This window comes from Sphingobium bisphenolivorans (assembly GCF_000412635.1).
Classification (GTDB): domain Bacteria; phylum Pseudomonadota; class Alphaproteobacteria; order Sphingomonadales; family Sphingomonadaceae; genus Sphingobium; species Sphingobium bisphenolivorans.
This window is the reverse complement of record NZ_ASTG01000011.1, coordinates 1-57671: the sequence shown is the minus strand read 5'-3', so window position 1 is coordinate 57671 and position 57671 is coordinate 1. Positions and strand designations below refer to the sequence as shown.

Genomic DNA, 57671 nt, shown 5'->3' with positions numbered 1-57671 from the left:
CGCGGGCAAGGCGGGTGCGCTCCTCGGCCCGCGCCGCCTGCGCAACGTCGCCCATCAACGCGAACCGCTCCAGCTCCGACGCCACGCGAGCCGCGATGATGGCGGTGAAGGATGCCCCCTCCTCATGATGGCAGGCAGGGTTGATAACGAACAGTTCGCCGCGAAATCGGATGCCCGAAAAAGGCGCTGAATAGGCGGCGCGAAACCGGACGGACGGCAGCAGATCGGGTATAGCCGAACTCGATCGGGAAAGCAGCTGCAACAGGCGGCGGATCGTCGCGGTCGCCCCCGCCGGATGCAGCAGTTCCGCGTCGATCGACGCCCATAGAGCGGGGTCGGCAACGTCGGCGATCTGCAAGTCGCCGCCATTCCAGACCGCGACCATGCCCGCGGCTTCCTCCTGATCCTGCCAGAAGACGATCAATTGCGGGTCGCCCAGCACATCCGCCGCATGCCCCAGCAAGGATCCGAGCCATGCTCGCGGGTCGGCTGACAGCAGGCTCGCCGGCCAGGCAGCGAGCCGCTCCAGCCGGGCACGGCTGAAATCGCGCGAGGCGCCGAAATATCCCAGCATCAGCGCGGCGACCAGAAAATAGGCCGACCGCATGATGAGGATGTTGAGCTCCGACTCCCCGTCTTCCAGGTCGGGCCAGCCGACGATGAGCAGCACCGCCTCCACCGCCACCGCCCCGGCGATAGCGCCCAGCAGGCCCCAGCGAACCGTCGTCACCAAGAGGATGAACGGCAGGAAGGCGCAGAAAGGGCTGCTCAATTCATCGGTCAGCAGCGCCAGTCCGCTGATCACCGCCAGATCGATCGCATGGCTCAGCAAATGAAGCGGGTGGTCGAGCGTCCGGCGTATGGGCCAGATCGTCAGAACGAGCGCAAACAGGAAATAGGCCGCCAATGCCAGGCGCGTTTCCGAGGTGAAGGAGGCAGGCTTGGTGGGGTCCAGATACACTGCCAGAATGGCGAACAGCGCCGTGATCAGGCGCCCCGCGTCGATGAGCCGCTGCGGGTCGACCGATTGCAGCAGATTGGCAGGACGCGTCCGGCCCTTGGGCATGGATAGCTGCCCTCTGCCGGGCAGTTCCGCTCGCCGACCACCTCCCACGCCTGCACTCCCTTCGGACAGGAAGGTAGCAAAGCGCGACATTCCGCCAATTGCGATTAAGGATATGGAAAAAGCAAGGATGCCCCGGACGGTGTAAGCCGCCGCTCATTCTTAAGAGCCTATACGGATGCGGTCGCATCCCACCTTATTATAGCCGGGACGAAGGGAGCGACGCCATGCATGCTCTGATCATCCTGGAAATTACGAGACAGCGCGATGGCGCCTTGCCGGGGCGGCTCCTGCATCTGGCCTACCGCGCCAGCCAGCGCGGACGGGTGCTGCTGCTTCTAAATGGCGTATCCTCATTTGAAGTCGATGCGGTGCTCGATCCGCTCGTCCAGGAAATGCCGCTGGATATACCGGGCCTGCTCTATTGCGACATCAACGATCCCGTCTGCATCCCAGAAGCCCTCCGCCAAGCTTCGATGATCTTCATCTCTCCACAACTGGCGCGGCGCTGCCAGGCAATGGAGAGCTGCGCCCGCAGCCTCCGGGGCTCACCGGGGGCAGCCTTGCCAGTGCTGGAACGGATGAGCCGGCCAACGTCTCTGCGCGAACTGGCCGTGCGGGTACGCAGGCCGCGCGGCGCGTCTACACCCTTGCGACCGAAGGAAGTATGCTGATCGGCAGACTTTTCAAGCGTGCCTGAAAACATGATCCTTTCCCGACCGATGATGGCGCTGCTGCGGCCAAGGGGAGGGATCATGGACAATTTTCTCGGCTTGTTCGAAGGGGGCTATGACCCCAGTGCCGCCTTGGTATGCGACGGACGCCTGATCGCCTTCGCTGAGGAGGAACGCTTCCTGCGCAACAAGCATGCAAAGGGATGGTATCCCGCGCGCGCGCTTCGTTACTGTCTTGATCAGGGCGGGATCGACGCAGCCAGCGTCCGGGCACTTGCGATCAATTGGGATGTCCCATCCTACACCAATGGCGTGATGCGCAACTTCTTCCAGACCATGCGAAACGACTGGTCGGTAGATGCGAAGACTGTCGCCTGGCAGAACAGCCTTCTCCACGGATTTTCCGACGACGCGCTGGTCGGGCGCCACAACGCGGCCTGGCGCAAGGCGCTGGGCGCCAGCGCCGCGCCGCCGATCCACCCGGTTCCTCACCATTATACCCATGCATTGCATTCCTATCTGCAATCCCCGTTCGACGAGGCGCTCTGCCTGACTGTCGATGGGTCGGGGGATCAGCTGTGCACGGTGTTGTGGCACTGCAGTGGCGATGACATCGTTCCGATCTACGAAGTGCCGATGCCCCATTCGCTCGGCTGGTTCTATGCGGCAGCAACCGAATATTTGGGCTTCGAAGCCTATGACGGGGAATATAAGGTCATGGGGCTTGCTGCCTATGGATCCCATGATCGGGAGATCAAGGCTGCGGTCGACAAGATGCTGTTCCCAGCTCCCGACGGGATCGGTTATCTCCTCGACCCGCACATGATCCACTATGGTCCGCACAGCTGGTCGGACCGCTTTACGGATTATCTCCCCCGCTTGCTCGGCCGGGAGCCGCGCGCGGAAAACCAGCCGATCGAGGAATGGCATCACAACTTCGCCTTCGCCGTGCAGGAGGCGCTCGAACAGGCCGTCATGCGCCTCGTGCAATGGGGTCAGGCGAAGACGGGATGCACCAACCTGTGCGTTGGCGGCGGTGTGGGCCACAATATCAAGATGAACAGCAAACTCTATGAGGTGGAGGGGATCGAACATATCTTCCCGCATCCGCTTTGTTCGGACAGCGGGGCAGCTGCGGGGGCCGCTTTCGCCGCCTGCTGGCAGCAGACCGGGGCGCGGCCTGAAAAGCTGACGACGCTGGCACTCGGACCGGAACAGAGCGACGCGGAGATTGAGGAGATGCTCGCGCGCTGCGGCATCGACTATCATCGGCCGAACGATATCGCGCAGGCGGTCGCGGTCGACCTCAGCGAAGGTCGCATCGTCGGCTGGTTCCAGGGCCGGATGGAAGCGGGGCCGCGTGCGCTGGGGCAACGCAGCATCCTGGCCGACCCGCGCGCGGTGGAGGCCCGCGACAAGGTCAACGCGGTCATTAAATATCGCGAACCCTGGCGCCCCTTCTGCCCGTCCATGAAAGCTGAAGCTGCCGACCGTTATCTGGAGCGTAGCGACGATGCGCCCTTCATGGTCATCGCCTTCCGCGCAAAGCCGGAGCTTTCCCGCGACGCGCCGGCCATCGTCCATGTAGACGGCACCGCCCGGGTGCAGATGGTCCATTCCCAGACCCACCCGCTGTTCCATCGTCTGCTGAGCGCTTTCGAGGATCTGACCGGCGTCCCGGTGCTGCTCAATACATCCTTCAACGTCAAGGGCGAGCCCATCGTCTGCAGCGCGGTCGATGCGGTACGCACCTTCTTCGGCACGGGCATGGACACATTGGCGCTGGGCAACTGCCTGATCCGCAAGTCTCCTCCAGCTTTCGCGGAATGACGAACGGCCTGACAGCGGCGGGCTCTACCATCAGGCGGGCGGCAAGCTTCCCGGACGCAAATAGGGGAACATATGCGCGACATAGTCCGCCTTGCCGAGGGGAACTCCCTCGGCGCGCAGGATCGCGTATGCAATCATTATGTGGAAATAGAATTGCGGCAGCGTCCAGTCCCGGGCATATTGCTCCGCTGTGAGATCGAAGATCAGCCCGTTGGGCAGCGCATGGGCGATCGGCCTTTCCGGGTCCGCATCCAACGCCCCGCGGGCAAGGCCGTCCAGCAACGCCACCGTCTCATCGATCCTCGCCTGGGCGTCGGAGAATGAACCCGGCTGGTCGCATGCATTTCTCCCCTCGTTCAGCAGCGCTTCGACAGAGGGCGGAAAATTCTCTCCCCTCAGCCGGAACACCGCTTCCTGAGCCTGCACGCAAGCAAAGCGGATCTGCGTCGACAGCGGAAACATGTCGGGCGCAAGCCGCGCGGAAAGAAGCGCCTGCGCCGTCTCCGCAGGGAGTTCGGCCTGGGCCTTTCCCAACCAGGCAGAGAGCGTCTGCAACATCTGCTTGTAGGTCGGCACGAGGAGGTTGGTTAGGGACATGACAGCGGCTTCCGATCGGCGTTCTGCGAGTGCTCGTCGTCCTGACAGGGTTTGGGAGCGATTGGCAAGCCTCGGGCGGGCGCGCTCCTGAGCCAAGGACAAGTCCAGTGTTATCTATAAGGATCACCCATTGCTTCGTCTCCGGTCGGGTGAGGCAGGCGCTGAAGCACAGCCATAAGGTCGCGGCACTTATCTCGATCCATGTCTCTGAGAGACATGTCTTCCCCCAAAATGGCAGCGACGGGGGTCGAAAGTCTTCCGGTAGACAGCTTCACTCTTCGCGGTCCGCGAGCGCGTGGGATCGGCCATGTAGCCGTCAATCGCATCTTTGAGCGTTCGACATGCGGGTTCAGGAGCAATCACTGAAACGATGGAAAGGTGGACTGTTCGTGTGTGCTCCCCGACCACGCCTGATGTTCGTTCCCCGCGACGAGCCTGTTCGAACTCAAGTTCTATTTCATACGCAACCCTTCGTGCGGCGCGCAAAGCATCGTGAAAAGACGTCGTTTTCAGTGATCGATTGATCCGCACCAGCCCCACCAATCCAACCAAATCGTGAGGGACTCGCACTCGATATTGATAGGTTGCGCCGCGACGCCACAGCCCTTGTGGCCGCTTGGGTGACACCTTTGGGTTACAGATTAAATGGCGATTTTTCGTCGATTCTGATATGGTTAAACCATGATCAGAAACCTTTATGGGCGACACCCTTGGGTTACAGTCGTGGGCGGACGATCTGTTAGATCGTTGTTTTGTGGTTGTTTTTAGGAGGCTGGTGCCGCTTACGTGACAGGTGTCCGGGCTGAGAGAGCTATTTTTGTCGGGCATTGAGGATTTCTCCTGTATTTTCAGCGGGTGCAGTTTGAGTCCGCTTACGGGACCGCATTACTGCCCGGAACTCAGCGCATAAAAGATCGGCGGCCTCGAAGGGCCGCCGATAGATGAGAACTCTATCGATCTCGATTGAGCCTCAGGGTCGCGAGTTGGAAGTTATGGGGCGGCTTTGAGTCGCGCTTGGATGGATCGGACAGACTGGACGATCAGCGGATCGTCAGGCCGGATCGGTCGATGGCCCTTGCCCATCCTCATTCACGATCCCGGCATCGTCATCGGACGATTGCTGAGCGCGTTGCCGCTCTTCGGCGTCAGCTTTCCGCTTCGCTTCAACCTTGGCTTTGAGTGCCGCGTAGCGTTCCGGCCCTATGGTAGGGATGTCTTTCATTCTATTTTCCTCATGCGGCTTTGGCCATCTGCTGTTTGAGACGGTGGACGGTCGCGACACCAACCCTGAGCTTGCGGGCCGTGGCATTGATGCTCATGCCCTTGGACAAGGAGCGCCTGATCTTCTCAGCCTTCTCAGGATCGAGTGGCGGGCGACCCGATTTCTTCTCCGAACGGGCGAGCCCTGCCATGATCCGGCTGCGGATAAGCTCGCGCTCAAAATCGGCAAAGACGCTGAGCATCCCGAACATCGCCCGTCCCGATGGGGTGCTGGTATCGAGCGCCTGCTGATGGAGATAGAGGTCCACGCCCTTCGCATTGATCTCAGTGAGGAAGGTGACGAGATTTTGTAGGGAGCGTCCCAGACGATCCACGGCCCAGCAAGCCACCAGATCGATCTCACGGCGCGCCACGGCTTTCATCAGGGCATCGTAGCCGGGACGCTGTTCACGACCTTTCGCGCCGGAGATGCCCTGATCGGTGAACTCGGCGACGATCTCCCAGCCATTGCGCTCAGCAACGGCGAGGAGTTCACGGCGCTGATTTTCGGTGGTCTGGCTGTCCTGTGAGACGCGGGTGTAGAGGGCGATGCGCTTGGTCATTCCAGCATGGTCTCACAGTTCCGAAATGCCACCAACTAGTTCTTTTAGTTCGATTATTTTCAGGATGACGGCTGGTCGGCTTGGTCGCGCGGGTCGTCCTTCTCGGGATAGCAGTAAGCTGCTGAGAAGACATGAGACGTGCCATCCGTCCCCGTCGAGCCATTGGCTGCGAGGTAGAGGCGGTGCAGGCATTGGCCGATCTGCTGGATCACACTGCCTTCGAGGAAGGCGACTGCGCGGCCACCCTCTGGGCGAGCGATTTCCAAGAAGGCGACCTGATGCGGCCAGTGATCTCGTTGGAGCCATACTCCATTCTTGAGATCGATGTTGAGGGTCAGTTCGGGGGCTTCGCCGCTGAGCAATGTCGCGAGGGTCAGGGCGTTGGTCGCGCTGATCCGGCGCACTGCGGACACGGACTTGTCTTCGGCCTCGATGGTGATCGAGATTTCGTTGCCGATGAGTTCCAGTTCAACACGTTCCATCCGGCCTCCCTCAGTGATCCACATGGGGATTGCACAGTTCGCCAGACAGTCAAGTAGTTCATTTAGTTCGATATTTTTCTGAGGATAGGATGCGGGGCTCGCTCGTTATGTCCGCATCCACACTTCTGGCGCAGGAGGGCGCGATGTTCGGGAGCAAGAAGTCCGGCAAGGGTGGTAAGGAAGATCGTCACCGCGAGCGGAAGGAGAATGAAGCGAGGTGGGGCTTCCTCGGCAGTGCCAAGGATGAGAGCGACCGCCGGGCCTCACGCGGAGAAGGGTGGCACGAGCCTCGGGATTAAGCCTTAGGTGAGGACCTATAATAAGTCGGACGGCGCATCGACAGACCAGCGGGGCCGGATCGACAATCCGGCCCCTGCGCTGCTGCGGTTATTCCTTGCCAAGGAAGCGAACAGCGGCGGACCGTCCAGCGGGATCAGTAAGCCGATGGCTGGCTTCTTTGGTCCCCTGATCATAGCGGATCGCCACCAGCAGGTTCAGCGGGGTCTTGAGATCACGAAGCTCACTCGCCGTCGCCACCTTCTTGAGCCTTGCCGACAGCTTGGAGGCCATCGCACCGATTTGGGTGGGTGAGATGTTCAGCTTCGCAGCGATGGCTCGAATGTCGAGATAATCGTCGGCATTGACCAGCACCTTCAGATACTCACCGTAGATCGACGGAAGGGGTGCGGCGTTCAGGGCGGCGATGATGCGATCAGCGGCATCATCCGGATCGTCGCTCGCAGGTGTTAGCTCCTCAGACCGAAACCGCTTCTGCGCTTCGATCAGATACTCGGCTTCTGCGATCGAGAAGCAGGGGAGGTAGACGAGCGGAGAGGTGGAGGACTGTAGCATGGGACTGCCTTTCTTTAGCGTCGGCAAGAATGACTGGGCCGAGGCTAATCATAAATCAGCCATTCAGACGACGCTGTCAACGGCAAAAATGCACTTAGGGTCGCCCGTGCCAATTTTGCCGACCTTGTGCCATTCTGGCCATCGTTCAATTTCCAACTGATTTGCGCACCGTTTCCCAAACCCTTGCCGCCACCCTTTGCGGAACACGGTTTTCCGCGATTTTGCCAGAAGCGAGTTCAACGACGGTTTTGGAATGGGCGTCCGCTCGCCGATCTATAGGGTGGCGGGCTGCGCCCCGCATTCCTTCCCAGAAGACTTTGCCGCGAACAATGTGATGCTCGCGAAATCCAACTTTGGAACCCGCGAACAGGGAGACGACGGGACATCGTAGATGTCGCGACGACGAACCTGTTCTGCTGAGCGGACCGGCGACCGAGCCGGTGCGCTCATGCATCCCATCTTCCAATGGATCATCATGGCGTCGGCATGCTGGGGCATGCCTTCGATCAATTGCCATAGCGGGAGAGGGCGCAACGCCCTGTCCCGCCACAACAATTGATATTTTGGGTAGAGAAATGTGTCCGCTGTAATTCCTACCTTATTAGGGAAATAGAACGGACGCGAAATAGATCGGCAAATGGACAGTTTAATAATGCAGATCATAATATCGCTAGTGTATAAAGGTTGTGAAGGAGATTTTTAAGGACATATATGAAAATTATTATAGATGAATCACCAACTGGAAGCGGAAAGACCTATCGCGTATTGGAGGATATAACGAAAGAATCATGCAAAGTTTTGTTCATCGTGGAACGGATTGAGCGATTTAGCGAACTCCGTCAGGAAATCGTCAAACTCGCCGCAGTTCAGGGAACACATCCGACCATCGTTGACATCCACAGCAACTCGCGCAGTCGAACGAACAGCGTGAGCCGCAGGATCGAGGCTATCCCGGATGATTACCGCCTTTATCGACATGTTATCGTCCTCGCCACTCATGCCGCTATGCTACGAAGCGATTTCAGCGGCTTCGCTGGATGGCAAATCATTGTGGATGAGGTGCCTAATTTCCTCGATTTCGAACAAAAGCAGACGCATCTCGATCAGGCATATTTCGAGAAGTTCTATGAACTTAAACCTCTGGATGGCGAGTGGTATGCGGTCGTCGCAACGCCTGCCGGTATAGCGCTAACCGCCGCCGATGTTCGGGCTGACGAGTCTCACAGCCATCTCGCGGTTTTTCATCGCCGTGTGCTGGATGCGTCGCGCCCAGATGCAACGCGTTTCGTCCTCTGCAACCTCCCCGACTGGACCGCTATGGCGGACAAGAAGGTTCAGTGGTGTTGGGCTAGTGCGTTCTCACTCTGGGAATTGCAGGCTTTTGATCGCATCACCCTGCTGGGCAATCGCTTTCGCGCGGACATCGGCAGCATGATTTCAGCGACGCTCGATGTCGAGGCGATTGAATGGAGCACTAGGGAATCCCTCAAAGGCAAGAGGGACTTCCATCACCGTGTCGTGAACATTCAATATTTCTCTGAACACCGCTGCGCTTCTCGAAACCTGTTCGACAGCGCAAGCGGGCAGGTCATGCTGAACGAGATCGGCGCATATCTTGCGGGCGAATTGAACGGCGTCGAGTGCATTTGGACAGCCAATGATCCGGCGAACGACGATTCGAGTTTCGAAGACTCGGTTTCGGCGCGGAAGGGTCTGGAAGCGGCGGGGTTGAGCCCCTCGAATTACCTATCGCCACGGCAAGCCGGAACGAACGCGCACCAGAAAAAGAGCCATGTTGCAGCCATTTATTCCGCCAAACCGGCTCCCAATCTCATCGCACTCCTGAAGGCGCTCAACATTCCCGTTGAGTATTGGACCCGCAGCATCGAGCATGAAACCATCCTCCAGTTCGTGACCAGAACCAGCATCCGCGACGAGGGCAACTCGTCGCCCGTGCACATCTGGGTTTTTGACCGCGAGCAAGCACTCTATCTCAAAGAATATTTCGACGGCCTTGTTTATGTCGCGGCGACGATGAAGAAGGTCGAGAACGGGCCGGAGATTCCACTGCTCGAACGGCGGGGACCCAAAACGACGATGCGAACCCCTGAAGAAAAGGCCGCCTACGATGCAGAGAAGCGTCGAAGGGACGCCGAACGCAAGCGAGAGGCCCGGGCTAAGGCAAAAGCGCTGAAAAAAGCAGCTTAATTAGCCAGACGAAACATCACGGCGTCGTAGGCGGATTCAAATCCCATCCGTACGACGCCGGGTGCGCCTCGACTTAGATGTCTCCAACGCCCCTTACAATTTTGCTGACACCACAGGCGCAACTCATCGCCTCGTTCTTCGGGGCACTCCTCATCGCGGAGCGGGATTTCGGCGATGGCGACAGGCGTGATGGCCTTCTGGCTCAGCGTGAGGGCTGCGACGCGGCGGACCAACTCTTGAATAGATATGTTTTCCATAGGGTTATTTATCCGTTGGGCCGCTGTTTCTGTCCTCGTCGCAGGGGTTCGCTGAGGCGTTGGCACGAGAGTGAAGCGACGCTGTGACCGTGAAGCCTATAAAGCGCCTATAAAAGTCTGCGAGGCGCGACAGATTTTGCTCCAACTCACCGCAACGCGCCGCATAAGCATTAAAACGCCACAATATGTATGCCATTGAGATGCATTTCTATCCATTATCCACATATACGCCTATTGATGGGTATATTATTTGCGGCATATCATCTCCCTATTGGAGATTGAGACATGGCAGAGATAAATCCGAAGAATCTAAGGTGGCTCAGAGAGCGCAAGAACCTCACACTCGATGAACTCGCTGTCCGAGCCAAAGTGGATCGTGGAACGATCAGCAAAATCGAGAATGGAAAAAGAGCCGCACCAAGGCCCTCGACCGTTCGAAGGCTTGCTTCCGCCCTTGGCGTCGATGCAGATGCGCTTGTCGGCTCCGACATTGAGAAACCTGAGCGGTCGTCCGTCCTGTCTCCGAAGTCTCAGTTGAATTTCAAAATGTCCAACGATGCGCGAAATGCGCTCAACCTGACCGCCGCCCGTTACAATGTTAAGGCGGGTCAAATTCTTCACCTCGCTCCTCTTCTCTTCTACTGGGCGGCAGAGATGAGTTTGAAGTGGCGACGAGAGCGGGTTGACTATATCGCCCAAAAGCTTGACGCATTGGCGAGCGCGCCCCAGCCGAAGCACTTGAGTGGCCTCGCAACAAACAATTGGCAAGGCGAGGATATCATTGCCGAAGAGCGCCGATCAATTGAACGGCGAGACATATTTGGAATCGAAATTAAAGATGAATCGGTCGCATTCGATTACGATCATGGTGAGCAAAATCCGATGTCTCAGTTTCTCGCCTCGGTTGCCGATTCACTCGGAGACAATGTCCAATTCGAATTTTGGTCCCCTGACTGGACCCAGCCTCTCTATACACTTGGAATGGAAGAGGCTCTCGAACTTGTTGGTGGGGACGAGGATGCTGCGCATCATATCGTTCATGGGAACGCCCCACTGCATGAGATGCCAAAAGAAGTCCGTGAAGGCGGAGAAGCGGTCATCGCCCAATGGGCTAAAGAGCATGGCGATAAGGCCCTCAGCAGCTTGATGAATCTTGATCAACTGCTTCTCGGCACAGGAGTTGAGAAATGAGTGAGATGACAGTCTCCATACATGCAGTGGCCCGCATGGCTCAGAGGGCGATTCTGCCCAGCGATTTGGACATCATTCTGGCCTTCGGTTCAGAGGTTGAGGGTGGGATACTCGTGCGAGACAAGGATGTTGAATGCGCCGAGCGGGCACTACGCAATCTTCTGAAACGCCTGCAAAAAGTTAAGGGCAAGCGCCTCGTGCTGTCCGATGGCTGTCTGGTGACCGCCTATCACGCGTCGGCCCTCCCCCTGCCCGGTGACGATGAAACACCATATGCCGTCGAGCTTCCGCACATCCGCTGCGTGTAGCTGGCAAATCTCATTCAGCCTCATCCCAGCGAACAACCCGATGAGGGGAATCCAAAACCGCGAGCGCTTCGGCCTTTCTTTACCTATCGTGGCGAAGCCTCGCTCATCATCGACGCAACCGCGATAAATCGGCGCATCGAAAATCCGTTGAAGTTGCTGAACGGAGAATGGGCGTCGCTTCTCGCGCGCTGCCGTTCCATCGGCGATTTTCAACCCTTGGGCTGGGTTCCGCGTCAGCATCTCCTCCTTCACGGCCCAGTTAAAGAGCGTCGAGAGCTTGTTCATATATTCATTCACATTCGCCACACTCATTGGTGCGATGCCCTGCGCCGTTGCCATGTCCGCGAGTGCTCGCGGCGGCATATCCGGCCAGCGCTTCTTGGCGTTGGGCGGCAAGCGCCGCAGAACTTCCAGAATCTCCCGACAGGTTTCGCGGTTAATTGAGGCAGCAGACGCATCAGGGCCGACGATCCCCAAGATCGTCGCATAGGTGGTCCGGTAGATCATTTCGCTCTTGGCTGTCCGCGCTGATGTAGGATCGTTCAGATATCGTTCGCTGATTTCCGCAAGCGTCAGCGCGGCGGGGACCGAAGGAGCAATGTCGGGGACGATGGGGCTGACGATCCGTTCGGTTCGCGGCTCGACTGTGGGCAGCACTGTTCCGCCTTCGATCACAGATGTCTGATCGAAATAGGCCTCAATCTCGAAAGCAACCTTCCTGATCAATCGTGTCGCGACTGAAAAGGAAGCGGTTTTCAAAGATCGGTTGATGTGGGTGCGGCCAATCCGGTCGATCAGATCGACAGGGACACGGACACGATATTGATAGACCGCCCCTCGTCGCCACAGCCCGCAATGCCGTCTGTGCGACACCTGTGTGTCACAGTTTGATCGACGATTCTGCAAGTGTTTTGAAGCATTTACATGCCCCTCATCGACCCTTTTGTGCGACAGTGGTGTGTCACAGTCAGGGGCGGACGATCTATTAGATCGTTGTTTTATGGTGATTTTATGAGGACTGGTGCCGCTTACGTGACTCGAACACGTGACCCCATCATTACGAATGATGTGCTCTACCAACTGAGCTAAAGCGGCGTTGGGGCGGGCAGATAACAGTGGTTAGGGCGCAGGACAAGCGCTCTCGTTCAAATTCTCCATATGACGCTCCAAAAGGCCGGGCGGGCGCAAAGGCGGGGGCGGCTTTACGGGCTGTTTACCATCCTGTGGCAGTGTCGATTCTGCGTAAGGACCTTTTTATCTGGACTAGGATCGATCGATGGACAGTTTGCGGGGGCATGAGATCGCCCATCAGGAGGACGATTTCGAGGCTGCCGGTGACGTCGCGCTCGACACGCCGCCTGCCATCGGGTCGGATGAGCGCCGCATGCAGGTGCGCGCCTATAATTATTGGGCGTCGCTGCTGGGCGAGCGCAACCTGCCTTCGATCGAGGATCTCTCGCCCGACCAACTGGAGGATTTCGGTCCCTATAGCGTGCTGCTGGACTTCAGCACCGGCATCGACAATCCCGCCATCGTCTATCTTGGCGCCGCTCTGCGCGAGGAGTGCGAGATCGGCAGTGCCATCCGCTATATCAACGACGTGCCGAGCCGTTCGCTGCTGTCGCGGCTAACGGATCATTATCTTCAGATCATCGCCAATGCTGCGCCGATCGGCTTTGAAGCGGGCTTCCTCAACCAGCGCGGCGCCGAGATTCTCTATCGCGGCATCTTGATGCCCTTCTCCTCGGATGACGAGACGATCGATTTCGTCTTCGGCGTCATCAACTGGAAGCAAGTGGTTGCCCGCGATATCGGCGAAGAGATCGACCGGGAAGTAGAGGCGGCTTTGCGTGCCGCGCCGCCCTCCCCGCCCGTCGCGCCGATCTGGGCCGATGGCCCTGCGGCCGATGAGTTCGAGACGCCGCTCGACCTTGCCGGCATGGAGAGTCCGGCCGACGATGCGCCGTTGGAGGAATGGCTTGCGCTCGCCCGCGACAGCGCCGAGCAGGCCCGCACCAGCGAGGCACGCAGCCATACCGCGCTCTACCGCGCGATCGGCCTTTCCTACGACTTCGCGCTGGTCACAATCGCCCGGCCGGAGCAATATGCCGAACTGCTCGCCGATGCGGGCATGAAGGTGCAGGCCCGCGCGCCAATGACGGCCGTGGTGAAGCTGGTCTTCGGCTCCACCTATGACAAGACGCGCATCACCGAATATGCGACCGCGCTCGATCATGCCCGCGCGGCGAACATTGAGCTCGGCACCTTCGGCGACTATCTGGGCCGGTATGAGGGCGGGCTGAAGGCGCTGGTCCGGGACGAGCGCGCACAGCGCCGGACGAGCGCGCCGGCGCGCCCGGACCGCCAGCAGACCGCCCGCAGCGCGATGAAAACCGCCGCGGCGCTCGATCCGCTGTCGATCGCGACGGACGGCGATGGGCTTGCGGTCGTCATCGCGCGGCGGGAGAGGGACGGCGCCCTGTCCATCGTCGGCGCGCTGCCGGAAGGGTCCGACCTCGGCCAGCGCGTGATCGTCGCCGCCGCCACATAGGTTTTTCTCATCGCTGGACAGCCCGGCTCGGCACGAATGGCCGCGTGGTGCAAGAAGAACGGGATCATGGGCTGGCGCCGATTGTTATGCCTATGACATCCATCCTGCATGCGGCGCTGCATCGTTATATTTCAACCGGGCGTAACTTAATTTCTCCTCTCGTCTTGAGCCCTCCAAAGCTGTGGCGCATAAAGATGGCGATAGCAAAGCCGGCAATTTCCGCGAAGCGGGAAGACTTGCCGGCTTGAGAAGTCGCACGGCGGCATCCCGGCGCCTTCTCGGTTCAAGCAGAAGCGGACGCGCGTCCGCGCTGGAAGAGGTTGCATAATGACGGCGATGGCTGAGTCCAAGACGAAGGAAGTCGATCACAGCATCAGGGACGCGCTGCAGGCAGCGCTCGCTCGCGGCGCGCTGCCGGGAGAAAGTGAGGATTTCGGAAGCGAAGCGGTCATGCAGGCGGCAGCCTTTCTGTGCCGTACCGCCAACACGCGCCGGCCCGGCCATGTGGCGATCGCAATGGAGACGCTCGGCGAAGGGGCGACCGGGCGCTACATGCGGATCGCGCTCATCAACGACGACATGCCGTTCCTGGTGGACAGCATCGCCAATGCATTGGCATCGGCCGACATCATCATCCATCGCCTGCTCCACCCGATCCTGTCGGTGGAGCGTGACGGCAATGGTCATCTGAAGACGATCCTTGAAGACGACGCCCCCGGCGCGCGCCGGGAATCGATGATCTATATCGAGGCGGATCGAGCGGACGCCAAGGCCCGCCGCGCGCTCGAAAAAGCGCTGCAGGAAACACTGGCCGACGTGCGGGCAGCCGTTACCGACTGGCCGAAGATGCGCGATGCCATGGCGGCAGATGCCGACGCGATCCCGGACGAGGAAGGGGCGGCGCTGCTGCGCTGGTTCCTGGCCCGCCACTTCACGCAGGTCGGCCATGAACGGCGCCAGCGCGACGGGACGGCGCAGGGCGGCCTCGGCATCTGCGGCCGCCGCGACAAGCCGCTGCTCGCCCCCGCCTCACTCGAAGCCGCGTTCAACTGGTTCGAGGAAGGCAAGCGCACGCCGCTGATCATCAAGTCCAATCATGTTTCGCGGGTGCATCGGCCGGTGCTGCTCGACCTCATCATCGTTCCCGTGCGGGAGGGGAAAAAGGTTGTCGCCCTGTCGATCCATAGCGGCATGTGGACCAGCGCTGCGCTCGCCGCGACCCCCGACAAGGTGCCGCTGCTGCGCTCCGCCTTGTCGGCGTTGATGGACAAGTTTGCCTTCGATCCCCACGGCCATGCGGGCAAGGTCCTGACCCATGCGCTGACGGCCCTGCCTCATGACATATTGATCGGCTTCGACCGGGAGACGCTGGAGCGGCTGGTGCTGACCTTCATGTCGCTGACCGACCGTCCCCGGCCCAAGCTGGTGCTGGGAACCAGCGCGCTGGAACGGCACCTCTACGCCTTCGCCTGGCTCCCGCGCGAGGAGTTGACGACGACGCGCCGCGTGGCGGTGCAGGACATGCTGAGTCAGGCGTGCAACGGGCCCGTGCTCAGTTGGTCGATCGCGCTGGAGGAAAGCGGCCTTGCCTTGCTGCGCATCACGCTGGATCTGCGCGACGGCGGCATCGTGCCCGACGAGCAGCCGCTCGACCGGCAGCTCAAGCAGATGTTGCGCGGCTGGCAGCCCGCTGTCGAGGAAGCGCTGGCCCAAAGCGAGGAAGCGGGGCGCGCCGCCACGCTGGCGCAGCGTTATGCGGCGGGCTTCCCGATGGGCTATCGCAACGGCGCAGGGCCGGCAGAGGCGGCGATCGATATTCGCCTGCTGCACAGCCTGTCGGCACCGGGCGATAAATCCATCCGTATCTACCGCAATGAGGAAGACGCGCCTGACCGGCTGCGGCTGAAACTCTACAGCCATGACGCTATCGCCCTGTCGGAAGTGGTGCCGGCCTTCGAGAATTTCGGCTTCCGCGTGATCGATGAAATGATGACGGCAGTGGAGAGCGGCACGCTCGGCCATGTCCAGCGCTTCGTGCTGGAGCTTCCGGGCGGCGGTGATGCGGAGCGGGTGATCGCCCGGGCCGCCATCGTCACCGAAGCGATCGCGCAGGTCGTCGAGGGCGTGGCCGAGAACGACCGCTTCAACGAGTTGATCGTCATCGCCGGGCTGGAGCCGCGGGCCATCGTGCTGCTGCGCGCCCTGTTCCGCTATCTGCGGCAGACGGGCGTGGCCTATGGCATGGCCACCTTCGCCGAGACATTGCGGCGCGAGCAGGCCATCGCCCATCACCTGGTCGAGTTGTTCGAAGCGCTGCACGATCCCGATGCCAAGGACGGCGCAGCACGCGCCGCGGCCGCGAAACTGGAGATCGAGGCCGGACTGGAAAAGGTCACGGCGATCGATGAGGATCGCGTGCTGCGCCTGCTGCGCGCGGTGATCACCGCGACGCTGCGCACCAATTTCTACAGTGACGCGGCTAACGAAGCGCTCGCCTTCAAGCTCGACAGCGCCGTCATTCCCGGCCTGCCCTCGCCGCTGCCCTGGCGCGAAATCTGGGTCTATAGTCCGCGCGTTGAGGGCATTCACCTGCGCGCTGGACCGGTCGCGCGCGGCGGACTGCGCTGGTCCGACCGGCGCGACGATTTCCGCACGGAGATCCTCGGCCTCATGAAGGCGCAGCGCGTCAAGAACGCCGTCATCGTGCCGACGGGCGCGAAGGGCGGTTTCTATCCCAAGCAGCTTCCCGATCCCCAGGCGGACCGCGACGCATGGTTCGCCGAAGGCACCGAAAGCTATCGTATCTTCATCCGCTCGCTGCTGTCGGTCACCGACAATATCGTCAAGGGTGAGATCGTGCATCCGGCCAGGGTCGTAATCCATGACGGCGACGATCCCTATTTCGTCGTCGCCGCCGACAAGGGCACGGCTACCTTCAGCGACGTCGCCAACGCGCTGGCGCTGGAGCGCCATTTCTGGCTGGGCGACGCTTTCGCCAGCGGCGGGTCCAACGGCTACGACCATAAGGCGATGGGCATCACTGCGCGTGGCGCGTGGATCAGCGTGCGGCGCCACTTCGCCGAGATGGGCGTGGATGTGCAAAGCCAGCCGATCACCGTCGTCGGCTGCGGCGACATGTCGGGCGATGTGTTCGGCAACGGCATGCTGCTGTCCAAGGCGATCAAGCTGGTCGCCGCCTTCGACCACCGCCACATCTTCCTTGATCCCGATCCCGATCCGGCGAAGAGCTGGAAGGAACGCGATCGCCTGTTCCAACTGCCGCGCTCCAGCTGGGAAGATTATGACAAGAAGCTGATCTCCAAGGGGGGCGGCGTCTTCCCCCGCAGCCTCAAGAGCATCCCGCTGACGCCGCAGGTGCAGGCGGTGCTGGGGGTGACGGAGACGGAGATGGAGCCAACGGCCCTCATCGCCGCCATCCTCAAGAGCCCGAACGATCTGCTGTGGTTCGGCGGCATCGGCACCTATGTAAAGGCGGCCGCGCAGAGCCATGGCGATGTCGGCGACCCGGCGAACGACCGCCTGCGCGTCAACGCCGAACAGCTGCGCGTCAAGGTGGTGGGCGAAGGCGCGAACCTGGGCGTCACACAGGCGGCGCGCATCGCCTTTTCGCTGCGGGGCGGGCGGATCAACACCGACTTCATCGACAACAGCGCGGGCGTCGATTGCTCCGACAATGAGGTCAACATCAAGATCGCGCTCAACAAGGAAATGGCGGAAGGCCGCTTGTCCTTCGAGGATCGCAACGCGCTGCTGGTCAGCATGACAGATGCGGTGGCCGACATCGTGCTGGAGGACAATCGCCTGCAGGCGCTCGGCCTTTCGATCGCCGAGGCAGGCGGGCCGGACGATCTGGCAAGTTATGTGCGCCTGATCGAGACGCTGGAGGAAGACGGCCGCTTGGACCGGCAGGTGGAGGGCCTCGCGGCCAACGACCAGTTGCTGCGCCGGGGTCAGGACGGACAGGCCCTCACCCGGCCGGAGCTGGCGGTCCTTCTCTCCACCGCCAAGCTCGCGCTGCAGGATAAAATCGAGCATGGCAATCTCGCCACTGACCCCAGCATGGGCGCGGAGCTCGCCGCTGCCTTCCCGCCTGCGATGCAGCAGAAGGAGGGCGACGCCATCGCCGCGCATACCCTGGCGCGCGAAATCATCGCGACCAAGGTGGCGAACCGCATCATCAACCGCATGGGCCTCATTCACCCGTTCGAACTGGCGGAGGAGGAAGGCTGCTCGCTCGCGGACCTTGCCAGCGCCTTCCTGATCGCGGAGCGGCTCTACGGCATCGGCGAGCTATGGGCGCAGATCGACGCGGCCGAAATGCCGGAAGTGGCGCGCCTGGCGTTGTTCAGCGACGTAGCGAGCGGCATGCGGGCGCAGATCGCTGATATCTTGCGCAGCCTGCCGGCCGGCACCCTGCCGCAGCAGGGTCATGGCGTCCTTGCCAAGGGCGTCGATACGCTGGCGCGGCAGGTCGATGACCTGCTCACCAGCGAAGCGCTGCGCCGGGTCACAGCGGTAACGGACCGCCTGCTCTCGCTCGGCGCGCCCGAGGCGCTGGCAAGGAGCACAGCCGGCCTGTTCAAGCTGGACGGCGCGGTCGGCATCGCCGCGCTCGCCGGGCGGCTGAAGCTGGATGAGGTCGCGCTGACCCGCGCCTTTACCCATTTGGGTGAAGCGGTCGGCATCGACTGGGTGCAGTCCACCGCCGCACGCATGGCGCCGTCGGACCCGTGGGAGCGGCTGCTCATCTCCGGCGTGGCGCGGGACATGCAGCAGGTGCGGCTGGATTTCCTGAGCCAGGCCAAGGGCAAGGACATCGCCACCCATGTGGACGAATGGCTGCAGCAAAAGGCTGCGCGCATCCAGCAATTCCGCAGCCTCGTCCAGCGCGCCAAGACCGCCGCAACGCCGAATGTGGCGATGCTGGCGGAGATTGCCGGTCAGGCGCGGGCATTGCTGGGGCGGTAGGAGGTAGACATGTGCTCCTGCTTTCGCAGGAGCATGGATGCCAATTTCCATTTGCCCTGAGTTTGTCGGAGGCGAAGGCGTTCAGCCGAGCCTTTGACAGCTTAGGGCGAACGGCGGGAGAGCCGGCCTACTCGCCCTCTTCCGGCGCGACGTTGACCGGCACTTCGCCCATTCTGCGCCCGTAGACCGGCGTCACGCCTTCGACCGTGCGGCCGTGCAGCGCCTCGATCTCCGCCTTGCGCTGGTTCAGATACAGTTCGCGATAGGCGGCATAGGGGTCGTCCTGCTTGCGGATCTGCTGCACCGTATCGTCGAAGGCCGCCCGCTCGCCCAACTGATTGAGGATCGTCGCGGGGATGACATAGGCAGGCTCGGTCAAGGGCTTCCCGATCGCGAAGGGCACGATCATCTTGTCCACCGTGTCGCCGATGATGTCCCGCAGCGTCGTCGGCCCGACGATCGGCAGATACATGTACGGCCCCGGGCCGACGCCGTAGAAGCCGAGCACATTGGCCAGGCCATTGGGCCGATAGGGCAGAAAGAAGGGCTTGCGCTTCGCGACGTCGAACAGCCCCGCAACGCCAAGCGTCGTGTTTATGGTGAAGCGGCCCGCCGTCTCGAAGGCCTTCCCCGGTTTCAACTGGAGCAGATAGGCGGCGAACACCACCGGCTCCTGGAGATTGGCGAAGAAATTGCGGAAGCCCTTGCGCACGGGCCTTGGCAATCCCTTTTTATAGGCCTTGGCGACCGGCTCCACGACCGCCTTGTCGACCGACTGTACCGCCTGAAAACTCTTGGCGTTGAGATTTTCGAACGGATCGCCGGGCGGTGCTCGCTCTGCGCCAGTCACGACGATGTCGTCGCCCTGATCGGCTGGCGCCTCGGCAGCGGGCGGCGGCGAGGACGGCGATGGTGGCGGCGCAGACCCATACAGCGCAATCGCCGCGCTTTGCGCATCGACGACGGGCACGCCCTGCGGCGAGGCAGCCCCCGTCGGCAGCGGCTGCGCGCCCATCATCATCATTCCCGCGGCAATGCCCGGCAGCAGCATGGTCCAGTCCCCTTTCGCGACCCGTCACAAGGCATGACGGTTTGGCGGGCGATTTCCGTGACCTGCCCGGCGAAGCGCGGCTAATCAGGATGTTCACCCCCGTCAATAGAGGGCGGCAGAGGCTGCGGCGAACCGACGCAGCCGGGCCATCACCCTTCGGTCCGTACATTTTGTTACAAATTCGGCAGGCGATCAGAATTGCAATTGCGAGTCGTTCGCGTTACCGATCCACCTCCTTTCCCGGGGATTCGTTCCGCTTACCATGCACGCGCCCGTCCGCTCTCAGCCGCAAAAGAAGAAAAGCCCGAAGGCCTTCTGGCTGAAGCAGCTTCACACCTGGCATTGGGTGAGCAGCGCGATCAGCCTCATCGGCCTGCTGCTGTTCGCCTTTACCGGCATCACGCTGAATCATGCCGCGGATGTCGAAGGATCGCCGCGGACGGTGGAGAAGTCGGCTACTCTGCCTGCGCCCCTGCTGAAGCAGGTGGCTCCTGATGGTGCGCCCGACAGCAAGAAGCCACTGCCCGCCGCCGTGGCGCAATGGGTTGAGAAGGCGGTGGGCGCAAATGGCACGGGCGAGGCGGAATGGTCCGCCGATGAAATCTATCTCGCCCTGCCCCGGCCCGGCGGTGACGGCTGGGTCAGCATCGACCGGCAAAGCGGGCAGGTCAGCAGCGAAGCCACCAGCCGTGGCTGGATCAGCTATCTCAACGACCTGCACAAGGGCCGGAACACCGGCACGGCGTGGAAATGGTTCATCGACATATTCGCGGTCGCCTGCTTCCTCTTTGCTCTTACGGGCCTTTTGCTGCTGCAACTTCATGCGAAGAAGCGGCCCTCCACATGGCCGCTGGTCGCCATGGGGCTCGCGCTTCCGGCGATGCTCGCCATCATCTTTATCCACTAAGGGGAACCATCCGGTCATGCATGATCGCTACAAACTGATTCTGGGCAGCGGCGCGGCGCTGGGTGCGGCGGGCGCGGCAGCGCTGCCGGCGCAGGCGCAGACGATGAACGTCACCGTCAACATCCCGCGTCTCTCCGTCGCCGAATATCACCGCCCCTATGTGGCGATCTGGCTGGAGAAGGAAGGGGCGGCACCCCGCACCCTTTCAGTCTGGTATGATGTCGACAAGGCGAAGGGCGAAGGCACCAAATGGCTGCGCGATGTGCGTCAGTGGTGGCGCGTATCGGGCCGCTCGATGAGCTTCCCCGCCGATGGCGTGTCGGGCGCGACGCGCGCGCCTGGCGACCAGAAGATCGCCTTCACCGCCGGGCGCGGTCCACTGGGCCAGCTTGCCGCCGGCAATTACACGCTGGTGGTGGAGGCAGCGCGCGAAGTGGGCGGCCGTGAACTCGTCCGGCTGCCCTTCGCCTGGCCCCCCAAGCCCGGTGCTGTGGTGCGCGGCAAGGGCAATAGCGAATTGGGGGCGATCAGCCTCGGCTTCGGCAAGTGAAAAGGGGAATATCGATGAAAGCCAGATATCTGATCGCGGGAGCGCTTGCCGCCCTGACGCTCTCCGGCGCGGCGCAGGCGCATCGCCAGTGGATGCTGCCATCTTCAACCACGCTGTCGGGGAACGACAGCTGGGTGACGGTGGATGCCGCCGTGTCCAACGACCTTTTCTATTTCGACCATACAGCGATGCGCACCGACAATGTCGCCGTGACGGAGCCGGACGGCGCGCTCGGCAAGATCGAAAATGCCGCGACTGGCAAATATCGCTCGACCTTCGATGTCCACCTGACCAAGCCCGGCACTTACCGCATCGCCAATGTGTCGACCATGCTGATGGGCAGCTATACGCTGGATGGCGAGGAGAAGCGGCTGCCGCGCGGCACGACCAAGGCCAATCTGGCGCAGGCGATCCCTGCCGGCGCCACCAATATCCAGACCGCCGAAGCGGCCAACCGCAACGAGCTTTTCGTGACCCTGGGCGCGCCCACCACGACGATCTTCAAGCCCACAGGCACCGGGATCGAACTGGTCCCGGTCACGCATCCCAACGACCTTGTCGCGGGCGAGGCGGCGACCTTCCAGTTCCTGCTGAACGGCAAGCCCGCCGCCGGTCTGAAGGTCACGGTGATCCCAGGTGGCAATCGCTACCGCGACGCGCTGGGCCAGCAGGACCTGACCACCGACGCGAACGGCAAGCTGTCCGTCACTTGGCCGCAGCCAGGCATGTATTGGCTGAACGCCAGCACTGGCGGCCGTGAAGGCGGGCCCGGCGAAGGCGCGCCGGGTCAGGCCGCGAAGCAAACAGCCGGCGGTAAGGGACCTGAAGGCGCCGCGCCGCAGCGCCCTGCCGGCCCGCTCAAGGATCGCGCCTCCTATGTTACGACGCTGGAAGTGCTGGCGCTCTGAGCGAGCCGCGCCCTACCCTGCGCATCGCCATCCCGCCCGGCCTCTCGCCTGACCAGTTCGCAGGCCGAAACCGGTGGGGGCGGATCGATGACCTTAGCGGGCCGACCATGGGTACAAGCTGGTCGGCCCGCATCGTGGGTGCCCCTCCCGCCTGTGGACAGGCGATCGAGGCAGTCCTCTCCCGCGTCATCGCGCAGATGAGCAATTGGGAGGCGGATTCCGACATCAGCCGCTTCAACCGCACGCCGGTGGGACAGTGGATGGAACTGCCGGCCGAGATGGGGGGCGTCTTGCGCGCGGGGCTGGAGATGGCGCGTCTGTCAGGCGGGGCGTTCGATCCGGCGGTCGGCCGGATCGTCGACCACTGGGGTTTCGGCCCGGCCGGGGTCACCCCGGCCGCCACTATTGCGAGTCACGCCGCCCCATGGACCGCGATCGAACTGGAAGGCGGACGCGCGCGGCGGCTGGCCGATGTGACGCTTGACTTTTCGGGCATTGCAAAGGGCTATGCGGTCGACGCGGTGGCCGCAGCCCTGCGCGATCTGGGCACGGCCAACTTTCTCGTCGAGATCGGCGGCGAGCTTGCGGGCCAAGGCATCAAGCCCGATCTTCAGCCCTGGTGGGTCGATGTGGAGGCGCCGCCCGGCCTCCCCCTCCCCACGCTCCGCATCGCGCTCTGCGGCCTTTGCGTGGCGACCTCTGGCGATTACCGCCGCTTCCGGGAAGAGGGCGCGACCCGGCTCTCCCATAGCATCGATCCCGTCACAGGCGCGCCGATCGCAAACGACGTCGCCTCCGTCACCGTGCTGCATGAAAGCGCCATGATGGCCGATGCTTGGGCGACGGCGATCACCGTGCTCGGCCCCGAACGGGGCATGGCCCTCGCCACGCGCGCAGGCCTCGCCGCCCGGCTGATCCGTCGCGTCGGGACCGCCGGTCAGGAATATATGACCCCTGCCCTCACCGCGATGCTCGACTGAAATCAGGCGTCGGACCAGCGGCGCAGCAGATTGTGATAGACGCTCGTCAGGCGAATGACCTGCGCATCATCATGGCCTCGATCGACCGCCAAAGCCTGAATGCTGCTGTCGAGGTCGAACAGCATCTGGCGCGCCCCGTCGTCGCGCACCATCGACTGAATCCAGAAGAAGCTCGCCACGCGCCGACCCGATGTCACCGGCTCGACGCGATGCAAAGAGGATGAGGGGTAAAGTACCGCATGCCCCGCCGGCAGCTTCACCCGCTGTACGCCGAAATTGGTTTCGACGGTTAGTTCGCCGCCCTCATAGGCTTCGGCCTCTTCCAGGAAAACCGTGATCGACAGATCGGAGCGCAAGCGAAAACCAGAGCCCTGCTGGATGCGCACCGCATTGTCGACATGGGTGCCAAAGGCCTGCCCGCCCGCATAGCTGTTGAACAAAGGCGGAAAAATTTTGAGCGGCAGCGCGGCGGCGATGAACAGTGGGGAACGGCCAAGCGCCTCCAGCACGATCTGCCCGGCCTGTTGGGCTTCCGGCGCATCCTCGGGCAACTGAAGGTTACGCTTGGCAAGCGCCGATTGATGGCCGGAGGTGATATTGCCGTCGACCCACTGCGCCGCATCGATCAGGGCGCGCACTTGGGCCACCGCCCGGGCGTCCAGCAGGTCGGGAATGACCGTCAGCATGCTGCCGTCACGCGCCGCGAAGAACGAAGGGGATTTCGACGATGCCCTTTACGCGGACCGGCTGACCGTCGCGGACCACCGGCTTCCAACGCCAGGTGCGGATAGCGTCGCGGGCTGCGTCGTCCAGCCGGTTGAAGCCGCTGCTCTGCGCGATGGCGAGGCTCTCGACCGCTCCGTCAGTGCCCAGGATCAGCGACAGGACGACCGTGCCCTGCTCGCGCTTGCGGCGGCTTTCGGTCGGGTAGCGCGGCGGCTTGCCCGCGATCATCTGGGCACTCAGGTCGCCGGCCTGCACCGTGCTGGGTCCAGCGGCAGGCGCAGCGGGCGCACTGGCAATCGGGCCAGGGCTCACGCTCTTGGCGGCAGGGGCCTGGATCGGCTGAGGCTCGGGCGCGGTGGCGATCGGGGCCGGCGGAACCGGCACTTGCACCAGCGGCGGCGGAGCGATGACCTGCGGCTGCGAGGGCGGAGGGGGCGGTGCCTCTTCAGCGGGAGGCGGCGGCGGCGGAGGCGTCAGGTTCACGACCGACAGTTGAGCCTCGCGCACCCGCTGCACATGGTGCCGGGCCTGGACGACAACCGCGATCAGCGCGGCGTGAACAAGAAGGATGAGGAGAATGGCCGGCAGGTTCGGACGGCCATGCTGACCGTAACGCGAGAACGCGTCCGGAACAACGGACACGAGGGCGCTCGGCTGAAGGGGAAGAACGGGCGCCGAGGTCGGAAAGTCGGACGATGCATAATCATCCGCAACGAACTTTTCCGCTGTACCGAGCATGCATGTTCCCCTTTACGGCCGCAGCCTGCGGCGCAAGCAGATAACGCGAATCATAATGCGAATCAATCGCACGCTTTGCAGTTCCGCGAAGGACCGGACGGGCGGCAACCCGAGGAGGAGGATTATCGCCGCCCGCCCGCTTCCCCCGGCAAGGGACGGATGCCGGGGGATAGTCGCGTTCAGAAGATATAGTTGAGGCTGAACACCGCCGAGCGCGTCGGGGCGGGCTGAGCCCAGCTGTTGCCGATGCTGTTCCGCACCGTCGTCACATATTTCTCATTGGTGAAGTTCTGGACATTCACCTGGGCCTTCAGATTTTCGGTGATCGGATAAGACGCCATGAACCGGTGAATGGTGTAGCTCGGCACATAATAGGCGACATAATTGCCTGCGGTGAGTTGCGCCAGGGTCGGCTGATTGAGCAGGAAGCGGCCCTGATAGGTCAGGCCATAGCCCAGTTCCAGCCCGAAGCCGAAGCGATAGGTCGTGAAGAGGCTGCCCGAATGTTTGGGCGTGTTGGTTAGCGCATAACCGGCCGTCGGATCGAGGAACGTGGTGCTGTTCGCGCAATTGCCTGCCACGGTGCTGGTCGAGCCGGGATTGGCAAGACAGTAGTCGGACACGCCCTGCCTGATTTCGCTCTTCAGGTACATGTAGTTGGCGGAGATCGTCCAGTTGCTGGTGATGTTGCCCGACGCGCCGAAGGAGATACCCTCCACCCGCTGGTGCCCATCCGTCGCCTGGTCCGGCAACAGCGGATCGCCCGATAGAACCTTGATCTGGTTACGGTCGTTGCGGAAAGCGGCGAGGGTCAGCAGCAGCTTCTTGTCGAACAGGTCGGCCTTGGCGCCGATTTCGTAATTTTTGGTGGTTTCCGGCTTCACATTGCAGGTGCCGCTGCCCCCTGCCGCATTGACAGCGGTGCAGGAGCCATCGACCGACGCCTTGGACGGCAGTTTGGAGTTGCCATAGGCGATGTAGAGGCTGGTGTCGGGCGTTGGCTTGAATACGGCGCCGACGCGGTAGGAGAAGAGATTGTCGTCGGTGCGCGGCAGGTTGGCCACCGTCGTCGGCTGACCGAGCGTCGGAGAACCGCCGACCGTGTCATAGCTGAAGGTGCGGCTGAGGCCCTTCACCTTCTCGTAGCGGATACCGCCGTTGATCTCGAACCAATCGCTGAACTTCATCGCGTCGAACAGATACGCGGCATAGCTGGTCTGTTCGCCCTGATTGTGCGTGCCAAGGATGAAGTTGACCGGTCCGACATAATTGTTGCTGCCATAGACGCGCGGGAGACCCGTGGTCGCAGCAGGGCCCGCGATCACGTCGCCCGGATTGGCGATATTGACGAGCGGAAGATAGAAGCCCAGGCTTGCCCCAGCATTATAGGCTGGATTGGCCGTGCCAGCGCCTGTCGCCGGCGCGGTGAACGGCGCGGCATAGGGGTCGAAGCCATTGGCGGTGCGGCCGATGAGGCCGGCGCGCTGATTATATTTTTCCCACAAAGCCGATGCACCCAGCACTAGGGTGTGCCCGACACCGGCCGTCTCGAAGTCGGCGCTGAGGTCGATCTGGTTATAGGCCGTCTCGTTGGTGATGAAGCGCTGGTTGCCGCGCCCGCCCGTCGGAACATAATAGCCCACGGGGATCGTCAGCGTCTGCCCGGCGGCGGTCGTGCCGATCCGCTGGGTGCAGGCGCCGCCCGTATCCGGATTGAACCCGCCCGCCGTGCCATTGTCGAGGCAGAAGACGCCGTTGGGCTGGCTGGTCACCGTATGCTGGCGGATATGTTCATAGCGCGTGAGGTTGCGGATCTTCACGCTGTCGCTGAATTCATGGCTGAAGATGGTCTGGAGCGACTTGGTCTTGCTGTCCTGACGATCGAGATTGGCGTAGCCATAATAGCCTGAGCGGTCGAAGTCATCGGTGATGCCGCCCAGTGCCGGGAAGTAGCGGATGCCATATTGCGGCATCGCCTTGTCGTCCAGATATTCGCCCTGGAGGGTCAGGCTGGTCGGGCTGTCGATGCCGATCGTGATGGCGGGCGCGATCCCCCAGCGCTTGTAGTCCTCCACATCGCGGCCGGGCACGTCATTCTCATGATAGACGGCGTTCAGGCGTACGGCGATCAAGTCATTGACGCGGTGGTTGGCATCCACCGTAGCACGATAATAATTGTCGGTGCCGACACCAGCGTTCAATATCGTCTGATCGTCTGCCAGCGGCCGCTTGGTGACGAGGTTGATCGTGCCGGCGACAGAGCCTCCGCCGTTCATGACCGAATTGGCGCCGTTGGTGACTTCGACCTGCTCGATATTATAGACTTCGTTGCGGTTTAGAAAGGCGCCCGAACGCACGCCATCCACGGTCACGTCATTCTTCGCGTCCTGTCCGCGCAGGATGATGCGATCGCCATAGCCAAAGCCACCTTCGCCCGCACCGAAAGTGATGCCGGGCACGGTCGAGAGCACATCGCGCAAGGTGAGCAGATTCTGCTGCTGGATCGTTTCCTTGCCAATCACCGTGATGGTCTGCGGCGTGTCCAGCAGCGGACGGACATATTTCGGAGACTCCGCCTTCTCGACCTTGACGGTGGGTTCATCGAGCGCCGTGTCGGTCACCGTCATGCCGCCGAGCTTGGCGGCGGGCGCCTCATCCTGAGCATGGCCCGGCGCGGCGAACGCGATAGCGCTCACGCAGCCGAGCGCCAGGAAAGACGGTATCGATCTGGAACTGCTGGACATCAAGCTTAACCCCTTTCGTTATCTCAGGGCGGCAGCTATTGAGAGTCGTTCGCAAAGTCAATGCTATTGCGAACAGTTATTATTTTTGGCTTGCTGCGCGAAGAGCCAGCAGCGTATCGCGCTTGCTAAATTGGGCGGGTGCGGGGCCCCTAATCGCGCAACATCGATGCGCGCGATGAGGGCGTTAAGGGGCAAGCCCTCCCGCATCGCTATGGTGCGGAGGGCCTGCCAAAATATCGGCTCAAGGCTGATGGCGGTCTGATGACCAGCGATGGTGACGCTGCGCTTGACGGGCGGAGCGAAGGGCGGTGCCTCCGGCGGTGGGACGCCATCGATTCTACCGCCATCTTCCATCAATACATGTGCTGGCCGCCGTTGATCGACAATGTGCTGCCGGTCACGAAGCCGGCCTCTTCGCCGCACAGGAAGGCGACGCCGCGCGCAATTTCCTCGGCCTGACCCAGACGGCCGACCGGAATCTTGGCAACGATCTTCTCCAATACCGGCGGCGGGACAGCTGCCACCATGTCGGTGTCTATATAACCGGGTGCGATGGCATTGACCGTCACCCCATATTTCGCGCCTTCCTGCGCCAGAGCCTTGGTGAAGCCGTGGATGCCGGATTTAGCCGCGGCATAGTTTACTTGCCCATATTGGCCAGCCTGACCATTGATGGAGCCAATGTTGACGATGCGCCCCCAGCCCCGCTCGCGCATGCCGTTGAAAGTGGCCTTCGCCATGTTGAAGCAACCACCGAGGTTGATACGCATCACCTCGTTCCAGTCTTCAAAGCTCATCTTCGCCAATACGCCGTCGCGAGTGATGCCGGCATTATTGATGACGATGTCAATTGGACCAAGGTCTTCAGCAACTGCGGCGCAGCCGTCAATGCAGGCCTCATGATCACCGACATCCCATTTGAAAGACTTGATCCCTGTTCTCTCGGAGAACTGCCGCGCCTTTTCCTCATTTCCCGCATAGTTGGCAGCCACCAAGATACCCATATCCTTGAGGGCCAGACTAATCGCCTCGCCAATACCACGCGTTCCGCCTGTGACGACTGCAACCTTGCTCATGATAGCCTCTCCTCAAGACAAGAACGGGAAGGACAACTTATGTGGCGAGCCAGCCGGTAAGTTCACGACCTGCCAGTTCCTCATACAGGTTTATAGCGCCCATAGACGCGTTCAAACAACTTAAATGGACAAATTTATGACCGCCCGAGGATATAAACTCCTCTTTCCCCCGGATGGCGATCTCCTCCAAAGTCTCAAGGCAATCGGCGGAAAAGCCCGGAGTCAGCACCGCAACGCTGCGAACGCCTGAAGAAGGCAGGCCTTTGAGCACTTCATCGGTTGCCGGACCCAGCCATTTGGCCCGGCCGAAACGCGACTGAAAGGTAACGCGCACCTCCCGCTCGAGCGCCTGCTCCAGCAGCCGGGCGGTTTCCAGACATTGCGCATAATAGGGGTCGCCCAGCGCACGCGTCCTCTCAGGCATGCCGTGAAAGCTTGCGATCAGCAGGTCCGGCTCGAAATCCAGCGCAGCAAGCTGCGCTTCCGTCGACGCGCGCAGCGCCTCCACATAAGCAGCATCGGCATAATAGGGCGGCAGCGTTCGGATAGCGGGCTGCGCGCGCATTTTGGCGAGGGCAGCATAAGCTGCGTCGAGCGCGGTCGCCGTCGTCGCCGCGCAATATTGCGGATAGAGCGGTGCAAGCAGGATGCGCTCGCACCCCGCCTGCACCATGGCCGTCAAGCGATGCCCGATCGAGGGATTGCCATAGCGCATGGCCCAGTCGACCGAGACTTCGGCGCCCATGCGGAGTTGCAGGGCGAGCGCCGTGTCGCGCGTATAAACGGCTAGCGGCGAGCCGCCCTCCATCCACACCTGGCGATAGGCATGAGCCGACTTGCGGGGCCGGGTCAGCAGGATGGGTCCGCGCAGTATCGGCTGCCAGATAAGGGATGGAATTTCGACAACGCGCCGATCTGAAAGAAATTCCGCCAGATAGCGGCGCACCGAGGCAGGATCCGGCCCATCGGGGGTGCCAAGGTTGATGAGCAGAACTCCGATCTTACCTGTCACGTTCAGTCACCCTTCCAACAACAAGGGCAGGGTGCGGAAGCGCCGTCCGGCGGTCGTGAACAGGGCATTGGCGATCGCCGGAGCGATGACCGGTGCGCCGATGTCCGTCAGTCCCGCCGGTGCGGCCGTGCTGCGGACGAGCTCGACCGACACTTCGCCCACATCGCCCAAGCGGGGTAGCCCCATTCTCCCCAGCATGGCGCGGGTCGGCATGCCCTTTCGATAAGGGACGGTCGCCCCCATCGCCATCGCCAGACCATAGATGAGCCCGCCTTCGACCTGCTGTCGGGCGATGTCGGGATTGACCTGATCGCCGCCATCCACGGCAGCGACGATCCGCCCGACCTGCAGCTTGCCGTCGTTGATCCCGGCTTCCACCATCACCGCGATGAAAGCGCCGTTCATCACATGCGCAGCGAGCCCCTGCCCGCTCCCGCCGATGCCGCCCTGCCAACCGCCCATCGCCGCAACGGTGGTAAGACAGCGCGCGAGGCGGGGATTGCCCCCGAGCATCTGAATGCGGAAGGACATTGCCTCAGTTCCTGCCTGATGCGCCAGCTCATCGACGAAGCTCTCGGTGAAGAACGCCCCGTGCAAATGCGCATTGCCGGGCGCGAAGCCGAGCGGCAGGCCGATTTCGGCAGGGAAATGGTCCACCGCCCAGTTCGGCACCGCATAGGGCAGCTCCATGCCGGCCACCGCGAGCCGGGTGGAGGCGTTGGAAGCATCCAGGCTAGCCTCATGCGGCAGCTTGCCGTCCGCGATCCGGCTCCAGGTCTGGGTCATGGCGCAGGGCGCGGCCAGCTTCGCCAGCCAGCCTTCGACAGCACCGTTGCGGCCAAGCTTCGCCGCCATGCGCGCATGCGCAGGCGCGCTCGGCCGGTCCTGGATGACGTCCTCCATCCGCGACCAGAGCAACTGCACCGGCCGTCCCATGTCGCGCGCGATCAGTGCGGCCTGTACGCCTGGTTCAAAGTCCATCTTCCGCCCGAACGAACCCCCGGCGTGCAACGGGTAGAGCGTCACCTGCCCTGTCGCCAGCCCTAGCGCATCAGCAATGGCGGCGCGCGCGAGGCTGGGCGCCTGCGTCGCCATCCACACCTCAGCGCCTTCCTCTGTGACGCGAGCGGTCGCGCTCATCGGCTCCAGCGCCAGATGCAGACCCGGCGCTACCCGATACTCGCTGGCGAGGATGGTCGCATCTTCGAACAGCGGCTTGAGGTCGCCCTGCGCATAGAGGCGCTGGCCGGAGGAGCCGGAGAAGGCCGCCTCCAGCGTCGCTTCCATGGCTGCGCTCTCCACCGGCTTGCCCGAAATAACGAAGACGGGGTCAGCCAGATCGAGCGCCTTGTTCGCCGCCCACCAGTTGGTCGCGACGACCGCGACCCAGCGTTCCTGCCGGATCAGCTTGAGGAAGCCGCTGACCGATCGCGCCGCATCCTCGCGAACGCTTTTCAGCACCGCGTTGCCGATCGGCCCTTGGCGGATCGAGGCGAAGACCATGTCGGGCAGGCGGATATCGGCTGCGAAATTATGGCTGCCGTCGATCTTGGACGGCGTGTCGAGCCGCGGCAATTCCTGTCCGGCAAGGCGATCCACATCGGCTTGGCGAAGGGGCAGTATGTCGGGAAGGTCGAATGCGGCCGCTTCCTCCGCCACCTCACCCAGCTTCAACGTGCGCTGCGCCCCGTCGGAAATGATGCCGGCCCGAATGTCGCAGCTTTCCCATGGCACGTCCCAGCGCGCCGCCGCCGCCTTGCACAGCAGCACGCGCGCCGCCGCACCGGCTTCGCGATAGGCCTGGTGGAACATCGGCACCGAGGTGCCCGCGCCGGTCAACATGAGCGCGTGGCGCGTCGCATATTGGTCAATCGCCCACTCGCCCGCGCCGCCGCCAAGCCGGCTCCAGTCGTTCGCCAGCCACTGCCGGGCGAGCAGGCTGTTGGCGTAGAGCGGGCTGATCGGTGCGCTCTGGACGCCTACCGTGCGCCAGTCGGCGCCCAGCTCATCCGCCAATATCTGCGGCAATAGCGTGCTGACGCCCTGGCCTGTCTCCGTCTGCGGCGAGACGACAATGACCTGACCAGACCGGTCGATCTTCAGAAAGGCGTTGAACGGCGTTTCGCCAGGCGCAGTGTTGAGGTTGGGCCGATAGCTCCGGGGCCATGCCGCCCAGGCGAGCAGCAATCCTGCCGTCGCTCCGCCGCCGATAAGCAGGGTGCGCCGGTTCAAACCTTCCTTGACCTGCTGAACCTGCCTGCGCGGTAATCGCCCCATGTCAGCGGTGATAGAGAGGGTTAGCCCGGCTGAAAAGCACTATTGCGCGCGGATCGGTGCGATATTCAGGCGCGGAATGTCGATCGCGGGGCAGCGATCCATCACGACCTTGAGCCCAGCCGCCTTCGCCCGCGCCGCCGCTGCCTCATTGATGACGCCGATCTGGAGCCACACGGATTTGGCACCTGCCGCGATGGCATCGTCCACCGCTTCTCCCGCTGCCTCGCTGCGACGGAAGATGTCGACCATGTCGATCGGGACGCCGATGTCGGCCAGCCGTCCCCAGACGAACTCCCCATGAACATGCTCGCCCGCGATTTGCGGGTTCACTGGCAGCACGCGATAGCCATGGTCCTGCAGCATCCTCATTACGCCATAGCTGGGGCGGCCGGGCCGGTCGGAAATCCCAACGAGCGCGATCGTGCGAGTTTCGTTCAGCAGATCGGCGATATCTTGCGGCGCGGTGAGGGGCATGGCGGGGTCCTTGTGACTGTCGGGGGCGTCTGTATCGAAACACCGTCATGCTGAACTTGTTTCAGCATCTATCCGGTTGCGGAGCCGAACTGCTCCATTATCCGCCGCTCTTGACCCACTGCGCCACCTTCTCCGCGATTGCGCGGAAGGCAGCGGCATGCTCGTCCTCACCGGCCGCCGGAGGATCACCCGCGTCGGAGCGGCGGCGAATGTCGATGGCAAGCGGTATGCGCCCAAGGAAGGGCATGCCCATCTCCCGCGCGGCCGCCTCCGCCCCGCCGGCGCCGAAGGGATCGGAAATCTCGCCGCAATGGGGGCAGGCATAGCCCGCCATATTCTCGACCAAGCCGATCAGTGGCACCTGCGTCTGTTCGAACAGGCTGACCGCGCGTGTCGCGTCGATCAGCGCCAGGTCCTGCGGCGTCGAGACGATGACGGCGCCCGCCGGCTTATGCTTCTGCACCATGGACAGCTGCACATCGCCGGTGCCCGGCGGCATATCGACCACCAGCAACTCCGTCGCACCCCAATCGGCGTCGATCAGCTGCGAGAGCGCGTTGCCCGCCATCGGCCCGCGCCATGCCAGCGCCTTGCCGGGCTCTACCAGATGCGCCATCGACAGCATCGGGATGCCGAACGGGCTCGACACCGGGATCAGCTGTTTCTCCTTGGCCTGCGGCTTCCTGTCCTCGCTGCCCATCAGCCGAGCCTGCGACGGGCCGTAAATGTCGGCGTCGACCAGCCCGACCCGCAGGCCCAGCCTTTGCAGCGCTACGGCGAGATTGGCCGAAAGGGTCGACTTGCCCACCCCCCCCTTGCCCGAAGCGACGGCGATGATCTTCATCGCCTTGCGCTCCGCCGTCATGGCGATCCGCACATCCTCGACGCCCGGCACCCTCAGCGCGCCTTCGCGGATCGCGGCCGCGACGGCGTCCCGCTGCTCAGGCGACAGGCCGCTCACGTCCAGCGCAAGCGACATCACCCCGTCCTTCAAGCGCGGCGCACTCGCCCGTCCATCGGTCAGCGTCTTCAGGCGGGCGGCGAAATCATCGAGGTCGGTCATGACAGCGCCTCTACTGCGGTTTGGGCCCGAGCGGAACCGGCGTTGGCGGGGTGGCGACATGTTTCGACACAATAATCGTTGCGAAGGGCACTGTTTTTCATGGGCCACCCTTCCTATAGAGAGGCAATGAAGAGAATTTTCGGGCGGATGCCGGCTATTGCGAGCGCCATGGTCCAGGGCCCCTGGGGCGGCAAGAGCGACGGACCGGATGGGGACGGTCAGAAGGGCGAAGGTAGCGGCGGACGCGAAGGCGGGCCGCGCAATCCTTGGACGCAGCCCGGCCGACCATCGGGCAAGGGCCCTTCCGCGATCGAGGAACTGCTGCGGCGGAGTAAGGAAAGTTTCGGCCAGGGCAGTGGCGGCGGCTTCGGCAACCTGCCGCCGCGGCCGAGCGGCAAGACGCTGTGGCCCGCCGCCGTCGGCATTCTCATCCTGCTCTGGCTGGTGCTGACCTGCTTCCACCGTGTCGGTCCGCAGGAACGGGGCGTGGTCACGCTGGCCGGCAAATATAGCCGCACCCTGTCGCCGGGCATCAGCCTGACACTGCCAGCCCCGCTCGAAAATGTAACGACCGTCGACGTGGAGGAGATCCGCACCATCGACGTCGGATCGACCCGCGCGGAGAGCGAGAATCTGGTCCTGACCGGCGACCAGAACATCATCGACCTCGCCTATTCGGTACGCTGGAACATCCGCAATCCGGAGCTTTATTTGTTCCAGCTTTCCGACCCGGACACCACCGTGCGCGAGGTCGCCGAAAGCGCGATGCGCTCGGTCGTCGCCAGCGTCAGCCTGGAGGACGCGCTGGGTGCGGGCCGTACGGAGATCGAACAGCAGGTCGAACTGCGCATGCAGGAGATACTCGACGGCTACAAATCGGGCATCCGCGTGCAGGGCGTCGCCATCAAGCAGGCCGATCCGCCCACAGCCGTCAATGACGCGTTCAAGGCGGTATCCGCCGCCCAGCAGACAGCGCAGACCTATCTGAACGAGGCGCGCGCCGCCGCGCAGCAAGTCACGGCAAAGGCGCAGGGCGAAGCGGCGTCCTTCGACAAGGTGTATGAGCAATATAAGCTCGCACCCGACGTGACCCGCCGCCGCATGTATTATGAAACCATGGAGGGCGTCCTGTCGAACGTCGACAAGACCATCGTTGAAAGCGGCAATGTGACGCCGTTCCTGCCGCTGCCTGAACTCAAGCGCCGCGCGCAGGGCGCCAGCGCTCAGTCGGCCGAGGAGGGACAGTGATGCAGACCCTGGTCCGCCATCCCGTCGCACTCGCGCTGCTCGCTATTGCTGCGCTGCTGCTGATCGGCAGCACCATCGCGATCGTGCCCGAAACCAAGCAGGGCGTGATCGTTCGCTTCGGCGACCCGAAGAAGATCATCAACCGTTATCGCCCGAACGAGGATTTCGGAAAGACCGGCGCGGGCGTCATCCTGCGCTGGCCGTTCATCGACCAGATCGTCTGGATCGACAAGCGCGTGCTGTCGGTCGAGATGGAGCGGCAGCAGGTGCTCTCCACCGACCAGTTGCGGCTTCAGGTCGACGCCTTTGCCCGCTACCGGATCGTCGATCCGCTGCGCATGTATATCGCGGCCGGCAACGAGGACCGCGTGTCCGACGCGCTGCGTCCGATTCTTGGCTCGGCGCTGCGCAACGAACTGGGCAAGCGGCCCTTCGCCGCGCTGCTCTCGCCCGAGCGCGGCCAGGTGATGGACAATATCGAGGCGGGGCTGAACCGCGTCGCCCGCCAATATGGCGCGCAGATCGTGGACGTCCGGATCAAGCGTGCCGACCTCCCTGACGGCGCTCCGCTGGAGAGCGCCTTCACCCGCATGCGCACCGCGCGCGAGCAGGAAGCGCTGACGATCCGCGCCCAGGGCGCCAAGCAGGCGCAGATCATCCGGGCGGAAGCGGACGCCAATGCCGCGCGCATCTATGCCGAAAGTTTCGGCAAGGACCCGCAATTCTATGATTTCTACCGGGCGATGCAGGCCTATCGCTACACCTTCGCGCCTGATCGGACGGGATCGACATCCATGGTGCTGTCGCGTGACAATGATTTCCTGAAGCAGTTTCAGGGGCGCTGATGTAAGTTGCGGCGATCATCGGAAAGGAAATAGCGCTAAATGAGTGGCTTGATCATTACGGAACCAGCGCCATTCAAAGACCGTTAAGGCAGGGCGGCGCATCCCCTCTTCCGTAGAGTCCGCCCTTACCTTCGCAAGTTCATGAGAGGACCGTCACGAGTGCGTTACGCTTATGCCATCACCGGCGCCCTGCTGCTCGGCGGCACCGCCATTGCCGTCACGTCCAGCCCGAACGTCGGCGCCCAAACCGCTCAGAATGAAGGTATGCAGGCCGCTGCGCCCGCAGGTGCGCCAGCCAGCCTTGCCGACATGGTCGAGAAGCTCCAGCCGGCCGTCGTCAATATTTCGACGCGCCAGCGGGTTCAGGTGCAGAACCCATTTGCCGGGACACCCTTCGGCGACCTGTTCGGCCAAGGCCAGGGCGGTCAGCCCCAGACGCGCCAGGCGCAGTCGCTAGGTTCCGGCTTCATCATCTCGGCGGACGGCTATATCGTCACCAACAACCATGTGGTGTCGGCAGGAGCCGAAGGCGCGTCGGTCGACTCGATCACCGTTACGCTCACCAATCGCGAGGAATATAGCGCCCGCCTGATCGGCCGCGACCCGGCGACCGACATCGCGGTCCTCAAGATCGACGCGAAGAAGGCCCTCCCCTTCGTCAAGTTTGGCGACAGCGCGAAGGCGCGCGTCGGCGACTGGGTGATCGCCATCGGCAACCCCTTCGCCCTGTCCGGCACAGTCACGGCCGGCATCATCTCGGCCGTCCATCGGGGCACGGGCGGCACTTACGACAAGTTCATCCAGACCGACGCATCGATCAACCAGGGCAACTCCGGCGGCCCGATGTTCGACATGCGCGGCAATGTGATCGGCATTAACAGCCAGATCCTCTCGCCTTCGGGCGGCAACGTCGGCATCGGCTTTGCCATCCCGTCCGAACAGGCGGCGCCGATCGTAGACACGCTGCGCCGGGGCCAGAGCGTCAAGCGCGGTTATCTCGGCATCCAAATCAGCCCGCTCGGCGAGGATCTCGCCGACTCGCTCGGCTTGGCGAAGAATCGGGGCGAGTTCGTCCAGGGCGTCGAACCGGGCAAGGGCGCCGACCGCGCAGGCATCAAGGCGGGCGACGTGATCGTCAGCGTCGCAGGGCAAGAGGTAACGCCCGACCAGAATCTGTCCTCGATCGTCGCGTCCCAGCCGATCGGGTCGCGCGTGCCGATCGTGCTCCTGCGCAACGGCCAGCGTCAAACTGTGACTGCCATCGTCGGGGAGCGGCCGTCCGAGGACGAGCTCAACCGCTTCGCGCAGAGCCAGGATGAGGACTTCAACCAGCAGCAGGACAATCAGCCTGGCGGTGCGCAAGCGGCACAACAGTCGCTCGGCATCTCCGCGATCCCGCTGACGCCTAACATCACTCGCCAGCTCGGCCTCGCTACCGATACGCGCGGTATCGTGATCACGGCGGTCGATGCCTCCACCGATGCTGGCAGCAAGGGCCTGCGTCGCGGCGATGTCATCATCACCGCGAACAACCGCCCTGTCACCAGCCAGGCGGACCTCGACGCGCAGGTCAAGGCCGTGTCGTCGCAGGGTCGCAGCGCCATCCTGCTCCAGGTACTGCGCCGCGGTCAGCCGGCCGTCTTCCTGCCGGTGCGCCTGCGCGACAAATAAGGCGCTGACAAACAGCGGATCGTTTCGGGCCGCGCTTGCCGGAAGGCTAGTCTCCCATCTACAAAGAGGGCGACAGACTCCGGCGGGCGCGGCCCGACCTTTTCAAGGAGCAGGACGCAGATGAGCGACGGTATTTTCATCGGCCTTGGCGCACCGGATAAGGACGGTGGCGTTCCCCAGACTCTCAATCTGCGCCGCGCCAATCGCCACGGCCTGATCGCGGGCGCGACGGGCACGGGAAAGACCGTCACTCTGCAGGGCATCGCCGAAAGCTTCTCCGCGCTGGGCGTTCCCGTGTTCCTCGCCGATGTGAAGGGCGACCTGTCGGGCATCGCCATGGCCGGGTCACCCACTGCGAAAAATGCCGACAAGCTGGTCGCGCGGGCGAAGGAGATCGGCGTCGAAAATTACAGCTACGCCGACAATCCCGCCATCTTCTGGGACCTGTATGGCGAGCAGGGCCACCCCATCCGCACCACCGTCACCGAGATGGGGCCGCTGCTCCTGGCGCGCCTGATGAACCTCAACGAGACACAGGAAGGCGTGCTGTCGATCGCCTTCAAATATGCCGACGAAGAAGGTCTGCTGCTACTCGACCTCGGCGATCTTCAGGCGATGCTCGCCTATTGCGCGGAAAATGCCGACACCCTTTCCGCCCGCTATGGCAATGTGACCAAGGCCAGCGTCGGCGCCATCCAGCGCCAATTGCTCCAGTTGGAGAGCCAGGGCGGCGACCATTTCTTCGGTGAGCCCGCGCTCGACATTCACGACATGCTGAAGGTGGACGATCAGGGGCGCGGCTATGTGAACGTCCTCGCCGCCGACAAGCTGATGCAGAGCCCCAAACTCTATGCGACCTTCCTGCTCTGGCTGCTCTCCGAAATTTTCGAAACGCTGCCGGAAGTCGGTGATCCTGACAAGCCGGTGCTGGTCTTCTTCTTCGACGAGGCGCATCTACTGTTCGACGACGCGCCCAAGGCGCTGACCGACAAGATCGAGCAGGTCGTCCGCCTGATCCGTTCCAAGGGCGTCGGTGTCTATTTCGTGACTCAGAACCCGATCGACATCCCGGAAGATGTTGCAGGGCAGCTCGGCAACCGCGTCCAGCATGCCTTGCGCGCCTTCACCCCGCGCGACCAGAAGGCGATCAAGGCGGCGGCGGAAACCTTCCGCATCAATCCGGACCTGGATGTCGAAACGGCGATCACCGAATTGAAGGTTGGCGAGGCGCTGGTGTCGCTGTTGCAGGAGGATGGCTCGCCCGGCGTCGTCCAGCGCACGCTGGTCGCGCCGCCCCGCTCCCGGCTTGGCCCGGTCGATACAAAGGAACGGGCGATCATTCAGTCCGTATCCCCTTGTGCCGGCAAATATGACGCGGCCATCGACCGGGAGTCGGCCGAAGAAATATTGGCGGCGCGGGGCCAGGCCGCAGCCGCCGCCGCGCAAGCCTCCAAGGCGCAGGCCGAAGCCGACAAGGCAGCCGCCTCTCAAGCCAAGGTCGAGGCGAAACAGCGCGAGGCGCAGTTGAAGGAACAGGCACGGCGTGATGCCGCAACCGCCCGTGAAGCTGCCAAGCCCTCCGCCTTCGACAAGGCAGTCCAGTCCGCCACCCGTTCTGCCGCCTCCTCGGTCGGTCGCCAAGTCGCCAATGAACTGGGCCGCGCTGTGTTCGGCGGCTCCAGCCGCAGGTCTTCCGGCGGGATCGCGGGCCAGCTGGTGCGCGGCATATTGGGCAGCCTGTTCAAATGAGCGCTGCGCATCAGGAGAGGAGAATCGAGATGCCTATTTGCCGGATCGCGGCCTGCCTGCTCGGCCTCACGCTCACCACAGCCGCAATGGCGCAGGATTATCGGCAGTTGCGCCGCGCAACCGACGCAGCGATCGCCAGCGATATCGCGCGCGACCGACAGGCAGAGCGGGACGCGAAACGCCAACCCTATGCAACGCCCGGCTACGGCGCCATCCACAGCGCTACCGCCGCACGCAATGCCTGCGCCGCGAAAGCCCGTGACGAAGCCGGCCGCGGCGCGGCGGTGATCAGGCGGCCAATGGCGCGCGCCATGTCGACCGGATGGGAAGTCGAGGGCGAAGTGGGGCCGTTCGACGGCATGCGCTCCGTTCCCTTCGTCTGCTCCGTGCGCAACGGCTCCGTCAGCGGCATATTGCTGCGACCTGACCGATAGGCCTCAACCCGTTATCCCGCAGGCGAAAGCCAGATGATGTCCTGGCCAAGAATTGCTGCGGACATTCTCTAGCAGTGTGGTTGCGATGGCGCGCAGGGAGCCGCTAAGGAGGGGTCGATGACCGCCTCTCCCGCTTCGCCCCATCCGCTCAAATTCGGCAATTTCAGAGCCTATCTGCTGGGCCGGCTCACGGCCGTTCTGGCGCAATATGGCATGATGATCGTGCTTGCATGGCAAGCCTATAATCTCGCGCGCGAAACGATGAGCACGGCGGGCGCTTCCGCTCAGCTGGGGCTGATCGGGCTGGCGCAGTTTCTGCCGCTTTTCTTCTTGACCCCGGTAACGGGATGGGTCGCGGACCATTTCGACAGGCGGAAGATCACCCGCTTCACCCTTGCCCTGCTCATGCTGGCATCGACCATCCTCGGCACTGCCACCTATGAAGGGTGGGTCAGCCTGCCGCTGATCTTCGGCATCGCCGCGATCGTCGGTATCGCGCGCGCCTTCAATGGCCCCGCCTACAGTGCGCTAGCGCCCAATCTGGTGCCGCGCGAGGTGCTGCCCAACGCCATAGCGATCTCCAGCGTGGTCTGGCAGACCGGCATGATCATCGGACCCGCGCTGGGCGGCTATGCCTATGCGATGGAGCCCTGGGGCGCCTATGCGCTGGCGGCCGGTCTGTTCGGCATTTCGCTGCTGTGCATGCTGCTGATCGGTCCCGTGCCGCAGCCGCCGCGCGACACCAGCCGCCATCCGGTGCGGCAGATGATCGACGGCTTCACCTATGTCCGCACCAACCGGCTGGTCCTCGCCACCATCACGCTGGACCTGTTCGCGGTCCTGCTCGCCGGAGCGACCGCACTGCTGCCGGTCTATGCTCGAGACATATTGCATGTGGGATCGGCGGGGCTGGGTCATCTCGCCGCCTCCCCCGGGATCGGCGCGGGTGCCACTGCCCTCTTCTTCTCCTTCCGCCCGATGAAGACCGAGGTAGGCCTCAAGATGCTGGCGTCGGTCGTGGTGTTCGGGCTGGCGACGATCCTGTTCGGCGCCACCGCTTTCCTCCCCACCAGCATCGCTGCCGAAGTGGGGATCGGCGCACTCATCTTGCTGGGATCGGCCGATATGGTATCGGTCTATGTGCGGCAGTCGCTGATCCAGCTGCACACGCCCGATACGATGCGCGGCCGCGTGTCCAGCCTGTCGCAGCTCACCATCTCGGCGTCCAACGAACTGGGCGAAGCAGAGTCGGGCTTTCTGGCGGCGCTGGTCGGGCCGGTGGTCGCGGTGATCGGCGGGGGCATCGGCGCCATCGCCATCACTTTAATCTGGGCGCGGCTCTTTCCAGAGCTGCGCCGCGCACGTACCTTCGACCCACCCGAGACAAGGGCGGCCGAGCCTATGCAGGAGAAAGCGTAATGAAGGCATCCACCATATTGGAAACCATCGGCAATACGCCGCACATCCGCATTAACCGGCTGTTCGGCGATGTGGCGGAAGGGACGGAGGTGTGGATCAAGTCGGAGCGGTCGAACCCCGCCGGATCGATCAAGGACCGCATCGCCCTCGCCATGATCGAGGCGGCGGAAGAATCAGGCGCGCTGAAGCCGGGCGGCACCATCATCGAGCCGACATCGGGCAATACCGGCGTCGGCCTTGCCATGGTCGCGGCCGTCAAGGGCTACAAGCTCATCCTCGTGATGCCCGAAAGCATGAGCCTTGAGCGCCGTCGCCTGATGCTGGCCTATGGCGCGACCTTCGACCTGACCCCGCGCGAGAAGGGCATGAAAGGCGCCATCGAGCGCGCGCTGGAATTGATCGACCAGACGCCGGGCAGCTGGATGCCGCAGCAGTTCGAGAATCCGGCCAATATTGACGTCCATGTGCGCACCACGGCGCAGGAAATCGCGACCGATTTCGCGCACAGCCCGATCGACGTGCTGATCACCGGCGTCGGTACCGGCGGCCACATCACCGGCGTCGCCGAAGTGCTCAAGAAGCTCTGGCCGAACCTCAAAGTCTTTGCGGTCGAACCGACCCTTTCCCATGTCATTAGCGGCGGCCAGCCCGGTCCGCATCCGATCCAGGGCATTGGAGCGGGCTTCATTCCCGCCAACCTCCACACGCAGTTGCTCGACGGCGTCATCCAGGTCGAGGCAGCCCACGCGAAAGAGTTCGCGCGCCGCGCCGCGAGCGAGGAAGGCCTGCTGGTGGGTATCTCGTCCGGCGCCACGCTCGCCGCGATTTCGCAGAAGCTGAAGGAACTGCCGGCCGGCACCCGCGTTCTGGGCTTCAACTATGACACCGGCGAACGCTATTTGTCGGTTCCCGACTTCCTGCCGGAATAAGGCAGGTCCGGATCGGGCATGACCGAAGGTTTATCGACCGAACAGCCACATCCTGCGATGTGGCTGCTCTGGCTTGCGTTGTTCATCGGCCTGCCTGCCCTGATCGCCGCGATCGACACGCGCGCCCCTGTCGAGATGCGCGAGGCGCGCTTCGCGGCGGTGGCAGCGGCCCGTCTGAAGCGCCCGCCTACTCCGCCCCCACCCGTCGATCCGGTAGAAGTCTTCGCACTCGAACGCGAACAGGCGCGGGCGTTCAACGCCGCCATTCCCTTCTCGCGCCTGCCCAACCCGGCGGCGCGCCCGTTCATCTTCGCCGGGTCGGAGACGGATCTGGCCCGCGCCATCGACTGCCTCGCCGCAGCGCAGCTGTATGAAGCGGGCGACGATGCCATCGGGGAACGCGCGGTTGCGCAGGTGGTGCTCAACCGGGTGCGTCATCCGGCTTTCCCCAAGACAGTCTGCGGCGTCGTCTTCCAGGGACAGGAGCGTGCGACCGGGTGCCAGTTCACCTTCACCTGCGATGGCGCCCTTGGCCGCACTCCGACACAGGTTGCGTGGGAAAGAGCGCGGGAGATCGCCCGTTCCGCGCTTGCCGGCAAGGTGTTCAAGCCGGTCGGCTACGCCACCCATTATCATACCGACTGGGTGGTCCCCTATTGGAGCGGCAGCCTGGACAAGATCACCGCAGTGGGCACGCACCTCTTCTTTCGCTGGCGCGGCTGGTGGGGAACGCCCCCCGCCTTTCGTCGTGTCACCGATCCGGGCGAGCCGCTGATCACGCGCATCGCCCGCCTCTCGGCCGCGCATCAGGACGGGGCCGGCGCGCTGCCGGGCTCATCGCCTCTGGTGCTGGGCGGGGACAAGCTCGCTGACCTTACGGCAAGGCCGCAGCAGATGATCGGCGCGGAATCGCTCGGCAAGGTGATGGCGGGCGTCCGGCTGGTCGCGATTGCGCCGGGGGCGAAAAGCTTCCTTGTCGAGCTGGACAGATCGACCTCCCCCGACAGCTGGCCTGCGCTGTCGCAGACATTCTGCGCCGGCCGCCTCGAATGCCGCATCATGGCGTGGCAGTCGGGCTCCGCGCCGCGCGGACTGCCGCTGACCGATGAGAATATGGAGGCGATGGCCTTCGCCTATATCCACAATAGCGCAACGGGATTGCAGCGGTCGCTATGGAATTGCGGCAAGACCCAGCGGGCGAACAAGGATGAATGCATGCGACAGCGGATACCGGCGGCAGGGGCGACCGAAGCTCCGCCGGCCGCGCCACCCGCGCTGACGGGGGTCAGGCGGAAGGAGCGGTTTGAGACGATCAAGGTGGTACCGCCCGTCCCAGTAGCTCCGGTAGTCGTCGTCCCACCCGCCAAGCCATGAGGGCTTCGAGAGCTGCGGCTCAATCCTGTCCGTCGAAGGATGACAGGCGGGGCAGTTGGCTGATACGGGCCACCAGCTCGGACTGGCGGCTGCAATCCAGCTTGACGTAGATATTCTTGAGCTGCGTCCGCACCGTGTTGATCGCGACGCCGCGTTCCTGCGACAATTCTTCCAGGCCCTGGCCCGCGCAAAGCGCCTCGACCACCTCAGCCTCCGCGCGTGTCAGCCCATATAGCGCCCGAATGCGGCTGGTGAGGCTCATGTCGCGGTCTGCCGGGTCGGTGGCAATGACGACGACCTGCCGCTCGCTACCGATTCGCACCGCGGCGATCGACAACATGTAGGGGAGCCCTTGCTCCCGATGCACGAAAATGGCGCTCGCCTGGCTATCCTGCCGCGCGGCGGCGGCACGAAGCGCGGCCTGCAACGCGTCCTCGTCACGGGCTTCGCGGGCCTTGATCCGCCGCTGTCGCAGCGTCAGCGCATCGCCCCGGCTCAAGATCCGGTCCGCCGCCCGATTGCAGTCGATCAGCACGCCCTGAGCGTTCAGGGTGAAGACCGCATGGCCGACCATGTCGATGGTGGCATGGAGCGAGCGGCCGTAATGCGCCGCGCGATCAAGCTTGCTCCGAATCTCGAACATGCGGCCGATATGATCGATGCTCTGCTGAACCGCGTGCAATTCCTGCGCGTCGAACTGCTTCTGCGTCCGTCCGCGGTGGAGCCCGATATGGCCCAGCACGGCACCCCGCTGCACGATGCCGCCCAAGCAGTGGAACGTGTCATCGCCCATCGGCCTGATCCACTCATTATAGATGCGGCTGCCTTCATAGACCGCGTCAGGAACGATGGCCTCGCAGTTCCACACGCGATTGGCCTGGTCGCGCTGGACCAGAGCCGTTCCCCAGATGTCGTCCGACTGGAACTCTTCGTCGTAAAGCGCCATCTGCGCGTCCGAAAAATAGCCCGAGTAGGAAATCTCGGCGGCATGATCGGCGCCATGACCCCAGTGGATGACAGCCGAGCGCGCACCAACAGCCTCGGCGAGCGTCGCCGCCAGTTGGTCGAAAGCGGCGTCATCTGCCGCCGCATCATAAATCTCTTCCGTGCGTATCACACGCCTGCCCCAAATTACCCCGGTCCAGTTCATCAGCCCCGGAAAGCGGAGTCAATTACAATGACTTTCGTCCCGCCGCATTGCACAAAGCAGACATGGCGCAGACTTTAACATATTGTAGAATCGCTTAAAGCTGGACTGGTGCGATCACCTTTTCCTCCTGCGCCTAACCAGACAGGCCTTCGGGGCGGTGTGTCCTGGTATCCAGTCCCAGCCCTCTCGGTGCTCGCACTGCTGATACAGGGCGGGACGCTCATGTCGCTCAGCGTCTTCCTCCCCGCCATGGCCCCCGAGTTCGGCGGGCAGGCGGGCGGCGCGGCCAGCGCTTTCCTGCTGGCGATGAGCATAGCTAATCTGCCGGTCGGCTGGGCAATCGACCGGACGGGCGCGAGGCCCGTGCTCAGCGTCGGGATCATACTGACCGCTGGCGGCTGCTTCGCCGCCGCGGCTGCTCAGGAGCGGGCCGGGTTGACAGCCGCGATGGCGGTGATCGGTGCCGGGGTTGGCGCCTCCACCATCGTTCCCGGCATCGCGATCATCACCCGCCTGCATGAGAGCCGGCGCGGGCTCGCGCTGGCACTTTTCCTCGGCGCCACCGTGGTCGCGGGCGCCCTGATCCCGCCGTTCACGAGCATGGCGATAAAGCTATGGTCCTGGCGCACGGCTATCGCATCCTGCGGCGGGGCAGCGCTCGCCTGCCTGCCGCTGGTGCTCCTGGTGCCGGGCGGCCGCTTGGGACCGGCTCAACCGTCGGCGGTGAGAGCCGCCCCATATGGCGCCCTCGGCGATAGCAATTTCCGTCGCATCCTCATCGCGACCATCATGCTCCAGCTTTCCATCAACGGCATATTGCTGGCGGCGGTCGATGGCCTGATGGTTCAGGGCCTTTCGCAATCCGGGGCGGTAGCAGCATACAGCATCGCCAATTTGCTGGGCCTGCCCGCGCTCCTGCTCGGAGGACTTGTCGCAGATCGCATCGGCGCGCGGTCGGTATTGATCGGCGCAGCGCTGCTGCTGGCGGTGGGAACGCTCGCCCTTCTCAGCCTGCGCTGGATCGGCTGGCCGGGGGTAGCGCTGTTCGTCCTGCTCTGGGGCGTTGCCAGCGCACTGCCTGGGCAGTCCGGATCGATGCTGCTCGCAGAGGTGGTGGAGCCGAACGCGTTCTCCCGCCTGCTGGGCCTCAATACGATGGTCAGCAGCCTGATCGGATCGCTGGCTCCGCTCTGTACCGACCAGATGCGGGCCGTGCATGGCGGTTACGAGCTGCCGGTTCTGGTCTATGCCGCGCTGGCCCTGGCCGCGTCCCCGATCATCGCGCTCGCCAGGCCTCGCGGTCGCCCTAATAGCTGAGCGAGGCTGACAGGCCGATCGTCCTTGGCCGCTGCGCCATCTCGCGAAGCGGTGATCCGGTGACCGGCACCAGCTCGGCATTGCGGAACAGGACGGCCCGGCTGTCCAGCAGATTGTCGGCGAAGGCGGACAATTCCCAGCCATCGCGTCCCACGCCCGCGCGCAGCAGCAGCAGGTCGCTCGCCTCCCCCTTGTAGACGCGCGCATCATAAGCGACGGATCGAACCGAGGGGGCACGGCGGAAGCCGCCGGCATGCTGCCACTCGCCCCGCAGGAAACCGTTCAGCCCCGCCCGGAATGAAAATCCATATTCCGCCGCCAATGTGCCCGACCAGCGCGGGACATAGGTGATGCGGTCGCCGGCTGCGACGATACCGCCTGAGCCGTCGGCGGCGAGCGGCCCGACATCCCGGCGAAACCGCGCATCGACATAGCCGACCGCCAGATCAATCGTCAAAGCGCCAAAAGGCCGCGCGCGCAATGCGAACTCCGCCCCCTGATTTCGTGCGGCGCCCAGATTGTCGATATAGGAGAAGCCGCAATTGGGCAGCGTCACCGACTGCTGGATATTGCGCCAGTCGATCCGGAACGCCGCCAGCGAGAGATCAACCTTCCCGTCCGGCGAGCCTGACTTCACCCCGGCCTCATAGCTCCAGAGCGAATCCGGCCGGTAGCTAGACGGCGCATCGACACGGCCGAATGCCGCAAGGTCGGAGGCACAACTGGCCGAGGCAACGGCGCCATTGGTCCCCCCGCCGCGAAATCCCTTGCCCCCGCTGACATATAGCAAGCTGTGCGCCGCCGGCCGAAAAGAGAGGCTGGCATAGGGTGTCACCGGAGTGGCGCGCTGGTGGCGCGGGCCGATCGCATTGCTCCCCCCGGCGAAGGGTCCTTCCGACATCAGCCGGAAAGACAGGGCGGATCGGGAGACGCGCAACCCGGCCGTCGTCTCCCACCGGGACGAGAAGCTCCACGCCAGCTGCCCGAAGGCGTCGACATCCTGCTCTTTTATGTGCTGGCGGCTATGATAGCTCTGCCCGCCCGGCAATAGGGGCAGGCCGAAGATATCCTCGATCGCAAGGCCAAGCTGCGATTGGGCGAGCTGTTCTATGCCGGGTTCCACCACCCGCTGCTCCATCTCGGTCCGGGCGTGCCGGAACAGACCGCCGATCAGCCATCGCAGGCGCGCGTCTTCGTGCGAGGCAATGCGCACCTCCTGGGTGAAGCTGCGCTGGCGAACGGTGGTGCGGCTATAGCTGCCGCCCGGCGTCCGAATGCCGGGTACCGCTCCGCCCAACACGATCTCGCCGAAGAAACCGGAATAATCGACGATCTGGCGATTGCGCCGGTCGAGCAAGGCCGTGACGCTGGTGAGGGTCGCCCCGCCCAGATTGAACCGCGCGGTAAGGCTGGGAAGCAGGAAGCGGTCGCGCCCTGGTTGTCTGAGGCTGGCGGACTGCCGGAAGGGGCCAAGATCGCTCTCGTAGAAGGGCAGGTCCGCGCGCCTGCTCTCCTGATAGAAGAGCGCGGGTGTCAGTTCCAATCGCTCGCCCAGCGCCGCCTTTGCGGCCGCCCGCAGCCCGAAGGCGGAGACGGCATCGATATTGTCGGTGACCTGCTTGCCCGAAACAGGATCGGCCCGGTCGATCACCCCCGCGTCACGCCGATAATAGCCGCTCACGCGAGCGCCCAGGATTCCTGGCTTGATAGCCGCGCCCAGAGCGGCCTGGACTTCATGACTGAAACCCCCGCCCGCCACGTTCGCCACCTCTCCACTGACCCGCGCCTCATGACCTTTCAACTGAGGCTGTCGCGTCAGATAGCGGATGGTGCCACCCATGGAATTCGCGCCGAACAGCGTTCCCTGCGGGCCGCGCAACACCTCCACCCGGTCGATGTCGAAGCTGCGCAGATCGGGATTGCCTGCCACTTCGAGCGAACGGATCTGCACCGGGACTTCATCGACATAGAGGCCGATGGTGGATGCGCCGATGTTGGAAAAGACGCCCCTTATGACCGGCTGCTGCGCGCCGAAGGACCCGACGATCGGAGCGGCGAAATTGGGCACGAGCCGCGCCACGTCTGCCAGCGTGTCAGCGCTTCTGCGTTCCAGTTCCGCGCGGTCGAGCCGGGCGAGGCTGATCGGCACTATGTCAGCCTGCTCCGCCACGCGCCGGGCGGTCACGATCACTGCCGCCTCATCCGTCCGGCCTTCCGCATGGACAAAGGCGGGCGCAGTGGCTGCAAGGGACAAGCCGCCCAGCCGAGCCGCCCAGCCCAAAGGCGTCACGCGACCGCCCGCTGGCGAGAAAGGCAAGGAAAGCGAATCATCCTGGCTCTCTACAGCACCATGAAGCCGCTACAAGCAAAGCAGATTCCACAAGTGCAAGCACTGCAACCCCTTCACAAGCCTGCAGCAGAAGCCTATATGGCGTTTTCGAAATTCGGTTTGTCACGTTGCATTGCTTGCGTGGCGAACCGTCCCCCGGATCGCCCGGGGACCGGGTTCGAATAGCGCGCGAAACCGGCGGGATTGGGCGGAAACGGTGGGTCACAAGGTGCTGACAGTGCGGATCGGACAGTCCCGGCCCGCACTTTTTTGCGTGGCGACAGAGGGGCGAATCACCCCCGAAATCGGCAGGCCAGGCTGAATTTTCGCTGCGATGCGAAAAAATGCGACGAATTAAACAGGCAGGATACGCAATGGCGACCAAGGCTCTCCCCCCGATCAGCAATACCGGCGCGAAGAAGCGCATCAGGAAGGTATTCGGCGACATCCACGAAGTGGTGCAGATGCCGAACCTGATCGAGGTTCAGCGGGAGAGCTATGAGCAGTTCCTCCGCTCCGATCCCTCGATCGGTTATGTGTCGGGCCTAGAAAAAACCCTCCGCTCGGTCTTCCCGATCCGCGACTTCGCCGGCACCGCCGAAATGGACTTCGTTCATTACGAACTGGAAGAGCCCAAGTACGACGTCGAGGAATGCCGTCAGCGCGGCATCACCTATGCAGCGCCGATGCGCGTCACGCTGCGCCTGATCGTGTTCGAAGTCGACCAGGACACCGAAACCCGCTCCGTGCTCGATATCAAGGAGCAGGACGTGTACATGGGCGACATGCCGCTCATGACCCAGAACGGCACCTTCATCGTCAACGGCACCGAGCGCGTCATCGTGTCGCAGATGCACCGCTCGCCGGGCGTCCTTTTCGACCATGACCGGGGCAAGACCCACTCGTCGGGCAAATATCTGTTCGCCGCCCGCGTCATCCCCTATCGCGGTTCGTGGCTCGACTTCGAGTTCGACGCCAAGGACATCGTCAACGTCCGTATCGATCGCAAGCGCAAGCTGCCGGTCACGGCGCTGCTCTATGCGCTGGGCCTGACGCCCGAGGACATGCTCGGCTATTTCTACAACAAGGTCACGTTCGTCCGTGGCGGAGGCGGATGGCAGATTCCCTATACCGCCGAAGCATGGCGCGGCCAGAAGCCGGCTTTCGACATCGTCGACGCCAAATCGGGCGAAGTCGTGTTCGCCGCCGGTCACAAGATCTCGCCCCGCGCCGCCAACAAGGCGGAGAAGGACGGGCTTGAAACGCTGCTTATCCCGACCGAGGAAGTCTATGGCCGCTACAGCGCCTATGACCTCATCAATGAGTCGACCGGCGAAATCTACATCGAGGCTGGCGACGAGGTGTCTCCGGAGAATCTCGAAAAGCTTGACCGCGCGGGCATCGATCGGCTCGAACTTCTGGACATCGACCATGTCACAACCGGCCCCTGGATCCGCAACACGCTGAAGGCCGACAAGGCTGAGGAACGCGACCAGGCGCTCAGCGACATCTATCGCGTCATGCGCCCCGGCGAACCGCCGACGAAGGAAACCGCCGAAGCGCTGTTCGCCGGCCTCTTCTTCGATCCGGAGCGCTATGACCTGTCGGCCGTGGGCCGCGTGAAGCTCAACATGCGCCTCGACCTCGACGCCGAGGACACGGTGACGACGCTGCGGACCGAGGATATCCTCGCCGTGGTCAAGGAACTGGTGAACCTGAAGGACGGCAAGGGCGAGATCGACGATATCGACAATCTCGGCAACCGCCGCGTCCGCTCGGTGGGCGAGCTGCTGGAAAACCAGTATCGCGTCGGCCTGCTGCGTATGGAGCGCGCCGTCAAGGAGCGCATGTCGAGCGTCGACGTGTCGACGGTGATGCCGAACGACCTCATCAACGCCAAGCCCGCCGTGGCCGCGGTGCGTGAATTCTTCGGCTCGTCACAGCTGTCGCAGTTCATGGACCAGACCAATCCACTGTCGGAAGTCACCCATAAGCGCCGCGTGTCGGCGCTCGGGCCGGGCGGTCTGACCCGCGAGCGCGCAGGCTTCGAAGTCCGCGACGTTCACCCGACCCATTATGGCCGTATCTGCCCGATCGAAACGCCGGAAGGCCCGAACATCGGTCTGATCAACAGCCTTGCCACCTTCAGCCGCGTCAACAAATATGGCTTCATCGAGACGCCCTACCGCAAGGTGATCGACGGCAAGGTGACCAACGAAGTCGTCTATCTGTCGGCGATGGAAGAAGCCAAGCACACCATCGCGCAGGCCAACGCTGAAGTGACCGAAGAGGGCACGCTGGCCGAAGACCTGATCTCGGCGCGTGAAGCGGGCGAATTTCTGATGGCGCCCAAGGACCACATCACCCTGATGGACGTCAGCCCCAAGCAGCTGGTGTCGGTCGCGGCCTCGCTCATTCCGTTCCTGGAAAACGATGACGCCAACCGCGCGCTCATGGGATCGAACATGCAGCGTCAGGCCGTGCCACTGGTCAATGCCGAGGCGCCGTTCGTCGGCACCGGGATGGAAGGCACGGTTGCGCGCGATTCCGGCGCGGCCATCGCCGCCAAGCGTCCAGGCATCGTCGATCAGGTGGACGCGACCCGTATCGTCATCCGCGCCACCGGAGACATCGAACCCGGCCAGTCGGGCGTCGACATCTACACGCTCCAGAAGTTCCAGCGTTCGAACCAGGACACCTGCATCAACCAGCGTCCGCTGGTGAAGGTCGGCGACCTGATCGAGGGCGGCGACGTGATCGCCGACGGCCCGTCGACCGAGTTCGGCGAGCTGGCGCTGGGCCGCAACACGCTCGTCGCGTTCATGCCCTGGAATGGCTACAACTACGAAGACTCCATCCTGATCTCCGAGCGGATCGTGAAGGATGACGTCTTCACCTCGATCCATATCGAGGAGTTCGAGGTCATGGCCCGCGACACCAAGCTGGGGCCGGAAGACATCACCCGCGATATCCCGAACGTCGGCGAGGAAGCGCTGCGCAACCTCGATGAGGCGGGCATCGTCTATATCGGCGCCGAAGTGGAGCCAGGCGATATCCTGGTCGGCAAGATCACCCCCAAGGGTGAATCGCCGATGACCCCGGAAGAAAAGCTGCTCCGCGCGATCTTCGGCGAAAAGGCTAGCGACGTGCGCGACACCTCGCTGCGCCTGCCGCCGGGCGTTGCAGGAACAGTCGTTGAAGTCCGCGTCTTCAACCGCCACGGCATCGACAAGGACGAGCGCGCCATGGCGATCGAGCGGGAGGAAATCGACCGCCTCGCCAAGGACCGCGAGGACGAACGCGCCATCCTCAACCGCGCGACCTTCAACCGCCTGCAGGAAATGCTGCTGGGCCAAGTCGCGACCGCCGCGCCGAAGGGCGTCAGGAAGGGCGTCGAGATCGACGAGGCCCTGCTCGGCGAAGTCGAGCGTCATGAATGGTGGAAGTTCGCGGTAGCGGACGACCAGCGTCAGGCCGGCATCGAAGCCGTCAAGGCGCAGTATGACGAAGCGGTGAAGCTGATCGTCGAGAAGTTCGAGGATCGCGTCGACAAGCTGCAGCGCGGCGACGAACTGCCCCCGGGCGTGCTCAAGATGGTCAAGGTCTTCGTCGCGGTGAAGCGCAAGCTCCAGCCGGGCGACAAGATGGCCGGCCGTCACGGGAACAAGGGTGTGATCTCGCGCATCCTGCCGATCGAGGACATGCCGTTCCTCGAAGACGGTACTCATGTCGACATCGTGCTCAACCCGCTGGGCGTGCCGTCGCGCATGAACGTCGGGCAGATCTTCGAAACGCATCTCGGCTGGGCGGCGCGCGGCCTTGGCCAGCAGCTCAAGCATGCGCTGGAGGAATGGCGCGAAGCCAATCCGAACGCGCAGGCTGGCGAGATGCCGGAAGCGGTCAAGACCCGTCTCCTGGAAACCTATGGGCCGCAATATGCCGACCAGATTGAGGGCCGCACGGCCGAGCAGATCGTCGACCTTGCCCAGCATCTGGCACGCGGCGTTCCGATGGCGACCCCGGTGTTCGACGGCGCCCGCGAAGCCGACGTGTCGGCGATGCTGGAGCTGGCGGGCCTGCACTCATCGGGCCAGTCGGATCTGTATGACGGCCGCACCGGCGACCGTTTCGACCGCAAGGTGACTGTCGGCATCATCTACATGCTGAAGCTGCACCACTTGGTCGACGACAAGATCCACGCGCGTTCCATCGGCCCCTACAGCCTCGTCACCCAGCAGCCGTTGGGCGGTAAGGCGCAGTTCGGCGGCCAGCGCTTCGGTGAAATGGAAGTGTGGGCGCTCCAGGCTTACGGCGCCGCCTATACGCTGCAGGAAATGCTGACGGTGAAGTCGGACGACGTGGTCGGCCGCACCAAGGTCTACGAAGCGATCGTCAAGGGCGACGACACCTTCGAAGCCGGCATCCCCGAAAGCTTCAACGTGCTGGTCAAGGAAATGCGCTCGCTGGGCCTCAACGTCGAACTCGCTGCGATGGACGAGGTCGCGGACGACGGCGACGACTTCGCGCAGGCGGCGGAATAAGGGAACCTCGGAGCGCTGTCTTGCGAAGACAGCGCTCCCTCTCCTGCCCGGTAGCCCGAATATTTACCCTCTAGAGGGACTGAAAAATGAACGAACTGACGAACTTCGCCAATCCGATCCAGAAGCCGGAAACCTTCGACCAGATCCAGATCGGCCTTGCCTCGCCCGAGCGCATCCGCAGCTGGTCCTTCGGTGAGATCAAGAAGCCGGAAACCATCAACTACCGCACGTTCAAGCCCGAGCGTGACGGCCTGTTCTGCGCGCGCATCTTCGGTCCGATCAAGGACTATGAATGCCTGTGCGGCAAGTATAAGCGCATGAAGTATAAGGGCATCGTCTGCGAAAAATGCGGTGTCGAAGTGACCGTGTCGAAGGTCCGCCGCGAGCGGATGGGCCATATCGAACTGGCAGCGCCGGTCGCGCACATTTGGTTCCTGAAGTCGCTGCCCTCGCGCATCGGCCTGCTGCTCGACATGCAGTTGAAGCAGCTTGAGCGCGTTCTCTATTTCGAGTCCTACATCGTCACCGAGCCGGGCCTGACCCCGCTCGAAAAGTTCCAGCTTCTGACCGAAGACGAACTGCTCGACGCGCAGGATGAATATGGCGAGGACGCCTTCTCCGCCGGCATCGGCGCGGAAGCGGTCAAGCAGATGCTGATGGACCTCGACCTTGAGGGCGAGAAGCAGGCGCTGCTGGACGAACTGGCCGTCACCAAGTCGGAACTGAAGCCCAAGAAGATCATCAAGCGCCTCAAGGTGGTTGAAAGCTTCCTGGAATCGGGCAACCGCCCCGAATGGATGATCCTGGACGTCGTGCCGGTCATTCCGCCCGAATTGCGCCCGCTGGTCCCGCTGGACGGTGGCCGCTTCGCGACCTCGGACCTCAACGACCTCTATCGTCGCGTCATCAACCGTAACAACCGCCTGAAGCGGCTTATGGAACTGCGCGCGCCGGACATCATCGTCCGCAACGAAAAGCGCATGTTGCAGGAAGCCGTCGATGCCCTGTTCGACAATGGCCGCCGCGGCCGCGTCATCACCGGCGCGAACAAGCGTCCGCTAAAGTCGCTGTCCGACATGCTCAAGGGCAAGCAGGGCCGCTTCCGCCAGAACCTGCTCGGCAAGCGCGTCGACTATTCGGGCCGTTCGGTCATCGTGACCGGCCCGGAACTCAAGCTGCACCAGTGCGGCCTGCCCAAGAAGATGGCGCTCGAACTGTTCAAGCCCTTCATCTACGCCCGCCTCGACGCCAAGGGTCTCAGCATGACCTTGAAGCAGGCCAAGAAATGGGTCGAGAAGGAGCGCAAGGAAGTTTGGGACATCTTGGACGAGGTGATCCGCGAGCACCCGGTGATGCTGAACCGCGCGCCGACGCTTCACCGCCTCGGCATCCAGGCGTTCGAACCCGTGCTGATCGAAGGCAAGGCGATCCAGCTGCACCCGCTCGTCTGCTCGGCCTTCAACGCCGACTTCGACGGCGACCAGATGGCCGTACATGTGCCCCTCTCGCTGGAAGCCCAGCTGGAAGCGCGCGTGCTGATGATGTCGACCAACAACATCCTCTCGCCCGCGAACGGCAAGCCGATCATCGTCCCCTCGCAGGACATGGTTCTGGGGATCTATTACCTGTCCATGGAGCGTGAAGGCGAGCCGGGCGAAGGCATGTTGCTGGCCGACATGCAGGAGGTCCATCAGGCCCTCTATGCCAAGGCCGTGACGCTGCACTCGAAGATCATCAGCCGCGTGCCGCAGACCGACGAGAACGGTCAGCAATATATGAAGCGCTTCGAGACGACCCCGGGCCGTATGCTGCTGGGCGAGTGCCTCCCCAAGAGCCACAAGGTGCCCTTCGACGTCGTCAACCGCCTTCTCACCAAAAAGGAAATCGGCGACGTCATCGACCAGGTCTATCGTCACACCGGCCAGAAGGACACGGTGCTGTTCGCCGACGCCATCATGGCGCTGGGCTTCCGCCACGCGTTCCAGGCCGGCATCTCGTTCGGCAAGGACGACATGGTGATCCCGGACTCCAAGGAAGGCACCGTTGCCGAGACCAAGGCGCTGGTGGCCGACTATGAGCAGCAATATCAAGACGGCCTGATCACCCAGCAGGAAAAGTACAACAAGGTGATCGACGCCTGGAGCCGTTGCGGCGACGTGGTGGCGAACGCCATGATGGACGAAATCCGCGCCCAGCCCAAGGACCCGCAGACCGGCCGTATGGCCCAGATCAACTCGATCTACATGATGGCACACTCCGGTGCCCGTGGTTCGCAGGCCCAGATGAAGCAGCTTGCCGGTATGCGCGGCCTGATGGCCAAGCCGAGCGGCGAGATCATCGAAACGCCGATCATCTCGAACTTCAAGGAAGGCCTGACGGTTCTCGAGTACTTCAACTCGACCCACGGCGCTCGTAAGGGCCTCGCGGACACCGCGCTCAAGACGGCGAACTCGGGTTACCTGACCCGCCGCCTGGTCGACGTGTCGCAGGACTGCACCGTCGTCGAGGAAGATTGCGGCACCGAAAAGGCGCTGGAGATGAAGGCCATCGTTCAGGGTGGTTCGGTCATCGCCTCGCTTGGCGAGCGTATCCTGGGCCGCACCACGGCGCAGGACATCGTCGACAGCAAGGACGGCACCATCATCGTGCCGATTGGCACGCTGCTCGACGAAGCGCTGGTGGCGCAGATCGAAGCGATCGGCACGCAGGCCGTGAAGATCCGCAGCCCTCTCATCTGCGAAAGCAAGATGGGCGTCTGCGGTAAGTGCTACGGCCGTGACCTCGCCCGTGGTACGCCGGTCAATATCGGCGAAGCGGTCGGCGTCATCGCGGCGCAGTCCATCGGTGAACCGGGCACGCAGCTCACCATGCGTACCTTCCACATCGGCGGCGCGGCGAACTTCAACGAAACGTCGAACCTGGAAGCCCTGTCGGACGGCACGATCGAACTGCGCGACATGCCGACCATCACCGACAAGAATGGTCGTCGTCTCAGCCTCGCCCGCAACGGCGAGATCGCGATCATCGATAGCGAGGGCCGTGAGCGCGAAACGCACCGCCTGCCTTACGGCGCCACCATCCTGTTTGCGGATGGCGACGAAGTGAAGAAGGGCGACCGCTTCGCCGAGTGGGATCCGTTCACCATGCCTGTGATCACGGAAAAGCCGGGTATCGTGAAGTATCAGGACCTGATCGACGGCAAGACGCTGACCGAGCAGACCGACGAAGCGACCGGTATCGCTCAGCGCGTGGTCACGGAATTCCGCGGTGCAGCCCGCACCAAGGAGGATCTGCGTCCCCGCCTCACCCTGCTCGACGACCAGTCGGGCGAAGCTGCACGCTACATGCTGGCGGTGGGTGCGACCCTGTCGGTCGATGACGGTGCGCAGGTGCAGGCCGGTGACGTGCTGGCGCGTGTCTCTCGCGAAGCCGCGAAAACCCGCGACATCACCGGCGGTCTGCCGCGCGTCGCCGAACTGTTCGAAGCCCGCAAGCCCAAGGACAATGCGATCATTGCCAAGGTGTCGGGCCGCGTGCAGTTCCTCAAGGATTACAAGGCGAAGCGCAAGATCGCCATCAATCCCGAGGATGGCGGCGAGCCGGTCGAATATCTGATCCCCAAGAGCAAGGTGATCGACGTTCAGGAAGGCGACTATGTAAAGCGCGGCGACAACCTGATCGGTGGTTCGCCCGACCCGCACGACATTCTGGAGGTGCTCGGCATCGAGCCGCTGGCCGAATATCTGGTCGCCGAAATCCAGGAAGTCTATCGCTTGCAGGGCGTGAAGATCAACGACAAGCACATCGAAACGATCGTTCGTCAGATGCTGCAGAAGGTCGAGATCACCGTGTCCGGCGACACCACGCTGCTGGTGGGCGAGCAGGTCGATCGCGAGGAAATGGACGAGATCAACGCGAAGCTTCCGGCCGGCTACCAGCCCGCCGAAGGCAAGCCGGTGCTGCTCGGCATCACCAAGGCCTCGCTCCAGACGCGCTCCTTCATCTCGGCGGCCTCCTTCCAAGAAACCACCCGCGTCCTCACGGAAGCGGCGGTTCAGGGCAAGAAGGACACGCTGGTCGGCCTGAAGGAAAACGTCATCGTCGGCCGCCTCATCCCGGCAGGCACGGGCGCGGGCATGAACCGCATGCGCGTTGCCGCCTCGTCGCGTGACGCGGCGATGCGGGCCGCTTTGCGGGCTTCGAGCCAGGTTGACCTGATCGCGCCCAAGACGGCCGCTGAAGAGCATGCCGCCGAACTGGCGCAGGGTCCGGAAGCGGCGATCGGCGACGATCCGCTGGCGGCGGTCCAGGGAGAGGACTTCACCACCCAGGATCTCGACTGATCCGTTTGCAATGACGGAGTCGCTTCCTATCTCGGGAGGTGGCTCCCAGCCATCATGACCTTGGTCATGGCAAGAGCCCGCCGGATGCGATAAGGCATCCGGCGGGCTTATGCTTTCCAGGGGACACTCGTGATTTGTGCAGCGAGCATGCCGCAAGCCTCTTGACCAACGCCCAAAGCCCGCCTATCTGCGCGGCTCCGGCAGGCTACTGCCGGCTGCTGATGCCCGATCCTCTAATGGTAAGAGAGCGGACTCTGACTCCGTCAATCAAGGTTCGAATCCTTGTCGGGCATCCAAATTTCCCGAATAAGCAATCTCGTGAAACGCTGATCTCGGCGCGCCCCTGCTGATCGTCCTTCGCTTGAGCGTCATCGGCAAATCCGCCTGCTGCTCCTCGCAACAGCGTTAACGGGTTTTACATTCTCCCCCCCGCGCGGCATCATTCCAACGGCGGGGAACGGGGGAAGCATGGCTAAATTCGGCAGAATCATCGCGTCAGCATGGACAGACCGGTCCGGTGCGTCGTCTGCTGAATATGCATTGATGCTGGCAGTGCTGGGAAGTTCAATCGCGGTGGGCGCCTGGACGCTGCGCGAGTCCATCATCGGCGCGCTTGACGACACAACAGCGCTCTTTGCAGCCAATGGTGCACCCGGTGCCGCCGGAGCAAGCGGGTCGGGCAGTTCCTCGACCCCCGGCAGCACACCCGGAACGGACGCCAGCGGCGGAACGCAGGGCAGTTCGGCGGGGGACGGCAGCGCTCCTCCGGCAGGAACAGGCTCCAACGCATCGTCGGGCTCAAGCGGGTCAAACGCCTCTTCGGCTTCGGCCGGATCAAACGCATCATCGGGCTCCGCCAACTCCAACGCTTCGTCGGGCTCGGCCGGCTCTAATGCTTCGTCGGGATCAGCAGGTTCCAATGCATCATCCGGGAATTCCGGGGGAGGCGGCTCGAAGAAGTGAACCGCTGCGCGGCGACTGACAGGATGCG

41 protein-coding genes, 2 tRNA genes and 1 pseudogene (1 of these 44 running past the window's edge) are annotated in these 57671 nt (G+C 63.2%); 22 read left to right on the top strand and 22 right to left on the bottom strand.

Annotated elements, in window-relative coordinates:
- Nucleotides 1–1156: the 5' portion of a sensor histidine kinase gene (locus L858_RS0110020; RefSeq protein WP_081643335.1), read on the bottom strand. Its footprint begins 587 nt before the window's first position; 1156 of the gene's 1743 nt are visible here — the first part of the coding sequence; its start codon is at nucleotides 1154–1156; its stop codon lies beyond the left edge, outside the window.
- Between the two features lie 134 nt (nucleotides 1157–1290).
- On the opposite strand from L858_RS0110020, the gene L858_RS20985 reads away from it, so the two are divergent.
- Both L858_RS20985 and L858_RS0110010 read left to right on the top strand, forming a co-directional pair.
- A complete protein-coding gene (locus L858_RS20985; RefSeq protein WP_022683013.1) occupies nucleotides 1291–1737 on the top strand; it encodes a hypothetical protein in 447 nt (148 codons plus the stop codon).
- An 81-nt stretch (nucleotides 1738–1818) separates the two neighbouring features.
- Nucleotides 1819–3567 (top strand): carbamoyltransferase family protein, encoded by a 1749-nt coding sequence (locus tag L858_RS0110010; protein WP_152639804.1) that lies wholly within the window; start codon nucleotides 1819–1821, stop codon nucleotides 3565–3567.
- Nucleotides 3568–3597: 30 nt separating this feature from the next.
- Here the strand turns inward: L858_RS0110010 and L858_RS0110005 are convergent, their stop codons facing one another.
- The 6 genes from L858_RS0110005 to L858_RS0109980 all read right to left on the bottom strand — a co-directional run bounded on the left by L858_RS0110005 (nucleotide 3598) and on the right by L858_RS0109980 (nucleotide 7321).
- Nucleotides 3598–4164 carry a DUF1993 domain-containing protein gene (locus L858_RS0110005; protein WP_022683011.1) on the bottom strand — a complete coding sequence of 189 codons (567 nt, stop codon included), beginning with the start codon at nucleotides 4162–4164 and terminating at the stop codon, nucleotides 3598–3600.
- Nucleotides 4165–4353: 189 nt separating this feature from the next.
- On the bottom strand, nucleotides 4354–4992 hold the full coding sequence (locus L858_RS22545; RefSeq protein WP_420801831.1) for a DUF6538 domain-containing protein: 639 nt from the start codon (nucleotides 4990–4992) through the stop codon (nucleotides 4354–4356).
- A gap of 223 nt (nucleotides 4993–5215) precedes the next feature.
- Nucleotides 5216–5386 carry a hypothetical protein gene (locus L858_RS21970; RefSeq protein ID WP_022683010.1) on the bottom strand — a complete coding sequence of 57 codons (171 nt, stop codon included), beginning with the start codon at nucleotides 5384–5386 and terminating at the stop codon, nucleotides 5216–5218.
- A 10-nt stretch (nucleotides 5387–5396) separates the two neighbouring features.
- Nucleotides 5397–5987, bottom strand: coding sequence for a recombinase family protein (locus L858_RS0109995; RefSeq protein WP_022683009.1), 591 nt, complete (start codon nucleotides 5985–5987; stop codon nucleotides 5397–5399).
- 59 nt (nucleotides 5988–6046) lie between these two features.
- Nucleotides 6047–6469, bottom strand: coding sequence for a hypothetical protein (locus tag L858_RS0109990; protein ID WP_152639803.1), 423 nt, complete (start codon nucleotides 6467–6469; stop codon nucleotides 6047–6049).
- Between the two features lie 387 nt (nucleotides 6470–6856).
- A complete protein-coding gene (locus tag L858_RS0109980; RefSeq protein WP_022683006.1) occupies nucleotides 6857–7321 on the bottom strand; it encodes a hypothetical protein in 465 nt (154 codons plus the stop codon).
- A 711-nt stretch (nucleotides 7322–8032) separates the two neighbouring features.
- On the opposite strand from L858_RS0109980, the gene L858_RS0109975 reads away from it, so the two are divergent.
- Together L858_RS0109975 and L858_RS20980 are read left to right on the top strand one after the other, a co-directional pair.
- A complete protein-coding gene (locus tag L858_RS0109975) occupies nucleotides 8033–9529 on the top strand; it encodes a DEAD/DEAH box helicase family protein (RefSeq protein WP_152639802.1) in 1497 nt (498 codons plus the stop codon).
- A gap of 542 nt (nucleotides 9530–10071) precedes the next feature.
- Entirely contained in the window at nucleotides 10072–10977 is a 906-nt protein-coding gene (locus L858_RS20980; protein WP_022683003.1) for a helix-turn-helix domain-containing protein, read from the top strand.
- Between the two features lie 149 nt (nucleotides 10978–11126).
- Here the strand turns inward: L858_RS20980 and L858_RS0109960 are convergent, their stop codons facing one another.
- Together L858_RS0109960 and L858_RS0109955 are read right to left on the bottom strand one after the other, a co-directional pair.
- Nucleotides 11127–12158, bottom strand: coding sequence for a DUF6538 domain-containing protein (locus tag L858_RS0109960; protein ID WP_152639801.1), 1032 nt, complete (start codon nucleotides 12156–12158; stop codon nucleotides 11127–11129).
- Nucleotides 12159–12304: 146 nt separating this feature from the next.
- Nucleotides 12305–12380 (bottom strand) — tRNA-Thr (locus tag L858_RS0109955).
- Between the two features lie 181 nt (nucleotides 12381–12561).
- On the opposite strand from L858_RS0109955, the gene L858_RS0109950 reads away from it, so the two are divergent.
- Together L858_RS0109950 and L858_RS0109945 are read left to right on the top strand one after the other, a co-directional pair.
- Nucleotides 12562–13836 (top strand): PAS domain-containing protein, encoded by a 1275-nt coding sequence (locus L858_RS0109950; RefSeq protein WP_022683001.1) that lies wholly within the window; start codon nucleotides 12562–12564, stop codon nucleotides 13834–13836.
- Between the two features lie 327 nt (nucleotides 13837–14163).
- The gene (locus L858_RS0109945) at nucleotides 14164–18825 is read left to right on the top strand and encodes an NAD-glutamate dehydrogenase (RefSeq protein ID WP_022683000.1); all 4662 of its coding nucleotides are present in this window, start codon (nucleotides 14164–14166) and stop codon (nucleotides 18823–18825) included.
- A 127-nt stretch (nucleotides 18826–18952) separates the two neighbouring features.
- On the opposite strand, the gene L858_RS0109940 is transcribed toward L858_RS0109945, so the two are convergent.
- Entirely contained in the window at nucleotides 18953–19876 is a 924-nt protein-coding gene (locus L858_RS0109940; protein WP_022682999.1) for an MlaA family lipoprotein, read from the bottom strand.
- A 262-nt stretch (nucleotides 19877–20138) separates the two neighbouring features.
- Between L858_RS0109940 and L858_RS0109935 the strand changes: the two genes are divergently transcribed.
- The 4 genes from L858_RS0109935 to L858_RS0109920 all read left to right on the top strand — a co-directional run bounded on the left by L858_RS0109935 (nucleotide 20139) and on the right by L858_RS0109920 (nucleotide 23221).
- Nucleotides 20139–20783 carry a PepSY-associated TM helix domain-containing protein gene (locus L858_RS0109935; RefSeq protein WP_022682998.1) on the top strand — a complete coding sequence of 215 codons (645 nt, stop codon included), beginning with the start codon at nucleotides 20139–20141 and terminating at the stop codon, nucleotides 20781–20783.
- A 16-nt stretch (nucleotides 20784–20799) separates the two neighbouring features.
- Nucleotides 20800–21333 carry a DUF2271 domain-containing protein gene (locus L858_RS0109930; RefSeq protein WP_022682997.1) on the top strand — a complete coding sequence of 178 codons (534 nt, stop codon included), beginning with the start codon at nucleotides 20800–20802 and terminating at the stop codon, nucleotides 21331–21333.
- A 14-nt stretch (nucleotides 21334–21347) separates the two neighbouring features.
- Nucleotides 21348–22241, top strand: coding sequence for a DUF4198 domain-containing protein (locus L858_RS0109925; RefSeq protein ID WP_022682996.1), 894 nt, complete (start codon nucleotides 21348–21350; stop codon nucleotides 22239–22241).
- 107 nt (nucleotides 22242–22348) lie between these two features.
- On the top strand, nucleotides 22349–23221 hold the full coding sequence (locus L858_RS0109920) for an FAD:protein FMN transferase (RefSeq protein ID WP_022682995.1): 873 nt from the start codon (nucleotides 22349–22351) through the stop codon (nucleotides 23219–23221).
- 2 nt (nucleotides 23222–23223) lie between these two features.
- Here the strand turns inward: L858_RS0109920 and L858_RS0109915 are convergent, their stop codons facing one another.
- From L858_RS0109915 to L858_RS0109875, 9 genes are all read right to left on the bottom strand, one after another.
- Nucleotides 23224–23907: a Fe2+-dependent dioxygenase gene (locus L858_RS0109915; RefSeq protein WP_022682994.1), complete on the bottom strand. Its 684-nt coding sequence runs from the start codon at nucleotides 23905–23907 to the stop codon at nucleotides 23224–23226.
- A 7-nt stretch (nucleotides 23908–23914) separates the two neighbouring features.
- Nucleotides 23915–24685: an energy transducer TonB gene (locus tag L858_RS0109910; RefSeq protein WP_022682993.1), complete on the bottom strand. Its 771-nt coding sequence runs from the start codon at nucleotides 24683–24685 to the stop codon at nucleotides 23915–23917.
- Between the two features lie 179 nt (nucleotides 24686–24864).
- Complete coding sequence (locus tag L858_RS0109905) at nucleotides 24865–27429, bottom strand: TonB-dependent receptor (protein WP_022682992.1); 2565 nt, start codon at nucleotides 27427–27429, stop codon at nucleotides 24865–24867.
- 63 nt (nucleotides 27430–27492) lie between these two features.
- Complete coding sequence (locus L858_RS0109900; RefSeq protein ID WP_022682991.1) at nucleotides 27493–27783, bottom strand: ribbon-helix-helix domain-containing protein; 291 nt, start codon at nucleotides 27781–27783, stop codon at nucleotides 27493–27495.
- Nucleotides 27783–28505 (bottom strand): acetoacetyl-CoA reductase, encoded by a 723-nt coding sequence (gene phbB / locus L858_RS0109895; protein ID WP_022682990.1) that lies wholly within the window; start codon nucleotides 28503–28505, stop codon nucleotides 27783–27785. The genes L858_RS0109900 and phbB overlap by 1 nt, the downstream gene beginning before the upstream one ends.
- 37 nt (nucleotides 28506–28542) lie before the next feature.
- Nucleotides 28543–29517 (bottom strand): ferrochelatase, encoded by a 975-nt coding sequence (gene hemH / locus L858_RS0109890; RefSeq protein ID WP_022682989.1) that lies wholly within the window; start codon nucleotides 29515–29517, stop codon nucleotides 28543–28545.
- Between the two features lie 6 nt (nucleotides 29518–29523).
- Nucleotides 29524–31794, bottom strand: a complete 2271-nt coding sequence (locus L858_RS0109885) for a molybdopterin cofactor-binding domain-containing protein (RefSeq protein ID WP_022682988.1) — start codon at nucleotides 31792–31794, stop codon at nucleotides 29524–29526.
- Nucleotides 31795–31833: 39 nt separating this feature from the next.
- Nucleotides 31834–32268 carry a CoA-binding protein gene (locus tag L858_RS0109880; protein ID WP_022682987.1) on the bottom strand — a complete coding sequence of 145 codons (435 nt, stop codon included), beginning with the start codon at nucleotides 32266–32268 and terminating at the stop codon, nucleotides 31834–31836.
- Between the two features lie 97 nt (nucleotides 32269–32365).
- Nucleotides 32366–33331 (bottom strand): Mrp/NBP35 family ATP-binding protein, encoded by a 966-nt coding sequence (locus L858_RS0109875; RefSeq protein ID WP_022682986.1) that lies wholly within the window; start codon nucleotides 33329–33331, stop codon nucleotides 32366–32368.
- Between the two features lie 126 nt (nucleotides 33332–33457).
- Here L858_RS0109875 and hflK point away from each other — a divergent pair, with 126 nt between their 5' ends.
- From hflK to L858_RS0109835, 8 genes are all read left to right on the top strand, one after another.
- Nucleotides 33458–34579 (top strand): FtsH protease activity modulator HflK, encoded by a 1122-nt coding sequence (gene hflK / locus L858_RS0109870; protein WP_022682985.1) that lies wholly within the window; start codon nucleotides 33458–33460, stop codon nucleotides 34577–34579.
- A complete protein-coding gene (hflC, locus tag L858_RS0109865) occupies nucleotides 34579–35424 on the top strand; it encodes a protease modulator HflC (protein WP_022682984.1) in 846 nt (281 codons plus the stop codon). The genes hflK and hflC overlap by 1 nt, the downstream gene beginning before the upstream one ends.
- Before the next feature lie 159 nt (nucleotides 35425–35583).
- On the top strand, nucleotides 35584–37095 hold the full coding sequence (locus L858_RS0109860; protein WP_022682983.1) for a Do family serine endopeptidase: 1512 nt from the start codon (nucleotides 35584–35586) through the stop codon (nucleotides 37093–37095).
- A gap of 120 nt (nucleotides 37096–37215) precedes the next feature.
- On the top strand, nucleotides 37216–38844 hold the full coding sequence (locus tag L858_RS0109855) for a helicase HerA-like domain-containing protein (protein ID WP_022682982.1): 1629 nt from the start codon (nucleotides 37216–37218) through the stop codon (nucleotides 38842–38844).
- A 29-nt stretch (nucleotides 38845–38873) separates the two neighbouring features.
- On the top strand, nucleotides 38874–39278 hold the full coding sequence (locus L858_RS0109850) for a hypothetical protein (RefSeq protein ID WP_022682981.1): 405 nt from the start codon (nucleotides 38874–38876) through the stop codon (nucleotides 39276–39278).
- Nucleotides 39279–39395: 117 nt separating this feature from the next.
- Entirely contained in the window at nucleotides 39396–40697 is a 1302-nt protein-coding gene (locus L858_RS0109845) for an MFS transporter (protein ID WP_022682980.1), read from the top strand.
- Entirely contained in the window at nucleotides 40697–41626 is a 930-nt protein-coding gene (gene cysK, locus L858_RS0109840; protein ID WP_022682979.1) for a cysteine synthase A, read from the top strand. Before L858_RS0109845 ends, cysK begins: the two co-directional genes overlap by 1 nt.
- Nucleotides 41627–41644: 18 nt before the next feature.
- Nucleotides 41645–43000, top strand: coding sequence for a cell wall hydrolase (locus L858_RS0109835; protein WP_022682978.1), 1356 nt, complete (start codon nucleotides 41645–41647; stop codon nucleotides 42998–43000).
- 19 nt (nucleotides 43001–43019) lie between these two features.
- Here L858_RS0109835 and L858_RS0109830 read toward each other — a convergent pair whose 3' ends face one another.
- Complete coding sequence (locus L858_RS0109830; RefSeq protein WP_022682977.1) at nucleotides 43020–44117, bottom strand: helix-turn-helix transcriptional regulator; 1098 nt, start codon at nucleotides 44115–44117, stop codon at nucleotides 43020–43022.
- A gap of 192 nt (nucleotides 44118–44309) precedes the next feature.
- On the opposite strand from L858_RS0109830, the gene L858_RS0109825 reads away from it, so the two are divergent.
- Nucleotides 44310–45467: an MFS transporter gene (locus L858_RS0109825; RefSeq protein ID WP_022682976.1), complete on the top strand. Its 1158-nt coding sequence runs from the start codon at nucleotides 44310–44312 to the stop codon at nucleotides 45465–45467.
- On the opposite strand, the gene L858_RS0109820 is transcribed toward L858_RS0109825, so the two are convergent.
- Complete coding sequence (locus tag L858_RS0109820; RefSeq protein WP_022682975.1) at nucleotides 45457–47784, bottom strand: TonB-dependent receptor; 2328 nt, start codon at nucleotides 47782–47784, stop codon at nucleotides 45457–45459. The genes L858_RS0109825 and L858_RS0109820 overlap by 11 nt on opposite strands.
- A gap of 386 nt (nucleotides 47785–48170) precedes the next feature.
- Here L858_RS0109820 and rpoB point away from each other — a divergent pair, with 386 nt between their 5' ends.
- From rpoB to L858_RS0109805, 3 genes are all read left to right on the top strand, one after another.
- Nucleotides 48171–52337, top strand: coding sequence for a DNA-directed RNA polymerase subunit beta (rpoB, locus tag L858_RS0109815; RefSeq protein ID WP_022682974.1), 4167 nt, complete (start codon nucleotides 48171–48173; stop codon nucleotides 52335–52337).
- Nucleotides 52338–52423: 86 nt separating this feature from the next.
- The gene (gene rpoC, locus L858_RS0109810; RefSeq protein ID WP_022682973.1) at nucleotides 52424–56680 is read left to right on the top strand and encodes a DNA-directed RNA polymerase subunit beta'; all 4257 of its coding nucleotides are present in this window, start codon (nucleotides 52424–52426) and stop codon (nucleotides 56678–56680) included.
- 222 nt (nucleotides 56681–56902) lie between these two features.
- Nucleotides 56903–56976: transfer RNA gene (locus tag L858_RS0109805), tRNA-Gln, on the top strand.
- A gap of 72 nt (nucleotides 56977–57048) precedes the next feature.
- Here the strand turns inward: L858_RS0109805 and L858_RS21965 are convergent.
- Nucleotides 57049–57671, bottom strand: a pseudogene (locus L858_RS21965) (hypothetical protein); the annotation flags it as partial.

Coding starts and splice junctions, on each gene's coding strand:
- L858_RS0110005 (WP_022683011.1), bottom strand. CDS start 4,164: ATGTCCCTAACCAACCTCCTCGTGCCGACCTACAAGCAGATGTTGCAG.
- L858_RS0109935 (WP_022682998.1), top strand. CDS start 20,139: ATGCACGCGCCCGTCCGCTCTCAGCCGCAAAAGAAGAAAAGCCCGAAG.
- L858_RS0109925 (WP_022682996.1), top strand. CDS start 21,348: ATGAAAGCCAGATATCTGATCGCGGGAGCGCTTGCCGCCCTGACGCTC.
- L858_RS0109945 (WP_022683000.1), top strand. CDS start 14,164: ATGACGGCGATGGCTGAGTCCAAGACGAAGGAAGTCGATCACAGCATC.
- rpoC (WP_022682973.1), top strand. CDS start 52,424: ATGAACGAACTGACGAACTTCGCCAATCCGATCCAGAAGCCGGAAACC.
- L858_RS0109990 (WP_152639803.1), bottom strand. CDS start 6,469: ATGGAACGTGTTGAACTGGAACTCATCGGCAACGAAATCTCGATCACC.
- L858_RS0109905 (WP_022682992.1), bottom strand. CDS start 27,429: ATGTCCAGCAGTTCCAGATCGATACCGTCTTTCCTGGCGCTCGGCTGC.
- L858_RS0109845 (WP_022682980.1), top strand. CDS start 39,396: ATGACCGCCTCTCCCGCTTCGCCCCATCCGCTCAAATTCGGCAATTTC.
- L858_RS21970 (WP_022683010.1), bottom strand. CDS start 5,386: ATGAAAGACATCCCTACCATAGGGCCGGAACGCTACGCGGCACTCAAA.
- hflK (WP_022682985.1), top strand. CDS start 33,458: ATGAAGAGAATTTTCGGGCGGATGCCGGCTATTGCGAGCGCCATGGTC.
- rpoB (WP_022682974.1), top strand. CDS start 48,171: ATGGCGACCAAGGCTCTCCCCCCGATCAGCAATACCGGCGCGAAGAAG.
- L858_RS20980 (WP_022683003.1), top strand. CDS start 10,072: ATGGCAGAGATAAATCCGAAGAATCTAAGGTGGCTCAGAGAGCGCAAG.
- L858_RS0109855 (WP_022682982.1), top strand. CDS start 37,216: ATGAGCGACGGTATTTTCATCGGCCTTGGCGCACCGGATAAGGACGGT.
- L858_RS0109980 (WP_022683006.1), bottom strand. CDS start 7,321: ATGCTACAGTCCTCCACCTCTCCGCTCGTCTACCTCCCCTGCTTCTCG.
- L858_RS0109910 (WP_022682993.1), bottom strand. CDS start 24,685: ATGCTCGGTACAGCGGAAAAGTTCGTTGCGGATGATTATGCATCGTCC.
- phbB (WP_022682990.1), bottom strand. CDS start 28,505: ATGAGCAAGGTTGCAGTCGTCACAGGCGGAACGCGTGGTATTGGCGAG.
- cysK (WP_022682979.1), top strand. CDS start 40,697: ATGAAGGCATCCACCATATTGGAAACCATCGGCAATACGCCGCACATC.
- L858_RS0109915 (WP_022682994.1), bottom strand. CDS start 23,907: ATGCTGACGGTCATTCCCGACCTGCTGGACGCCCGGGCGGTGGCCCAA.
- L858_RS0109880 (WP_022682987.1), bottom strand. CDS start 32,268: ATGCCCCTCACCGCGCCGCAAGATATCGCCGATCTGCTGAACGAAACT.
- L858_RS0109920 (WP_022682995.1), top strand. CDS start 22,349: ATGGGTACAAGCTGGTCGGCCCGCATCGTGGGTGCCCCTCCCGCCTGT.
- L858_RS0109900 (WP_022682991.1), bottom strand. CDS start 27,783: ATGGAAGATGGCGGTAGAATCGATGGCGTCCCACCGCCGGAGGCACCG.
- L858_RS0110010 (WP_152639804.1), top strand. CDS start 1,819: ATGGACAATTTTCTCGGCTTGTTCGAAGGGGGCTATGACCCCAGTGCC.
- L858_RS0109835 (WP_022682978.1), top strand. CDS start 41,645: ATGACCGAAGGTTTATCGACCGAACAGCCACATCCTGCGATGTGGCTG.
- L858_RS0109940 (WP_022682999.1), bottom strand. CDS start 19,876: ATGCTGCTGCCGGGCATTGCCGCGGGAATGATGATGATGGGCGCGCAG.
- L858_RS0109995 (WP_022683009.1), bottom strand. CDS start 5,987: ATGACCAAGCGCATCGCCCTCTACACCCGCGTCTCACAGGACAGCCAG.
- L858_RS0109975 (WP_152639802.1), top strand. CDS start 8,033: ATGAAAATTATTATAGATGAATCACCAACTGGAAGCGGAAAGACCTAT.
- L858_RS0109885 (WP_022682988.1), bottom strand. CDS start 31,794: ATGGGGCGATTACCGCGCAGGCAGGTTCAGCAGGTCAAGGAAGGTTTG.
- L858_RS20985 (WP_022683013.1), top strand. CDS start 1,291: ATGCATGCTCTGATCATCCTGGAAATTACGAGACAGCGCGATGGCGCC.
- L858_RS0109875 (WP_022682986.1), bottom strand. CDS start 33,331: ATGACCGACCTCGATGATTTCGCCGCCCGCCTGAAGACGCTGACCGAT.
- L858_RS0109850 (WP_022682981.1), top strand. CDS start 38,874: ATGCCTATTTGCCGGATCGCGGCCTGCCTGCTCGGCCTCACGCTCACC.
- L858_RS0109930 (WP_022682997.1), top strand. CDS start 20,800: ATGCATGATCGCTACAAACTGATTCTGGGCAGCGGCGCGGCGCTGGGT.
- L858_RS0109950 (WP_022683001.1), top strand. CDS start 12,562: ATGGACAGTTTGCGGGGGCATGAGATCGCCCATCAGGAGGACGATTTC.
- hflC (WP_022682984.1), top strand. CDS start 34,579: ATGCAGACCCTGGTCCGCCATCCCGTCGCACTCGCGCTGCTCGCTATT.
- L858_RS22545 (WP_420801831.1), bottom strand. CDS start 4,992: ATGCCCGACAAAAATAGCTCTCTCAGCCCGGACACCTGTCACGTAAGC.